General features: G+C 68.1%; 57 protein-coding genes (2 of these 57 only partly in view). 30 read left to right on the top strand and 27 right to left on the bottom strand.

Annotation, left to right across the window (positions count from 1 at the left end; translation table 11 throughout):
* The 15 genes from QTI17_RS28315 to accD all read left to right on the top strand — a co-directional run.
* On the top strand, positions 1 to 3 hold the 3' end of the coding sequence (locus QTI17_RS28315) for a succinate dehydrogenase iron-sulfur subunit (RefSeq protein WP_286526827.1). It extends 699 nt beyond the left edge of the window; 3 of the gene's 702 nt are visible here — the last part of the coding sequence; the start codon falls outside the window, past its left edge; its stop codon occupies positions 1 to 3.
* Positions 4 to 20: 17 nt separating this feature from the next.
* On the top strand, positions 21 to 323 hold the full coding sequence (locus QTI17_RS28310; RefSeq protein WP_286536985.1) for an FAD assembly factor SdhE: 303 nt from the start codon (positions 21 to 23) through the stop codon (positions 321 to 323).
* Positions 324 to 347: 24 nt separating this feature from the next.
* The gene (gltA, locus tag QTI17_RS28305; RefSeq protein WP_286536984.1) at positions 348 to 1658 is read left to right on the top strand and encodes a citrate synthase; all 1311 of its coding nucleotides are present in this window, start codon (positions 348 to 350) and stop codon (positions 1656 to 1658) included.
* Positions 1659 to 1781: 123 nt separating this feature from the next.
* Positions 1782 to 1922 (top strand): entericidin A/B family lipoprotein, encoded by a 141-nt coding sequence (locus tag QTI17_RS28300; RefSeq protein WP_286526830.1) that lies wholly within the window; start codon positions 1782 to 1784, stop codon positions 1920 to 1922.
* A 120-nt stretch (positions 1923 to 2042) separates the two neighbouring features.
* Complete coding sequence (locus QTI17_RS28295; RefSeq protein WP_286536983.1) at positions 2043 to 2990, top strand: LysR family transcriptional regulator; 948 nt, start codon at positions 2043 to 2045, stop codon at positions 2988 to 2990.
* 28 nt (positions 2991 to 3018) lie between these two features.
* Positions 3019 to 4440, top strand: coding sequence for a 3-isopropylmalate dehydratase large subunit (gene leuC, locus QTI17_RS28290; protein ID WP_286536982.1), 1422 nt, complete (start codon positions 3019 to 3021; stop codon positions 4438 to 4440).
* Between the two features lie 65 nt (positions 4441 to 4505).
* Positions 4506 to 5159 (top strand): 3-isopropylmalate dehydratase small subunit, encoded by a 654-nt coding sequence (leuD, locus tag QTI17_RS28285; RefSeq protein WP_286526835.1) that lies wholly within the window; start codon positions 4506 to 4508, stop codon positions 5157 to 5159.
* Positions 5160 to 5196: 37 nt separating this feature from the next.
* Positions 5197 to 6285, top strand: a complete 1089-nt coding sequence (gene leuB, locus QTI17_RS28280) for a 3-isopropylmalate dehydrogenase (RefSeq protein WP_286536981.1) — start codon at positions 5197 to 5199, stop codon at positions 6283 to 6285.
* 86 nt (positions 6286 to 6371) lie between these two features.
* Complete coding sequence (asd, locus tag QTI17_RS28275) at positions 6372 to 7514, top strand: aspartate-semialdehyde dehydrogenase (RefSeq protein WP_286368400.1); 1143 nt, start codon at positions 6372 to 6374, stop codon at positions 7512 to 7514.
* A gap of 165 nt (positions 7515 to 7679) precedes the next feature.
* The gene (locus QTI17_RS28270; RefSeq protein ID WP_286536980.1) at positions 7680 to 10367 is read left to right on the top strand and encodes a FimV/HubP family polar landmark protein; all 2688 of its coding nucleotides are present in this window, start codon (positions 7680 to 7682) and stop codon (positions 10365 to 10367) included.
* 26 nt (positions 10368 to 10393) lie between these two features.
* Entirely contained in the window at positions 10394 to 11206 is an 813-nt protein-coding gene (gene truA, locus QTI17_RS28265; protein WP_286536979.1) for a tRNA pseudouridine(38-40) synthase TruA, read from the top strand.
* A complete protein-coding gene (locus tag QTI17_RS28260) occupies positions 11203 to 11883 on the top strand; it encodes a phosphoribosylanthranilate isomerase (protein WP_286536978.1) in 681 nt (226 codons plus the stop codon). The genes truA and QTI17_RS28260 overlap by 4 nt, the downstream gene beginning before the upstream one ends.
* A 49-nt stretch (positions 11884 to 11932) precedes the next feature.
* Positions 11933 to 13207: a tryptophan synthase subunit beta gene (trpB, locus tag QTI17_RS28255; RefSeq protein WP_286536977.1), complete on the top strand. Its 1275-nt coding sequence runs from the start codon at positions 11933 to 11935 to the stop codon at positions 13205 to 13207.
* A complete protein-coding gene (gene trpA, locus QTI17_RS28250) occupies positions 13207 to 14040 on the top strand; it encodes a tryptophan synthase subunit alpha (RefSeq protein ID WP_286536976.1) in 834 nt (277 codons plus the stop codon). Before trpB ends, trpA begins: the two co-directional genes overlap by 1 nt.
* A 22-nt stretch (positions 14041 to 14062) precedes the next feature.
* Positions 14063 to 14935, top strand: coding sequence for an acetyl-CoA carboxylase, carboxyltransferase subunit beta (accD, locus tag QTI17_RS28245; RefSeq protein ID WP_286510133.1), 873 nt, complete (start codon positions 14063 to 14065; stop codon positions 14933 to 14935).
* 15 nt (positions 14936 to 14950) lie between these two features.
* Here the strand turns inward: accD and QTI17_RS28240 are convergent, their stop codons facing one another.
* Positions 14951 to 15508, bottom strand: a complete 558-nt coding sequence (locus QTI17_RS28240; RefSeq protein ID WP_286526842.1) for a YggT family protein — start codon at positions 15506 to 15508, stop codon at positions 14951 to 14953.
* Between the two features lie 49 nt (positions 15509 to 15557).
* Between QTI17_RS28240 and QTI17_RS28235 the strand changes: the two genes are divergently transcribed.
* The 4 genes from QTI17_RS28235 (at position 15558) to QTI17_RS28220 (ending at position 19821) form a co-directional block, all read left to right on the top strand.
* Positions 15558 to 16205, top strand: coding sequence for an LON peptidase substrate-binding domain-containing protein (locus QTI17_RS28235; RefSeq protein ID WP_286536975.1), 648 nt, complete (start codon positions 15558 to 15560; stop codon positions 16203 to 16205).
* Positions 16206 to 16460: 255 nt separating this feature from the next.
* Entirely contained in the window at positions 16461 to 18023 is a 1563-nt protein-coding gene (gene lysS, locus QTI17_RS28230) for a lysine--tRNA ligase (RefSeq protein WP_286536974.1), read from the top strand.
* Positions 18020 to 19315: an Hsp70 family protein gene (locus QTI17_RS28225; protein WP_286536973.1), complete on the top strand. Its 1296-nt coding sequence runs from the start codon at positions 18020 to 18022 to the stop codon at positions 19313 to 19315. The genes lysS and QTI17_RS28225 overlap by 4 nt, the downstream gene beginning before the upstream one ends.
* Entirely contained in the window at positions 19312 to 19821 is a 510-nt protein-coding gene (locus QTI17_RS28220) for a YgjP-like metallopeptidase domain-containing protein (protein ID WP_286536972.1), read from the top strand. Before QTI17_RS28225 ends, QTI17_RS28220 begins: the two co-directional genes overlap by 4 nt.
* Before the next feature lie 4 nt (positions 19822 to 19825).
* Here the strand turns inward: QTI17_RS28220 and nagZ are convergent, their stop codons facing one another.
* The 22 genes from nagZ to QTI17_RS28110 all read right to left on the bottom strand — a co-directional run bounded on the left by nagZ (position 19826) and on the right by QTI17_RS28110 (position 39048).
* Positions 19826 to 20893, bottom strand: coding sequence for a beta-N-acetylhexosaminidase (gene nagZ / locus QTI17_RS28215; RefSeq protein WP_286536971.1), 1068 nt, complete (start codon positions 20891 to 20893; stop codon positions 19826 to 19828).
* Positions 20890 to 21285 carry a holo-ACP synthase gene (acpS, locus tag QTI17_RS28210; protein WP_286536970.1) on the bottom strand — a complete coding sequence of 132 codons (396 nt, stop codon included), beginning with the start codon at positions 21283 to 21285 and terminating at the stop codon, positions 20890 to 20892. The genes nagZ and acpS overlap by 4 nt, the downstream gene beginning before the upstream one ends.
* A gap of 19 nt (positions 21286 to 21304) precedes the next feature.
* Complete coding sequence (locus tag QTI17_RS28205) at positions 21305 to 22048, bottom strand: pyridoxine 5'-phosphate synthase (protein WP_436411540.1); 744 nt, start codon at positions 22046 to 22048, stop codon at positions 21305 to 21307.
* A gap of 8 nt (positions 22049 to 22056) precedes the next feature.
* Entirely contained in the window at positions 22057 to 22815 is a 759-nt protein-coding gene (recO, locus tag QTI17_RS28200) for a DNA repair protein RecO (protein WP_286536968.1), read from the bottom strand.
* The gene (gene era, locus QTI17_RS28195; protein WP_286536967.1) at positions 22816 to 23769 is read right to left on the bottom strand and encodes a GTPase Era; all 954 of its coding nucleotides are present in this window, start codon (positions 23767 to 23769) and stop codon (positions 22816 to 22818) included.
* The gene (rnc, locus tag QTI17_RS28190) at positions 23766 to 24464 is read right to left on the bottom strand and encodes a ribonuclease III (RefSeq protein WP_286510148.1); all 699 of its coding nucleotides are present in this window, start codon (positions 24462 to 24464) and stop codon (positions 23766 to 23768) included. Before rnc ends, era begins: the two co-directional genes overlap by 4 nt.
* Before the next feature lie 13 nt (positions 24465 to 24477).
* Complete coding sequence (locus QTI17_RS28185; RefSeq protein WP_286526853.1) at positions 24478 to 24834, bottom strand: DUF4845 domain-containing protein; 357 nt, start codon at positions 24832 to 24834, stop codon at positions 24478 to 24480.
* A gap of 31 nt (positions 24835 to 24865) precedes the next feature.
* A complete protein-coding gene (gene lepB / locus QTI17_RS28180) occupies positions 24866 to 25837 on the bottom strand; it encodes a signal peptidase I (RefSeq protein ID WP_286536966.1) in 972 nt (323 codons plus the stop codon).
* A gap of 2 nt (positions 25838 to 25839) precedes the next feature.
* On the bottom strand, positions 25840 to 27651 hold the full coding sequence (lepA, locus tag QTI17_RS28175; RefSeq protein ID WP_286526855.1) for a translation elongation factor 4: 1812 nt from the start codon (positions 27649 to 27651) through the stop codon (positions 25840 to 25842).
* A 522-nt stretch (positions 27652 to 28173) separates the two neighbouring features.
* The gene (locus tag QTI17_RS28170; protein WP_286536965.1) at positions 28174 to 29652 is read right to left on the bottom strand and encodes a DegQ family serine endoprotease; all 1479 of its coding nucleotides are present in this window, start codon (positions 29650 to 29652) and stop codon (positions 28174 to 28176) included.
* Between the two features lie 44 nt (positions 29653 to 29696).
* A complete protein-coding gene (locus QTI17_RS28165; RefSeq protein ID WP_286536964.1) occupies positions 29697 to 30755 on the bottom strand; it encodes a MucB/RseB C-terminal domain-containing protein in 1059 nt (352 codons plus the stop codon).
* A 23-nt stretch (positions 30756 to 30778) separates the two neighbouring features.
* Positions 30779 to 31420: a sigma-E factor negative regulatory protein gene (locus tag QTI17_RS28160; protein ID WP_286536963.1), complete on the bottom strand. Its 642-nt coding sequence runs from the start codon at positions 31418 to 31420 to the stop codon at positions 30779 to 30781.
* Between the two features lie 13 nt (positions 31421 to 31433).
* On the bottom strand, positions 31434 to 32108 hold the full coding sequence (rpoE, locus tag QTI17_RS28155) for an RNA polymerase sigma factor RpoE (RefSeq protein ID WP_286526860.1): 675 nt from the start codon (positions 32106 to 32108) through the stop codon (positions 31434 to 31436).
* Positions 32105 to 32569, bottom strand: coding sequence for a hypothetical protein (locus tag QTI17_RS28150; RefSeq protein WP_286536962.1), 465 nt, complete (start codon positions 32567 to 32569; stop codon positions 32105 to 32107). Before QTI17_RS28150 ends, rpoE begins: the two co-directional genes overlap by 4 nt.
* 13 nt (positions 32570 to 32582) lie before the next feature.
* Positions 32583 to 33827 carry a beta-ketoacyl-ACP synthase II gene (fabF, locus tag QTI17_RS28145; protein ID WP_286536961.1) on the bottom strand — a complete coding sequence of 415 codons (1245 nt, stop codon included), beginning with the start codon at positions 33825 to 33827 and terminating at the stop codon, positions 32583 to 32585.
* 93 nt (positions 33828 to 33920) lie between these two features.
* The gene (acpP, locus tag QTI17_RS28140; protein WP_007830471.1) at positions 33921 to 34160 is read right to left on the bottom strand and encodes an acyl carrier protein; all 240 of its coding nucleotides are present in this window, start codon (positions 34158 to 34160) and stop codon (positions 33921 to 33923) included.
* A gap of 100 nt (positions 34161 to 34260) precedes the next feature.
* Positions 34261 to 35004: a 3-oxoacyl-ACP reductase FabG gene (fabG, locus tag QTI17_RS28135; protein ID WP_286536960.1), complete on the bottom strand. Its 744-nt coding sequence runs from the start codon at positions 35002 to 35004 to the stop codon at positions 34261 to 34263.
* Positions 35005 to 35026: 22 nt separating this feature from the next.
* A complete protein-coding gene (fabD, locus tag QTI17_RS28130; RefSeq protein WP_286536959.1) occupies positions 35027 to 35980 on the bottom strand; it encodes an ACP S-malonyltransferase in 954 nt (317 codons plus the stop codon).
* Positions 35981 to 36033: 53 nt separating this feature from the next.
* A complete protein-coding gene (locus tag QTI17_RS28125; RefSeq protein WP_286536958.1) occupies positions 36034 to 37011 on the bottom strand; it encodes a beta-ketoacyl-ACP synthase III in 978 nt (325 codons plus the stop codon).
* Complete coding sequence (gene plsX, locus QTI17_RS28120) at positions 37011 to 38063, bottom strand: phosphate acyltransferase PlsX (protein ID WP_286536957.1); 1053 nt, start codon at positions 38061 to 38063, stop codon at positions 37011 to 37013. The genes QTI17_RS28125 and plsX overlap by 1 nt, the downstream gene beginning before the upstream one ends.
* A 96-nt stretch (positions 38064 to 38159) precedes the next feature.
* Positions 38160 to 38342: a 50S ribosomal protein L32 gene (rpmF, locus tag QTI17_RS28115; protein WP_028248601.1), complete on the bottom strand. Its 183-nt coding sequence runs from the start codon at positions 38340 to 38342 to the stop codon at positions 38160 to 38162.
* Between the two features lie 151 nt (positions 38343 to 38493).
* Positions 38494 to 39048 (bottom strand): YceD family protein, encoded by a 555-nt coding sequence (locus QTI17_RS28110; RefSeq protein ID WP_286536956.1) that lies wholly within the window; start codon positions 39046 to 39048, stop codon positions 38494 to 38496.
* Between the two features lie 37 nt (positions 39049 to 39085).
* On the opposite strand from QTI17_RS28110, the gene QTI17_RS28105 reads away from it, so the two are divergent.
* Genes QTI17_RS28105 through QTI17_RS28095 form a run of 3 tightly spaced genes read left to right on the top strand, consistent with a single transcriptional unit; the run spans position 39086 to position 41581 of the window.
* The gene (locus QTI17_RS28105) at positions 39086 to 39667 is read left to right on the top strand and encodes a Maf family protein (protein ID WP_286536955.1); all 582 of its coding nucleotides are present in this window, start codon (positions 39086 to 39088) and stop codon (positions 39665 to 39667) included.
* Positions 39664 to 40431, top strand: a complete 768-nt coding sequence (locus QTI17_RS28100) for an SAM-dependent methyltransferase (protein WP_286536954.1) — start codon at positions 39664 to 39666, stop codon at positions 40429 to 40431. The genes QTI17_RS28105 and QTI17_RS28100 overlap by 4 nt, the downstream gene beginning before the upstream one ends.
* Positions 40432 to 40444: 13 nt before the next feature.
* On the top strand, positions 40445 to 41581 hold the full coding sequence (locus QTI17_RS28095; RefSeq protein WP_286536953.1) for an MFS transporter: 1137 nt from the start codon (positions 40445 to 40447) through the stop codon (positions 41579 to 41581).
* A gap of 12 nt (positions 41582 to 41593) precedes the next feature.
* On the opposite strand, the gene QTI17_RS28090 is transcribed toward QTI17_RS28095, so the two are convergent.
* The 4 genes from QTI17_RS28090 to QTI17_RS28075 are packed head-to-tail and all read right to left on the bottom strand — an operon-like array spanning position 41594 to position 44716.
* Complete coding sequence (locus tag QTI17_RS28090) at positions 41594 to 42634, bottom strand: S49 family peptidase (protein WP_286536952.1); 1041 nt, start codon at positions 42632 to 42634, stop codon at positions 41594 to 41596.
* A gap of 1 nt (position 42635) precedes the next feature.
* Positions 42636 to 42998 (bottom strand): Rieske (2Fe-2S) protein, encoded by a 363-nt coding sequence (locus QTI17_RS28085; protein WP_286526873.1) that lies wholly within the window; start codon positions 42996 to 42998, stop codon positions 42636 to 42638.
* 7 nt (positions 42999 to 43005) lie between these two features.
* Complete coding sequence (locus QTI17_RS28080; RefSeq protein WP_286536951.1) at positions 43006 to 43674, bottom strand: HAD-IA family hydrolase; 669 nt, start codon at positions 43672 to 43674, stop codon at positions 43006 to 43008.
* Positions 43667 to 44716 carry an RluA family pseudouridine synthase gene (locus QTI17_RS28075; RefSeq protein ID WP_286536950.1) on the bottom strand — a complete coding sequence of 350 codons (1050 nt, stop codon included), beginning with the start codon at positions 44714 to 44716 and terminating at the stop codon, positions 43667 to 43669. Before QTI17_RS28075 ends, QTI17_RS28080 begins: the two co-directional genes overlap by 8 nt.
* Positions 44717 to 45258: 542 nt before the next feature.
* On the opposite strand from QTI17_RS28075, the gene QTI17_RS28070 reads away from it, so the two are divergent.
* The 8 genes from QTI17_RS28070 to QTI17_RS28035 form a co-directional block, all read left to right on the top strand.
* The gene (locus tag QTI17_RS28070) at positions 45259 to 48351 is read left to right on the top strand and encodes an Rne/Rng family ribonuclease (RefSeq protein WP_286536949.1); all 3093 of its coding nucleotides are present in this window, start codon (positions 45259 to 45261) and stop codon (positions 48349 to 48351) included.
* Positions 48352 to 48822: 471 nt separating this feature from the next.
* On the top strand, positions 48823 to 49545 hold the full coding sequence (locus tag QTI17_RS28065) for a sugar transferase (protein ID WP_286536948.1): 723 nt from the start codon (positions 48823 to 48825) through the stop codon (positions 49543 to 49545).
* Positions 49542 to 50978 carry a mannose-1-phosphate guanylyltransferase/mannose-6-phosphate isomerase gene (locus QTI17_RS28060; protein WP_286536947.1) on the top strand — a complete coding sequence of 479 codons (1437 nt, stop codon included), beginning with the start codon at positions 49542 to 49544 and terminating at the stop codon, positions 50976 to 50978. The genes QTI17_RS28065 and QTI17_RS28060 overlap by 4 nt, the downstream gene beginning before the upstream one ends.
* A 30-nt stretch (positions 50979 to 51008) precedes the next feature.
* Positions 51009 to 51974, top strand: coding sequence for a GDP-L-fucose synthase (fcl, locus tag QTI17_RS28055; protein ID WP_286536946.1), 966 nt, complete (start codon positions 51009 to 51011; stop codon positions 51972 to 51974).
* Between the two features lie 28 nt (positions 51975 to 52002).
* On the top strand, positions 52003 to 52971 hold the full coding sequence (locus tag QTI17_RS28050) for a hypothetical protein (RefSeq protein WP_286536945.1): 969 nt from the start codon (positions 52003 to 52005) through the stop codon (positions 52969 to 52971).
* A 61-nt stretch (positions 52972 to 53032) separates the two neighbouring features.
* Positions 53033 to 53686 carry an acyltransferase gene (locus QTI17_RS28045; RefSeq protein ID WP_286536944.1) on the top strand — a complete coding sequence of 218 codons (654 nt, stop codon included), beginning with the start codon at positions 53033 to 53035 and terminating at the stop codon, positions 53684 to 53686.
* Positions 53683 to 54864, top strand: coding sequence for a glycosyltransferase family 4 protein (locus QTI17_RS28040; protein ID WP_286536943.1), 1182 nt, complete (start codon positions 53683 to 53685; stop codon positions 54862 to 54864). The genes QTI17_RS28045 and QTI17_RS28040 overlap by 4 nt, the downstream gene beginning before the upstream one ends.
* Positions 54861 to 55777: the 5' portion of an O-antigen ligase family protein gene (locus QTI17_RS28035; RefSeq protein WP_286536942.1), read on the top strand. 427 nt of this gene lie beyond the right edge of the window; 917 of the gene's 1344 nt are visible here — the first part of the coding sequence; the start codon lies at positions 54861 to 54863; its stop codon lies off the right edge, out of view. The genes QTI17_RS28040 and QTI17_RS28035 overlap by 4 nt, the downstream gene beginning before the upstream one ends.

The raw sequence follows: 55777 nt of genomic DNA, 5'->3' as shown, positions 1-55777 counted from the left end.
TAGTCCTGACGAGAGCCCCGATGCCAGCCACCGACAACCCTTCCGAGCCGATCAGCGAGCGCGCGCTGAGCAAGCTCAAGTGGCGCTGCCGGCGCGGCTTGCTTGAAAACGACCTGTTCATTGCCCGCTTTTTCGAACGGCACGAGGCAAGCCTGACCTGCGGGCAGGCACAGGCACTGGAGACATTGATGGACCTGTCGGACAACGACCTGCTCGACCTCCTGCTCGCGCGAAAGGAGCCCGAGCCCGGATGGGCCGGGGCCGAGGTGGTCGAACTGCTGCGGCTGATGCGCAGCGACGGTGCGAAATCCCTATCTTCCTGATCCATTCTTTGAAAGACACTCGAAATGAAAGCATCCGAGAACAAGGCCACTCTGTCGTTCAGCAACGGCGGACAGAACGTCGAGCTGCCGATCTACAAGGGCACCCTGGGCCCTGACGTGATCGACATCCGCAAGCTCTACGCCCAGACGGGCATGTTCACCTACGACCCGGGCTTCATGTCGACGGCCTCGTGCGAATCGGCCATCACCTACATCGATGGCGACAAGGGCGAACTGCTGTACCGCGGCTACCCGATCGAGCAGCTCGCGACCAACTGCGACTTCCTCGAGACCTGCCACCTGCTGCTGTACGGTGAACTGCCCGACGAAGCCAAGAAGAACAACTTCACCAAGCTCGTGACCAACCACACGATGGTCAACGAGCAGATGCAGTTCTTCCTGCGCGGCTTCCGCCGCGACGCCCACCCGATGGCCATCATGACCGGCCTGGTCGGCGCCCTGTCGGCCTTCTATCACGACAGCACGGACATCAACAATCCGAAGCACCGCGAGATCGCCGCGATCCGCCTGATCGCCAAGATGCCGACCCTGGTCGCCATGGCCTACAAGTACACCGTGGGCCAGCCCTACATGTACCCGAAGAACGAACTCAGCTACGCGGGCAACTTCCTGCACATGATGTTCGCGACGCCGTGCGAGGAGTACAAGGTGAGCCCGGTGCTCGAGCGCGCGCTCGACCGCATCTTCATCCTGCACGCCGACCACGAGCAGAACGCATCGACCTCGACCGTGCGCCTGTGCGGCTCGTCGGGCACCAACCCCTTCGCGGCGATCGCGGCCGGCGTGGCCTGCCTCTGGGGCCCGGCCCACGGCGGCGCCAACGAGGCGGCGCTCAACATGCTCTACGACATCCAGAAGGCTGGCGGCGTCGAGAAGATCGGCGAGTTCATCAAGCAGGTCAAGGACAAGAACTCCAACGTCAAGCTGATGGGCTTCGGGCACCGCGTCTACAAGAACTACGACCCGCGCGCCAAGCTGATGCAGGAAACCTGCAAGGAAGTGCTGGGCGAACTGGGCCTCGAGAACGACCCGCTGTTCAAGCTCGCGATGGCGCTCGAGAAGATCGCACTCGAAGACGAATACTTCGTCTCCCGCAAGCTCTACCCGAACGTCGACTTCTACTCGGGCATCGTGCAGCGCGCGATCGGCATCCCGGTGCCGCTGTTCACCGCGATCTTCGCGCTGGCCCGCACCGTGGGCTGGATCGCCCAGCTGAACGAAATGATCGGCGACCCGGACTACAAGATCGGCCGTCCGCGCCAGCTCTTCGAAGGCTCGGTCAAGCGCGACGTCAAGCCGATCGCCCAGCGCTGATTGCCGTCAGGCCCTCATCCAGGAAAGCTGCCCACGGGCAGCTTTTTTGCGTCTTGGCTGACAAGCGCGCACACGGCAGGCGAATAACTTGGGCGCGTCAACCAACCGAGAAGGAGTTCCGCCATGAAGAAGCTTGCCGCCATGATCGCCGTCGCCTTTGCCTTCGCCGTGCCGCTCGCCGGCTGCAACACCATGAAGGGTGCCGGCCAGGACATCCAGAAGGGCGGTCAAAAGATGGAAGACGCCGCCACCAAGAAGCAGTAGCGAAGCGAGCCGCGGCGCCATCGCGCCGCGGCATCTTGGCCATCTCGTATCACGATGGCCAAAGCCTCGAAACAGGGGGAAAATGCGGGCTTCCATCTCTGAACGAGATGCCAAGCCCCGATGACCTCATCCGAACGCAGTTTTGCCCGCCGCATCGACCTCACGTCGCTGCAGTTGTTCGTGGCCGTCTGCGAACTCGGCAGCATCGGCCGCGCCGCCGAGCGCGAATTCATCGCGGCGTCGGCGATCAGCAAGCGCCTGTCCGACCTCGAAGCCACGCTCGGAACGCCCCTGCTCTACCGCCATGCGCGCGGCGTCGACCTGACGCCGGCCGGCGAAAGCCTGCTGCACCATGCCCGCTCGGTGCTCTACAGCCTCGAGAAGATGCAGGGCGAACTGAGCGAATACGCCGACGGCGTGCGCGGGCATGTCCGGGTCCACGCCAACATCTCGGCGATCGTCCAGTTCCTGCCCGAGGACCTCGGTGCCTTCACGCGCGAGCACGACGCGATCAAGATCGACCTCGAGGAGCACCTGAGCAGCGAAGTCGTGCGGGCCGTCCATGAAGGGGCTGCCGACCTCGGCGTCTGCCATGTCGCCGAAGGCAGCAACGAACTCCAGAGCCTGCCCTACCGCGACGACGCGCTCGCGCTGATCGTGCCGGCCGGCCACATGCTGGCGTCCAGGCGCTCGATCGCCTTCGTCGATTCGCTCGACTACGACCATGTCGGCCTGCACAACAACAGTTCGATCTACGTCGCGATGCATCAGGCCGCCCTGGCCGCCAACCGCAGCATCCGCCTGCGAATCCACGTGACCGGCCTCGACGCGATGTGCCGGATGATCGAGAACGGCCTCGGCGTCGGCGTCATGCCGCTGCGGGCCTTCGAGCTGATGCAGGGCGGCATCGGCCGCGGCCTGACCTCCGTGGCGCTCCAGGACGCCTGGGCGGCACGCCAGATCCGGCTCATCGCCCGCGACTTCTCGACCTTGCCGGTCGCCGCCCGCATGCTGGTCAAGCACCTGCACACGCCCGCTGCCGCGACGCCCGCGCAGCTGGCCGCATAAGACAATCACCTCCCCACGAAAGAGACCCATGGCACGCACGCTCTACGACAAACTCTGGGACGAACACGTCGTCCACACCGAGGAAGACGGCACCGCGATCCTCTACATCGATCGCCACCTGGTGCACGAAGTAACCAGCCCGCAAGCCTTCGAAGGACTGCGCGAGGCCGGCCGCAAACTGTGGCGCATCAGCTCGGTGGTGGCCACGGCCGACCACAACACGCCGACCACCGGCTGGGAGCGCGGCTACGACGGCATCGCCGACCCGACCAGCAAGGAACAGGTCACGACCCTCGACAGCAACATCAAGGAATTCGGCGCCGCCGCGTTCTTTCCGTTCCTGAGCAAGCGCCAGGGCATCGTGCACGTGATCGGGCCCGAGTCGGGCGCTACCCTGCCCGGCATGACCGTGGTCTGCGGCGACTCGCACACCTCCACGCACGGCGCCTTCGGCGCGCTGGCGCACGGCATCGGCACCAGCGAGGTCGAGCACGTCATGGCGACCCAGACGCTGCTCGGCAAGAAGGCGAAGAACCTGCTCGTGAAGGTCGAGGGCAAGCTGCCGCTCGGCTGCACCGCCAAGGACATCGTGCTGGCGATCATCGGCCGGATCGGCACCGCCGGCGGCACCGGCTACACGATCGAATTCGCGGGTTCGGCGATCCGCGACCTCAGCATGGAAGGCCGCATGACGGTCTGCAACATGGCGATCGAGGCCGGCGCGCGCGCCGGCCTGGTGGCGGTCGACGAAAAGACCATCGCCTACGTCAAGGGCCGTCCGCTGGCGCCGACCGGCGTCGAATGGGACCTGGCGGTCGCCTACTGGAAGACCCTGCATTCCGACCCCGGCGCGCACTTCGACCTCGTGGTCGAGCTCGACGCCGCGCAGATCAAGCCGCAGGTCACCTGGGGCACCTCGCCCGAGATGGTGGTGCCGGTCGATGGCCGCGTGCCCGATCCCGACAAGGAGAAGGATCCCAACAAGCGCGGCGCGATCGAACGCGCCCTGGTCTACATGGGACTGGAGCCCAACAAGCCCATGAACGACATCTTCATCGACAAGGTGTTCATCGGCTCCTGCACCAACAGCCGCATCGAGGACATGCGCGAGGCCGCGGCCGTGGTCAAGAAGCTCGGCCAGAAGGTCGCCAAGAACGTCAAGCTCGCGATGGTCGTGCCGGGCTCCGGCGTGGTGAAGGCGCAGGCCGAGCGCGAAGGGCTCGACCAGATCTTCAAGGCCGCGGGCTTCGAGTGGCGCGAGCCCGGCTGCTCGATGTGCCTGGCCATGAACGCCGACCGCCTCGAGCCGGGCGAGCGCTGCGCCTCGACCAGCAACCGCAACTTCGAAGGCCGCCAGGGCGCGGGCGGGCGCACCCACCTCGTGAGCCCCGCGATGGCCGCCGCCGCCGCGGTGCACGGCCACTTCGTCGATGTTCGACAGTTCTCCTGAGACCTTGCGGGACAGACCAAGATTTGCGAAGCAGTCTTGCTCTGTCCTCAACTGATTGGATCACCATGCAGAAATTCACCGTACACAAGGGCCTCGTGGCACCGATGGACCGCGAGAACGTCGACACCGACGCGATCATCCCGAAGCAGTTCCTGAAATCGATCCGCAAGACCGGATTCGGCCAGAACCTGTTCGACGCCTGGCGCTACCTCGATCCGGGCGAGCCGGGCCAGGATCCGGCATCGCGCAAGCCGAACCCCGACTTCGTGCTGAACCAGCCGCGCTACGCCGGCGCATCGATCCTGCTGGCGCGCCAGAACTTCGGCTGCGGCTCGTCGCGCGAACATGCGCCCTGGGCGCTCGACCAGTACGGCTTCCGCGCGATCATCGCGCCGAGCTATGCCGACATCTTCTTCAACAACAGCTTCAAGAATGGCCTGCTGCCGATCGTGCTGCCCGAAGCGCAGGTCGCCCAGCTGTTCGACCAGACCTTCGCCTTCCCGGGCTACAGCCTGACGATCGACCTCGAGCGCCAGGTGGTCATCAAGCCGGACGGCGGCGAATTCGCCTTCGACGTCCAGGCCTTCCGCAAGTACTGCCTGGTCAACGGACTCGACGACATCGGCCTCACGCTGCGCCACAAGGACAAGATCAAGGCTTTCGAGGCGGCCCGCCTGGCGCAAAAGCCCTGGCTGGCCCACACCATGCTCGACGCCTGAAACCCTTTCATCTTTTTTCCAAGCCACCCCAGACACCATGAAAATCGCAGTCCTCCCCGGTGACGGCATCGGCACCGAGATCGTCGCCGAAGCCATCCGCGTGCTCGAAACGCTCGACCTCAAGTTCGAGATGGAATCGGCCCTGGTCGGCGGCGCCGCCTACGAGGCCCACGGCCATCCGCTGCCCGACGCCACCCTCAAGCTGGCGAAGGAAGCCGATGCCGTGCTGTTCGGCGCCGTCGGCGACTGGAAGTACGACAAGCTCGAGCGCTCGCTGCGTCCCGAGCAGGCCATTCTGGGCCTGCGCAAGAACCTTGGCCTGTTCGCCAATTTCCGCCCGGCGATCTGCTACGAGCAGCTGGTCGGCGCCTCCAGCCTCAAGCCCGAGCTGATCTCGGGCCTCGACATCCTCATCATCCGCGAGCTGACCGGCGACATCTACTTCGGCCAGCCGCGCGGCCGCCGGACCGCGGTCGACGGCCACTTCCCGGGCGCCGAGGAAGCCTTCGACACCATGCGCTACTCGCGCCCCGAGGTCGAGCGCATCGCCCACGTCGCCTTCCAGGCGGCGCGCAAGCGCAGCAAGCGCGTGACCAGCGTCGACAAGGCCAACGTGCTCGAGACCTTCCAGTTCTGGAAGGACATCGTGACCGAGGTCGGCAAGGAGTACCCGGACGTCGAGCTCGACCACATGTACGTCGACAACGCCGCCATGCAGCTGGTCAAGGCGCCGAAGAAATTCGACGTCGTGGTCACCGGCAACATGTTCGGCGACATCCTCTCGGACGAGGCCGCGATGCTCACCGGCTCGATCGGCATGCTGCCCTCGGCCTCGCTGAACGCCAGCAACCAGGGCCTCTACGAGCCCAGCCACGGCAGTGCGCCCGACATTGCCGGCAAAGGGGTTGCCAATCCTTTGGCTACAATCCTGTCCGCTGCCATGATGCTTCGTTTCTCCCTCAACCAGCCCGAGGCTGCCGACCGGATCGAGTCGGCGGTCCAGTCCGTGCTGGCCCAGGGGCTGCGCACGGCAGACATCTGGTCCGCGGGCACGACCAAGGTCGGCACCCGCGAAATGGGCGACGCCGTGGTGGCTGCCATCACCAAAAAGACGATTACCGGCTAAACCAGCCCGCTTCGTCACGCCCTCCCCGGCTCTGACGAGCCGGGCGCAAAGAGAAGTTTTTTCTTTTTTCACAAGGGCAAATTGAAATGGCGAACGCAAATCAACCTCTGGTCGGCCTCGTGGGCTGGCGCGGCATGGTCGGCTCGGTCCTGATGGACCGGATGCAGGCCGAAGGCGACTTCGGGCTCATCGAGCCGGTCTTCTTCTCGACTTCCAACGCCGGTGGCAAGGCCCCGGCGATGGCCAAGAACGAGACCACGCTCAAGGACGCCCACGACATCGCCGCGCTCCAGAAGTGCGACATCGTCATCACCGCCCAGGGCGGCGACTACACGACCGAGGTGTTCCCCAAGCTGCGCGCCGCCGGCTGGAAGGGCCACTGGATCGACGCCGCGTCCACGCTGCGCATGAACGACGACGCGATCATCGTGCTCGATCCGGTCAACCTGCCCGTGATCCAGAACGCGCTCGCCAAGGGCGGCAAGAACTGGATCGGCGGCAACTGCACCGTCAGCTGCATGCTGATGGGCGTCGGCGCGCTCTACAAGGCCGGCCTGGTCGAGTGGATGACCAGCATGACCTACCAGGCGGCCTCGGGCGGCGGCGCCCAGCACATGCGCGAGCTGCTGACCCAGTTCGGCACGATCAACGCCGAGGTGCGCTCGCTGCTCGACGACCCGAAGTCGGCCATCCTCGAGATCGACCGCAAGGTGCTGGCCAAGCAACAGTCGCTGAGCGCCGCCGAAACGGCCAATTTCGGCGCCCCGCTCGGCGGCAGCCTGATCCCCTGGATCGACAAGGACCTGGGCGACGGCATGAGCAAGGAAGAATGGAAGGGCGGCGCCGAGACCAACAAGATCCTCGGCCAGGGCGCCCAGTTCGGCACCGCGGCGACGCCGGTCGACGGCTTCTGCGTGCGCATCGGCGCGATGCGCTGCCACAGCCAGGCGCTGACCTTCAAGCTCAAGAAGGACGTGCCCGTGGCCGACATCGAGGCCCTGATCGCTGCCGACAACGAATGGGTCAAGGTGGTGCCGAACACCCGCGAGGCGACCGTCAAGGACCTGACGCCGGTGGCCGTCACCGGCACCATGTCGATCCCGGTCGGCCGCGTGCGCAAGCTCGCCATGGGCCCCGAATACGTCGGCGCCTTCACGATCGGCGACCAGCTGCTGTGGGGCGCGGCCGAGCCGCTGCGCCGCATGCTGCGCATCCTGCTGGAGGCCTGAACCGGCTTGCGGGCACCTTCAGGTGCCCGCGCCGTTGCTCAACAGCAACGGCAAATGCATGACGAAGTTTGCACGCACTGGGTAGATAAGCCTTGTCGCCTTGTCAGTGCAGGGTGTTGATGTTAACGTCCCCTTACACTTTTGGGCCGAGCTGCCCCTACCAGCATGACACGACAACCGTTGCCTGCGGCCCGCCTTTCGGCCACCCCCTCGAGTTCGACGACCCCCGGCCGGAGTCAGCTCACGCTGCTGAGCGCGGCGGTCGCCCTGACTCTGGGCGGCGGCCTGGCCGCTGACGCCAGCGCACTCGCGCTGGGACGGCTGAATGTTCAGTCGGCGCTGGGCGAACCCCTGCGGGCGGAGATCGAGGTCACCGAGATCACGGCCGCCGAAGCCGACAGCCTCAAGGTCAACATCGCCTCGTCCGAGGCCTTCCGTGCCGCCGGCGTGCCCTACAACGCGGCGCTGTCGGACGTCCGCGTCGGCGTCCAGAAGCGCGCCGACGGCCGCTACGTGGTCCGCCTCACCAGCAACCGCCTGCTGAGCGAGCCCTTCGTCGACCTGCTGCTCGAAGCCAACTGGGGTTCGGGACGCGTCGTGCGCGACTACACCGTCCTGCTCGACCCGCCGACCAGCCGGCAGGCAGCCGCGCCGGTGGCCCCGGTGGCACCGCAGATCTCCGCCGCACCCCCGCAGCGCGTCCTGCCGGCCGAAGTGCAGGCACCTCCCGTGCGGCGCGAACGCCCGGTCGCCGCGGCGGCGCCCGCACCCGCGCCCGCCGCTGCGGACAGCGGCACGGTCCGCACCTCGAACGGCGGCGAGCAGGTCAAGGTCCAGCCGGGCGACACCGCCAGCAAGATCGCGGCCGCCTACAAGCCGGCCGAGGTCTCGCTCGACCAGATGCTGGTGGCGCTGCTGCGCGCCAATCCGAACGCCTTCATCGGCGGCAACGTCAACCGGATCAAGGCCGGCGCGGTGCTCGAACTGCCCGGCGCACCCCAGGCGGAGGCCGTCCCGGCGGCCGAGGCCCGCCGCACCGTGACGGCCCAGAGCCAGGACTTCGGCGAATACCGCCGCCGCCTGGCCGACAATGCGCCGACCTCGAAAGTCGCCGACGCCGATCGCCAGACCTCCGGCAAGCTGCAAGCCAATGTCGAGGATCGCAATGCGGCGAACGCATCCAGCGACAAGCTCAAGATCTCCCAGGGCCTCGCCCCGGGCCGCCCGACCGAAGAGCAGATCGCCCAGGCGAAGCAGGCGCAGGCCAGCAATGCGCGCGTGGCCGAGCTGTCCAAGAACATCTCCGAGCTGAACAAGATCCAGGCCGCCACCGGTGCCGCGCCGGCGCCCGCGGCAGCGGCTCCAGCCCCAGCGGCGGCTCCCGCGTCGGTGGCACCCACGGCCTCGACGGCGCCGGCCGCTGCGGCGCCTGTGCCGGCCGCTGCCGCACCTGCGCCGGCCGCCAGCCCTGCGCCCGCAACCCCGGCCGCGGCGACAACGCCGGCCGTGGTCGCGCCGACGGTGGCTGCAGCCGCCGCGCCGGCCGCCGTCGCACCCGCGGCGGCGCCGCCCGCCGCTGCCGCCAAGCCGGTCGTCAAGGCGCCGCCTCCGCCGCCGCCCGCGCAGCAGAGCTTCTTCTCCGAACTGCTCGACAACCCGCTGATGGCCGGAGCGGCCGCCCTGATCGCCCTGCTGATCGGCTTCCTGCTCTACCGCGTGCTCGGCCGCAAGCGCCGCGATGCCGGCGACAGCGTCTTCATCGAAAGCCGCATCCCCAAGGACTCCTTCTTCGGCGCCAGCGGCGGCGAATCGGTCGACACCAAGAACCGCGGCAACTCCGTGGTGTCGTCGCTGTCGTACTCGCCGAGCCAGCTGGACGCCGGCGACGTCGATCCGGTGGCCGAAGCCGACGTCTACCTCGCCTATGGCCGCGACCTGCAGGCCGAGGAAATCCTGCGTGAGGCCCTGCGGGTCAATCCGGAACGCACCGCCATCCACCTCAAGCTGCTCGAGATCCACGCCAAGCGCCGCGACCTGCGCGCCTACGAAGCGCTCGCGGCCGACGTCCACAAGCTCACCGGCGGCACCGGCAGCGACTGGAATCGCGTGGTCGAGCTCGGCAAGGAGCTCGATCCGGGCAATCCGCTCTACGAGACCGGCAGCCGGGGTGGCGTGTCCGCCGCCGAAGCCGCCGCCTTCGCCGGCACGCTGGCCGCTGCCAGCGCCCCCGCCCCGCTCGCGCCCGCGCCGGAAGTCGAAGCGCCGCCGCCGGCCTTCGTGCCCTCGGTGGCACCGCTGGACTTCGATCTCGAACTGAGCACGCCACCGGCCGCGACCGCCCCGGCACCCATCACGGCCAGCCTGCCGATCACGCCGGCCCCGGTGCACAAGCCGGTCCCGGCCGCCGCCGAACTGCCGAGCACCGTCACGGCGCCGCTCAACGGCCACCGGCCGGCCGCCCCGGCCATCAGCCGCCTCGACCTCGAGAACGACTTCGATACAGCGCCCGGCGCGCTGGAGCCGATGGCGCGTTCCTCGGCCCACGCCGACGAGGAACGCACCCAGCCGGCACCGCTGCGTTCCGGCCTGCCCGCCGACTCCGGCTTCATCGAATTCGACATGAGTTCGCTGGCCGGCCTGTCGAACCGCAACCCGCCCGACACCGAGCGCGGCCGCCTCGAGACGATCGACGACAGCAGCGAGAACCCGCACGCGATCAAGCTGTCGCTGGCGCGCGAACTGAAGGCGCTGGGCGACGTCGAAGGCGCCCGCTCGCTGGTCGAGGAAGTCGCCGCCGAGAGCGCCGGCGACATCAAGGCCGAAGCCAAGCAACTGCTCGGCCAATTGCGCTGAGCGGCCATGCGGCCGCCGATTCCGCTGTGAGGCTGGCCCTCGGTATCCGCTACAACGGACAGGCCTACCAGGGCTGGCAAAGCCAGCTCTCGGGCCTCACGGTGCAGGACAAGCTCGAGGCGGCCCTGGCCCAGTTTGCCGCCCAGCCGATCTCGACGCTGTGCGCCGGCCGCACCGACACCGGCGTCCACGGCCTGATGCAGGTGGTGCATTTCGATACCTCGGTCGTCCGCACGCCCTTCTCCTGGGTCCGCGGCACCAACCGGTTCCTGCCGCCCGACATCGCGGTCCAATGGGCGCAGCCGGTGCCCGACCAGTTCCACTGTCGCGCCAGCGCGCTGACCCGCCGCTACCTGTACGTGCTGTCCCAATCGCCGGTGCGCCCGAGCCTGGACGCCGGCCGGGTCGGCTGGACGATGCATCCGCTCGACGGCGATGCGATGCGGACCGCCGCCGCCATCCTGGTCGGGCAGCACGATTTCAGCTCCTTCCGCGCCTCGGCCTGCCAGGCGCGCTCGCCGGTCAAGGACCTGCGCCGCATCGAGATCACGCGCCACGGCGAGGGCGAGCGCTGCCGCTGGCATTTCGAATTCGAGGCCGACGCGTTCCTGCACCACATGATTCGCAACATCATGGGCTGCCTGGTGCGCATCGGCCGCGGCGACGCGCCGCCCGACTGGATGGCCGACGTGCTGGCCGCGCGCAGCCGGGTGGTGGCGGCGCCGACTTTCTCGCCGGCCGGCCTGTATTTCCTCGGCCCGTTGTACGACGCCGGCTGGGGCCTGCCGCCGGAGGCGACGCTGCAGGCCGGAGGTGCTGCGTATGATGGTCCGCCATGAACGCCCCGCTCGCCCGCACCCGGATCAAGATCTGCGGCCTGACGCGTGAGGCCGACGTCGACGCCGCCATCGCGGCCGGCGCCGATGCGATCGGCTTCGTGCTCTATCCCGCCAGCCCGCGCGCGGTGAGCGTCGAGCGCGCCGCCGAGCTGGCCGCGCGGCTGCCGCCCTTCGTGACGCCGGTGCTGCTGTTCGTCAACGAATCGGTGCCGGCGACCCTCGATGCACTGGCGCGCGTGGCCGGTGCCATGGCCCAGTTCCACGGTGACGAATCGCCAGAACTTTGCTGGGAAGCCAGCGGCCGCGGCCGCCACCGCTTCATGCGCGCGGCCCGGATTCCGCTCGGCGCCGCCGGGGCTTCCTTCGACCTCGTAAAATACGCGTCCGATTACTCCCGCGCCCACGCCATCCTGCTCGACGCCCATGTCGAAGCCTATGGCGGTGGCGGCAAGGCATTCGATTGGTCACTTCTTCCACCCGCCGTCGACGCTCACCTCGTCTTGAGTGGTGGGCTCGCACCTGCAAACGTGGGCGATGGCATTCGTCAGCTGCGGACGCGCTGCAAGTCGCTGTCCGTTGACGTGAGTTCGGGCGTCGAGGCCGCCAAGGGCCTGAAGGACGCCGAGAAGATTCACGCATTCGTGGCCGCCGTGCGTGCGGCCGATGCCCTTCCCTAGCTGGCTGCCCCGCCTCGATCCGCGGGCGCCGGCCCAACGAATCGAGACCATGGACACCTACCAGCAACCCGACGCCAGCGGCCATTTCGGCATCTACGGCGGCACCTTCGCCAGCGAGACGCTGACCCACGCGATCAGCGAGCTGCGCGACGCCTACGCCCGCTACAAGGACGACCCCGAATTCCTCGCCGAATTCCACTACGAGCTGGCGCATTTCGTCGGCCGCCCCTCGCCGATCTACCATGCGGCGCGCACCAGCCGCGAGATCGGCGGCGCCCAGATCTACCTGAAGCGCGAAGACCTGAACCACACCGGCGCCCACAAGGTCAACAACACGATCGGCCAGGCCATGCTCGCCAAGCGCATGGGCAAGCCGCGCGTGATCGCCGAGACCGGCGCCGGCCAGCATGGCGTGGCCACGGCCACCATCTGCGCCCGCTACGGCCTCGAATGCGTGGTCTACATGGGCAGCCAGGACGTCAAGCGCCAGAGCCCGAACGTCTACCGCATGAACCTGCTCGGCGCCACCGTGGTGCCGGTCGAATCGGGCAGCAAGACCCTGAAGGACGCGCTCAACGAAGCCATGCGCGACTGGGTCACCAATGTCGAGAACACCTTCTACATCATCGGCACGGTGGCCGGCCCGCACCCCTACCCGATGATGGTGCGCGACTTCCAGAGCGTGATCGGCACCGAGTGCATCGCGCAGATGCCGGCCATGCTGGCGGCGCAGGGCATCACGGGCGAGGCCGAAGGCCGCCAGCCCGACGTGGTCGTGGCCTGCGTCGGCGGCGGCAGCAATGCGATGGGCATCTTCCACCCGTACATCCCGTTCGAGCGCACACGGCTGATCGGGGTCGAGGCCGCCGGCGAAGGCCTGGACAGCGGCAAGCATTCGGCCTCGATCCTGCGCGGCAGCCCGGGCGTGCTGCACGGCAACCGCACCTACCTGCTGCAGAACGACGACGGCCAGGTCACCGAGACCCACAGCATCAGCGCCGGCCTCGACTACCCCGGCGTCGGCCCCGAGCATGCCTACCTGGCCGACATCGGCCGCGCCGAGTACGTCGGCATCACCGACACAGAGGCGCTGGAGGCCTTCCACTACCTGTGCCGCACCGAGGGCATCATCCCGGCGCTCGAATCGAGCCACGCCTTCGCCTACGCCATGAAGCTGGCGAAGACCATGCGGCCGGACCAGTCGATCCTGGTCAACCTTTCGGGCCGCGGCGACAAGGACATCGGCACCGTGGCCGACCTGTCGGGGGTCGACTTCTACGACCGGCCGTCGATGCGCGGCCTGCAAGTGAAGGGAGGCAAGTGATGAGCCGGATCGCCGCCACCTTCGACGCCCTGCAGAAACAGGGCCGCAAGGCATTGATTCCCTACGTGACGGCCGGCTTCCCCTATGCCGACATCACGCCCGCCCTGATGCACGGCATGGTCGCCGCCGGTGCCGACGTGATCGAGCTCGGCGTGCCGTTTTCCGACCCGATGGCCGACGGCCCGGTGATCCAGCAGGCCGGCGAGGCCGCGCTGGCGCTCGGCGTCGGCATGAAGCAGGTGCTGGCCATGGTCGCCGCCTTCCGCGCGCAGGACCAGGCCACGCCGGTGGTGCTGATGGGCTATGCCAACCCGGTCGAGCGCTACGACGGCGTGCACGGCAAGGGTGCCTTCATCCGCGACGCCGCGGCGGCCGGCGTCGACGGCCTGCTGGTGGTCGACTACCCGCCCGAGGAATGCGAGGACTTCGCCGCCGCCCTGAAGGCCCATGGCATCGACCTGATCTTCCTGCTGGCACCGACCAGCACCGACGAGCGCATGGCGCAGGTCGGCCGGATCGCCAGCGGCTACGTCTACTACGTCTCGCTCAAGGGCGTGACCGGCGCCGGCCATCTCGACACCGACGCCGTCGGCCGCATGCTGCCGCGCATCCGCCGGCACGTGGGCGTGCCGGTCGGCGTGGGCTTCGGCATCCGCGACGCCGGCACCGCCCAGGCGGTCGGCGCGGCCGCCGACGCGGTCGTGATCGGCACCCGCATCATCCAGCTGATCGACGGCCAGCCGCGCGACGCGGTGGTGCCGGCGGTGCGCGACTTCCTGGCCGGGATCCGCCAGGCGCTCGACGCCCTGCCCCGGTCCGCGACTGGCGGATAATCCATGCCAACGAAGGAGCACCATGAGCTGGCTTGAAAAACTGCTTCCCCCCAAGATCACGCCGACCGACCCGAGCGAGCGGCGCCAGATGCCCGAGGGCCTCTGGATCAAGTGCCCGAGCTGCGAAACCGTGCTCTACAAGACCGACCTGGAGCACAACCAGAACGTCTGCCCGAGCTGCGGCCACCACCACCGCATCGGTGCGCGGGCGCGTCTCGACGCCTTCCTCGACCCCGAGGGCCGCTACGAAATCGGCCAGGAAGTGCTGCCGGTCGACGCCCTGAAGTTCAAGGACAGCCGCAAGTACCCCGAGCGGCTCAAGGAAGCGCTCGAGAACACCGGCGAGACCGATGCCCTGGTCGTGATCGGCGGCTCGGTGCACAGCATCAACCTGGTGGTCGCCTGCTTCGAGTTCGACTTCATGGGCGGCAGCATGGGCAGCGTGGTCGGCGAGCGCTTCGTGCGCGGCGTCGAGACAGCCATCGAGCAGAAGGTGCCTTTCGTGTGCTTCACCGCCACCGGCGGCGCGCGCATGCAGGAAGGCCTGCTGTCGCTGATGCAGATGGCCAAGACCAATGCGGCGCTCACCCGCCTGGCCAAGAAGGGCCTGCCCTACATCAGCGTGCTGACCGACCCGACGATGGGGGGCGTGAGCGCCGGCTTCGCCTTCGTCGGCGACGTCGTCATCGCCGAGCCCAAGGCGCTGATCGGCTTCGCCGGCCCGCGCGTTATCGAATCTACCGTGCGCGTGACCCTGCCCGAGGGCTTCCAGCGCGCCGAGTTCCTGCAGACCAAGGGCGCGGTCGACTTCATCTGCGACCGCCGCGAACTGCGCAAGACCATCGCCAGCACCCTGGCCATGCTGCTGCGCCAGCCCGCCGACGCGGTGGACTAGCCGCGCCGCGCGCCTTCACCCGAGCGTGAAGGCGCCCTGCATGAGGTTGCCGAGGACGATCGCGACCACCTGCAGCAGCACGATCGCGGCCAGCACCGAAAGGTCGACGCCGCCGACCAGCGGAATGAAGCGGCGCAGCGGCCGTACCAACGGTTCGGCCAGGCGCGCGATCAGGTCGTGCAGCATCGACGATGCGTTGGGCACCCAGGACAGCACCGCGTGGACGATCAGCAGCGCGGTCAGTCCGGACACTGCGAGCTGAAGCAGCCCGATCAGCGACACCAGCGGCAGCACGGCCCAGCGTCCGATGCCGCCCAGCAGCAGCCACAGCAGCAGGAACTTGGCCAGCACCAGGAGCCAGGCGGCCACCCCGCTGGCCAGGTCCCAGCGCTTCACCGACGGAATCACGCGGCGCAGCGGCAGCACGATCCAGTCGCTGACCGCGAACACGAAGCGCCCGAGCGGATTGCCGAAGGGCACCCGGTGGTATTGCATGTAGAGACGCAGCAGGCAGGCGCCGCCCAGGAGGCCGACGATCACGTCGAGCAGGAACGAGGGGATCTGATAGAACATGGCGCTTGGTCGTGAAGGAATGCGATGATAGCCACGCCAAGGTTCATCGATGACGACACAACCCCTTCTGCGCGCCCTTCCTTTGTTCCCGCTCGGCACGGTGCTGTTTCCCGACGGGCTGCTGCCGCTGCGCATCTTCGAGGTCCGCTACCTCGACATGATCGGCCGCTGCCACCGCAATGGCGCCCCTTTCGGCGTCGTCTCGCTGACGCAGGGCCAGGAGGTTCGCCGGCCCGGTGCCGAAGCCGAATCCTTCGCCGAGGTCGGCACGCTGGCCGTGATCCGCGAATTCGACGCCCCGCAGGCCGGCCTGATGCAGATCGAATGCGTCGGCACGCAACGCTTCCGGCTGCGCTCGAGCGAACTGCAGAAGCACGGCCTCTGGACCGCCGAGGTCGACGCCGTCCCCGACGACGTTCCACTGGCCCTGCCAGACGATCTCCAGCACACGGCTGACGCCCTCCGGCGCCTGGTCGACACCCTCGAGGAGCGGCGCCGCATGGAAGGCGGCGATGGCGTGCGGCTGCCGATCGGCCAGCCGTACCGGTTCGAGGATTGCGGCTGGGTCGCGAACCGCTGGTGCGAATTGCTGCCGATGAAAACCGAGCTCAAGCAGAGGCTGATGGCGCTCGACAGCCCGCTGATGCGCCTCGAACTCGTCAGCGACCTCCTTGCGCGGGCCGGCATCTCGAAGTAGCTGGCCCCCACGCTCCCCCACTTCGTGTGGGTCGCTGCCCCCCGAGGGGGCCGCAGGCCGCCTTGGGGCGGCCCGGCGCCGGCCGTGGCCCCCACGCTCCCCCACTTCGTGTGGGTCGCTGCCCCCCGAGGGGGCCGCAGGCCGCCTTGGGGCGGCCCGGCGCCGGCCTGGGCCCCCTGCATGCGATCGCGCTCGGCCTTCGCCCGTTAAAATGGCGGGTTGCGCGCTTTTTGCCGCGCCCCCACTCCAGCGCCCATGTCCGACCACCTGACCCCCTCCGTTCCCGCGCCCGCCGCGGCCCCCGCTTCGGCGCCCGCCGTCGACGACAACCAGCTCATCGCCGAACGGCGCGAGAAGCTCAAGGCGCTGCGCGGCGCGCAGGCGGAAGGCAAGGGCGTCGCGTTCCCGAACGACTTCAAGCCCGGCCACCGCGCGGCGGCACTCGTCGCCGCCCACGGCGAGACCGAGGCCGAGGTGCTGGAAGCCACGCCGATCGAGGTCAGCGTGGCCGGCCGCATGATGCTCAAGCGGGTGATGGGCAAGGCCAGCTTCGCCACCCTGCAAGACGCCACCGGCCGCATCCAGCTCTATGTCCAGCGCGACGCGATCGGCGAAGAAGCCTACGCCGGTTTCAAGCGCTGGGACCTCGGCGACATCATCGGCGCCGTCGGCACGCTCATGAAGACCAAGACCGGCGAGCTGTCGGTCAAGGTCACGCAGCTGCGCCTGCTGACCAAGAGCCTGCGGCCGCTGCCCGACAAGTTCCACGGGATGGCCGACCAGGAGCAGAAGTACCGCCAGCGCTATGTCGACCTGATCACCGACGGCGCCGCGCGCGAGCGCTTCGCGGCCCGCAGCAAGGCCGTCAGCGCGCTGCGCGAGTTCATGGTCGCCAACGACTTCCTCGAGGTCGAGACGCCGATGCTGCATCCGATCCCGGGCGGCGCCAACGCCAAGCCCTTCAAGACGCACCACAACGCGCTCGACCAGGAAATGTTCCTGCGCATCGCGCCCGAGCTGTACCTCAAGCGGCTGATCGTCGGCGGCTTCGAGCGCGTGTTCGAGATCAACCGCAGCTACCGCAACGAAGGCATCTCGGTCCGGCACAACCCGGAATTCACGATGATGGAGTTCTATGCGGCCTACTGGAACTACCGCGACCTGATGGACTTCACCGAGACGCTGATCCGCACCATCGCCGACAAGGCGGTGGGCAGCCAGCAGCTCGAATACCAGGGCAAGCCGGTCGACCTCGCCCAGCCCTTCGAGCGGCTGACGATCCGCGAGGCGATCCTGAAGCACACCGACGCCGGCGCCAATGTCGACGACGCCGCCTGGCTGGTCAATGCCCTGCGCAAGCTCGGCCTCAGCGAAGAAAAGGACAAGCTATCGCAGCGCAGCCTGGCGAGCCTGCAGGTCATGTACTTCGAGGAAACCGTCGAAGAAAAGCTCTGGCAGCCGACCTTCATCATGGAGCACCCGACCGAGATCTCGCCGCTGGCGCGCGCCAACGACGAGCGTCCCGAGGTCACCGAGCGCTTCGAGCTCTACATCACGGGCCGCGAGTTCGGCAACGGCTTCAGCGAGCTCAACGACGCCGAGGACCAGGCCGCGCGCTTCAACGCCCAGGTGGCGGCCAAGGACAGCGGCGACGACGAGGCCATGTTCTACGACCACGACTTCGTGCGCGCGCTCGAATACGGCATGCCGCCCACCGGCGGCTGCGGCATCGGCATCGACCGCCTGATGATGCTCCTGACCGACTCGCCGAGCATCCGCGACGTGATCCTGTTCCCGGCCCTGCGGCGCGAGTCTTGAGCCGGCCCGCCCCCGCGATCGGGATCGACTTCGGGACGTCGAATTCCGCCGCCGCCTTCGTGGGCGAGGACGGCCGCGCCCGTCCGCTGCTGCTCGAAGGCCCGGCGATCGCGATCCCGACCGCGATCTTCTTCAATTCCGAAGACCGGAGCACGCATTTCGGCCGCGAGGCGATGGCGCTCTACCTGGCCGGCACCGAAGGCCGGCTGATGCGTTCGCTCAAGAGCATCCTGGGCAGCGCGCTGATGCAGGAACCGACCGAGATCGACAACCAGCTGGTCAGCTTCGAGGACATCATCACGCTGTTCCTGTCCGAGCTGGGCAGCCGGGCGCGCGAGCAGCTCGGCGCGCACCCGGGCCGGGTCGTGATCGGCCGCCCGATCCGCTTCGTCGACGACGACGACAAGCGCGACGCGCAGGCCGAGGCCTCGCTGCGCCAGGCGGCCGAAAACGCCGGACTCGGCGAGGTGTCGTTCCAGTACGAACCGATCGCGGCCGCCTTCGACTTCGAGCGCCGCGTGACGCGCGAATCGCTGGTGCTGATCGTCGACATCGGCGGCGGCACCTCCGACTTCACGGTGGTTCGGCTCGGCCCCGAGCGCATGGGCCACCCCGATCGCGCCAGCGACATCCTGGCCACCACCGGCGTGCATATCGGCGGCACCGACTACGACCAGCGGCTCAGCCTCGCCTGCGCCATGCCGCTGCTGGGCTTCCGCCACCACGGGCCACAGGGCCGCGAAGTGCCGAGCCGCACCTTCTTCGACCTCTCGACCTGGCACCTGATCAACTGGCTGCAAGCGCCGAAGTCGGTTCGCCAGGTGCAGGAACTGCGCAGCAGCTACCTCGACACCCGGCTGCACGACCGCCTCATGAATGTGCTCGTCAACCGCGAGGGCCACCGCGTCGCCAGCGAGGTCGAGGAGGCCAAGATCCGCAGCTCGATGACCAACGGCGAGGTATCGATCGACCTGTCGTGCGCGGAGCGCGGCCTGCAGGCCGCCTTGAGCGCGGCCGACATGGCGCAACACCTGTCGGCCTTGCTCGACAGCGTGGTCGCCTGCGCCCGCGACTGCGTGCAGCGCGCCGGCCTCCAGGCCAGCGACCTCGACGCCATCTACCTGACCGGGGGCTCCTCGGCGCTGCGCCCTTTCCAGAGCGCGCTGCGCGCCGCCTTCCCCGGCGTCGACCTGGTCGAAGGCGACCTGTTCGGCGGCGTGGCGGCCGGCCTGGCCTATGCGGCCGCGGCCCCTTCGGCCACCCCCGGCAAGCGGACGCCGCAACCCGCATGAAGTACCTCGCCGCGTACCCCGCGGCGCTGCGCGCCCAGGTCGAGAAACTCGTCGCCGAAGGCAGGCTCGGCGACTGGCTGCAGAAGCGCTACGGCGCCCCGCACGAGATCCGCACCGACCGCGCGCTCTACGACTACGTGAGCGACCTGAAAAGCGAATTCCTGCGCAACGCCGAGCCGCTCTCGAAAGTGGTGTTCGACAACAAGCTGCACGTGATCCGCAACGCCCTCGGCACCCACACCACGGTCTCGCGCGTGCAGGGCGGCAAGCTCAAGGCCAAGCGCGAGATCCGGGTGGCCAGCCTGTTCAAGGAGGTGCCGATCGAGTGGCTGCGGATGATCGTCGTGCACGAGCTGGCGCACATGAAGGAGCGCGAGCATGACAAGGCCTTCTACAAGCTCTGCATGCACATGGAGCCCGACTACCACCAGCACGAGTTCGATCTCCGGCTGTACCTGACGCACCTCGACGGCGGCGGCGAGCGGCTGTGGACGCCGTCCGTCTGAAGGCTCAGGGCAGCAAGCCCACGGCCTGGAGGTAGTCGGAAGAGGCCTGGAGCCCTGCCCAGTCGAACGCCGGGCCGCGCGGCAGCAGGCCGCGGCGACGCCGCTCGCTGGCCGGGTCCGGCCGCCAGCGCCCGCCGTGCCGGGCCGCGGCCATGCCGTCGAGCAGCGCGTCGAGCGCCGCCCCCTCCCCCACGCTCTGGTTGCACAGCAGCGCCAGGTCGCAGCCGGCGTCGAGCGCGGCCAGCGCCGCGTCGGTGTAGCTCAAGACCTGGCCGTCGATCCGACGCGCCGCCTCCATGCTGAGGTCGTCGCTGAACACGGCGCCGTCGAAGCCGAGCTTGCCGCGCAGCACCTGCTGCAGCCATTTCGCCGAGAAACCAGCCGGACGGGCATCGACCTTCGGATAGATCACATGCGCCGGCATCACGGCCGCGAGCGTGCCCTGGAGCCATTCGTAGGGCCGCGCGTCGTCCGCGAGGATCGCCTTGAGGCTGCGCCGGTCGACCGGAATCGCGACATGCGAATCGGCCTTGACGAAGCCGTGTCCCGGAAAGTGCTTGCCGCAATTCGCCATGCCGGCCTGCAGCAGCCCGTGCATCAGGCTGCGCGCCAGCAGCGCCACCACGCGCGGATCGCGATGGAAGCTGCGGTCGCCGATCACGCTGCTCTCGCCGTAGTCCAGGTCGAGCACCGGCGCAAAACTGAAATCGACCCCGCAGGCCCGCAGCTCGCCCCCCAGCACCCGGCCGCAGGCGACGGCCGCCTGCGTCGCGCGCAGCGGGTCGCGCATCCAGAGCTCGCCCAGCGTGCGCATCGGCGGCAGGCGCGTGAAGCCGTCGGTTCGGAAGCGTTGGACCCGCCCGCCTTCATGGTCGACACAGACCAGCATGTCGGGTCGGATCGCCTTGATCTCGGCATTGAGCGCCGTCATCTGTGCCCGGTCGTTCCAATTGCGGGCGAAATGGATCACGCCCCCCACCAGGGGATCGGCCAGCCGGCGGCGGTCGGCCGCGGTCAGTTCGGTCCCCGCCACATCGATGATCAGGGGCGCATGCAAGGTCTTGTCGGTCATTCTTTGCGTTCGACCACGACGAAGCTCGCCGCATAGTCGGTTTCGTCGGTCACGGTCACATGGGCGGTCAGGCCCTGGGCCTCGAACCAGTCCTTGAGGCCGCCGTGCAGCACGATCACGGGCTTGCCGCTCTTCTCGTTGAGGATTTCGCACAGCCGCCAGCTCATCGGCATCCGCATGCCCATGCCGACCGCCTTGCTGAAGGCCTCCTTGGCCGAAAAGCGGGTCGCCAGGTAGCGCAGACCGCGCTTCGGCCAGCGCGCGCTGCGGGCCTGCCAGATCGCGAACTCGGCCTCGCCGAGCACCTTGTGGGCGAAGCGCTCGCCCTGGCGCTCGAAGGTGGCGGCAATGCGCCGGATGTCGCAGATGTCGGTGCCGATGCCGTAGATCACGCCAGCGTCGTCTTTCTGTCTATCGCGCTTCTTCGATCCGGCGCAGGTACTCGCGGGTCGCCGCGGCGTAGCCCAGTTCGAGCGCATCGGAAACGAAGGCATGGCCGATCGAGACTTCGCGCACGCCCGGCACCGCGCGCAGGAATTCGCTCAGGTTGTCGCGGCTCAGGTCGTGGCCGGCATTGACTTCGAGCCCGGCCGCCTGCGCGGCGCGCGCCGCCTCCACGTAGAGCTGCAGCACCTGGCTCGCCTTGGAGGTGTCGCGCGAGGCGGCGTAGCCCTCGGTGTAGAGCTCGACGCGATCGGCGCCGACCGCCTTGGCGGCCGCCATCATCTCGGGCGCCGGGTCCATGAACAGGCTCACGCGCACGCCCAGCGCCCGGGTCTCGGCGATCAGCGGGCGCAGCCGCTCGGCGTCCTCGGGGAAGCTCCAGCCATGGTCGCTGGTGGCCTGGGTCTGGCTGTCCGGGACGAAGGTCGCCTGGTGCGGACGCAGCTCGCGCACGAACTCCATCAGGTTGTGGAACGGATTGCCCTCGATGTTGAACTCCGCCGCCGGCCAGTCCTTCTTGAGCAGCCCCGCCAGGTCGCGCACGTCCTGTGGCCGGATGTGGCGCTCGTCGGGGCGCGGGTGGACGGTGATCCCGTGCGCGCCAGCGTCCAGGCACAGTGCGGCCGCGAACAGCACGCTGGGGATGCCGAGCGGGCGCGTGTTGCGCACCAGCGCGACCTTGTTGAGGTTGACGGACAGGGCTGTGGACATAGGAGTGCTCATAGGGCTTGCAGATCCCGCATCATCTGCCGCGTGTGCAGCGTTGCGACGCCGCAATGGTAGTTGAGCAGCACCCGCAATTGGGTACGCAGCGCACCGTTGATGCCGGCGCAGACGCGCAAGGTCGAGGCGAAAGGCGCCCGATCGTCCAGCGCCGCCTGCAGGGCCTCCCATTCGGCGGCCCGCAGCGCCGGCTCGGCATCGTCTGCCTGGCGCAGCCCGGCCTCGGGCACCAGCGCATAGCGCGCCGACGGCGCCAGCGGCGTCAGGGTGGCGGTCTGGGCGTCCAGCGACGGCAGCAGCCCGACCGCGCGCAGCAGCAGCAGCTCGAAGGCCCGCAGCCCGGCCGCCTGGGTCGCCGACTGCGCCGACCCATGGTCGCTCGCCAGCACCTGGACCACCGCCGCGTAGGCGTCGAACAGCAGCTCGTGCGGATCGTCGCGGGCCAGCAGCCGCATCAGCAGTTCGTTGACGTAGTAGCCCGACAGCAGCGACTCGCCGGTCGGCATCACGTGGCCGCCCATCCATTCGGCCGCCTTGAGCGTCCGGATCTCGGCCTCGCCGGTGAAATTGAGCTGCAGCGGCTGCAGCGGCAGCAGCACCGGCCGGAAGTTGGAGCTCGGCCGCTTGGCCCCCTTGGCAACCAGCGCGATCCGCCCCAGGTGACGCGTGAAGACCTCGAGGATCAGGCTGGTCTCGCTCCAGTCGTAGCGGTGGAGCACATAGGCCGGTTCATGCGAGACGCGCTTGACGGCCACTCACTCGTATCCGAAGGAGCGGACCCGTGCTTCGTCGTCGGCCCAGCCCGAGCGCACCTTGACCCAGAGCTCGAGGAACACCTTGGCGTCGGCCAGCTTCTCGAGCTCGACGCGCGTTTCCATGCCGATGCGCTTGATGCGCTCGCCCTTGTCGCCGATGACCATCGCCTTGTGGCCGTCGCGCTCGACCACGATCGTGGCGGCGATGCGCAGCAGCCGCTTCTGGCCCTTCTTCTGGGGCGGTTCTTCCTCGAACTTGTCGATAACGACGGTCGAGGTGTAGGGCAGTTCGTCGCCGGTCAGGCGGAACAGCTTCTCGCGCACCAACTCCCCGGCCAGGAATTTCTCGCTCCGGTCGGTGAGTTCGTCCTCGGCATAGAACCAGTCCTGCTCGGGCAAGTACTTTTCGCAGATGCCGAACAGGCGCTCGACATCCTTCGCGTTCTTGGCCGACATCGGCACGAATTCGGCGAACTCGTGCTTCTGCTGCATGGTCTGCAGCCAGGGGGCGATGTCGCCGCGGCGGTGCACGTTGTCGAGCTTGTTGGCCAGCAGCACGGTCGGGATGCCCTTGCCGAGCAGCTTGAGCACGCGCTCGTCGGCCGGCGTGAAACTGCCGGCCTCGACCACGAACAGGATCAGGTCGACATCGCCCACCGCGCCCTGCACGGTCTTGTTGAGCGACTTGTTGAGCGCATTGGCGTGCAGGGTCTGGAAGCCCGGCGTGTCGACGAAGACGAACTGGGTCGCACCCAGCGTGCGCATGCCGGTGATGCGGTGCCGGGTGGTCTGTGCCTTGCGCGAGGTGATGCTGATCTTCTGCCCGACCAGGGCGTTGAGCAAGGTCGACTTGCCCACGTTGGGCTTGCCGACGATCGCCACCAGGCCACAGCGGCGGGCGCCCTCCGCACCGTCGCCGGCCGGGGGGAGGATGGATTCGTTCACTTCGTTCATGGGGTTGCCTTCGCGCCTCGCGCCTTGAGCCGGATCAACATGGCCGCCGCGGCGGCCTGCTCGCCGGCGCGGCGCGAGCCGCCGATGCCGCGTTCGCGCAGGCCCAGGTCGGGCACCTCGCATTCGACATCGAAAGTCTGCTTGTGTGCCGCCCCCAGCGTTCCGACGACGCGGTAGGCGGGCAGCTTCATTTTGTGACCCTGCAGCCATTCCTGCAATTCGGTCTTGGGGTCCTTGGAGGCCGCCTCCATGCGCGGGCTGATCGCCACCGACTCGTAGAGCCGGTGCACCAGCGCCTGCGCCGCCGCGTAGCCGGCATCGAGGTAGACGGCACCGATCACCGCCTCCAGCGCATCGGCCAGGATCGACGGCCGGTTCTGGCCGCCCGAGCGCGATTCGCCCTCGCCCAGCCGCAGCAAGGGCGACAGCGCCAGCTTGAGCGCCAGCTGGTGCAGCGTGTCCTGCTTGACCAGGTTGGCGCGGACCCGCGACAGGTCGCCCTCCGGCAGGGTCGCCAGCCGCGCGTAGAGCAGGTGCGACACCGCCAGGTTCAGCACCGAGTCGCCGAGAAACTCCAGCCGCTCGTTGTGGTCGGCCGAAAAACTGCGGTGCGTCAGCGCCTGCTGCAGCAGCCGTGCATCGGCGAAGGAATGCTGGAGGCGCGCCTGCAGCGCGACGAGGCCGCCGTCGGTCACGGGGAAAAAGACGTCAACGCGATTGGCCCCGGTACTTCAGGAGCAGGTAGGCCGGGCCGAACAGATGGATCTCGCGGTCGTAGGCGAACGACACCACCACCTTGTCGCCGTCCTTCTTGATGTCGAGGTCCTTGCCGCTGACCGACTGGAAGTCGTCGATGGCCTGGGCCCGATCGAAGATGGCCCGCACTTCGGGCACGGTCGAGCCCGCCGTGGCCTTGCCGGCGGCCTTGGTGATCGCCTGGTATTCGATCAGCGTCGGAATCACCTGCGCCACCACCACGCCGACGCACGCCAGCACGATCGCGACGAAAAGCAACCCGATGAACGAGATGCCGCGCTGTTTTTGTCCTGTCTGCCTTGCTCTCATGCCCTCTACCCCTCCATCAAGAACCGGATGCTTATTGGAATGTGCCGATGCGCTTGAGATTGCCGAAGTTCATCCACACCAGGAAGGCCTTGCCCACGATGTTCTGGTCCGGAACGAAACCCCAGTAGCGCGAATCGAGCGAGTTGTCGCGGTTGTCGCCCATCATGAAATAGTGACCCGGCGGCACTTTGCACACAACGCCCTCGACACTGTAACGACAATTTTCCTGGTTCGGGAACGGCATGATCTCGGCTTCGGACAGCCCCGCGCGGCGGTTGTCGTCGTTGAGCAGACGATGCTCCTTGCCGCCCAGATCCTCGTTGTACTGCTTGAGGTAGCGCATCGTCTCCTCGTCGAAATACTCCGGGATCGCGACCTTGGGGACCGGCTGGCCGTTGATCGTGAGCTTCTTGTTGAGGTAGGACACCTCGTCGCCCGGCACGCCGACCACCCGCTTGATGTAGTCCATGCTCGGCTTGGGCGGATAGCGGAACACCATGACCTCGCCGCGTTCCGGCGCCCGGCCCTCGGTGATCTTGGTGTTGATGACCGGCAGCCGCAGCCCGTAGACGAACTTGTTGACCAGGATCAGGTCGCCGGTCAGCAAGGTCGGCATCATCGAGCCCGACGGGATCTTGAAGGGCTCGAACAAAAAGGAGCGCAGCAGGAACACGGCCAGGATCACCGGGAACAGGCCGGCGGTCCAGTCCAGCCACCAGGGCTGCATGACCAGCCGCTCGCGTGCCTTGGTGTCGACCGTATCGACCTGCGTGATGCCCTGGCGGGCCAGTTCTTCGCGCCGCTGGGCCAGCGAGGCGTCGAGCGCGTCGGCCGCGCGCCGGCGCTTCGGCAGGAAATAGAAGCGTTCGGCCAGCCAGTAGAGGCCGGTGACCACCGTGGCCAGGAACAGCAGCAGCGCGAAGTTGCCTTCGACCGCGCCGAAATACCAGGCGCCGATGTAGCCGACGAAAGCGGCGAGGATCAGGGAAGTGAGGAATGCCATCTTTAGTCTTCGACTTGCAGGATGGCGAGGAAGGCCTCTTGCGGGACCTCGACCGAGCCGATCTGCTTCATTCTTTTTTTGCCCGCCTTCTGCTTCTCGAGCAGCTTCTTCTTGCGGGTGATGTCGCCGCCGTAGCACTTGGCGAGCACGTTCTTGCGCAGGGCCTTGATTGTCTCACGCGCGATGATGTTGACCCCGATCGCGGCCTGGATCGCGACGTCGAACATCTGGCGCGAGATGATCTCGCGCATCTTGGAGACCACCGCCCGGCCGCGGTACTGGCTCTGGCTGCGGTGGACGATGATCGACAGCGCATCGACCTTTTCGCCATTCAGCAGGATGTCGACCTTGACCACGTCCGAGGCCCGGTACTCCTTGAACTCGTAGTCCATCGAGGCATAGCCGCGGCTGACCGACTTCAGCTTGTCGAAGAAGTCGAGCACGATCTCGCCGAGCGGCATCTCGTAGGTCAGCATGACCTGGCGGCCGTGGTAGGCCATGTTCATCTGCACGCCGCGCTTCTGGTTGGCCAGCGTCATCACGACGCCGACGTATTCCTGCGGCATGTAGAGATGCACCGTCACGATCGGCTCCCGGATCTCGGCCATCTTGCCGACGTCGGGCATCTTCGACGGGTTCTCCACCATGATGACTTCGCCGTCGTTCTTCATGACCTGGTAGATCACGCTCGGCGCGGTCGTGATCAGGTCCTGGTCGAACTCGCGCTCGAGGCGCTCCTGCACGATCTCCATGTGCAGCAGGCCCAGGAAGCCGCAGCGGAAGCCGAAGCCCAGCGCCTGGCTCACCTCGGGCTCGTAGCGCAGCGACGAATCGTTGAGCTTGAGCTTCTCGAGCGCGTCGCGCAGCGAGTCGTACTCGCTGGCCTCGGTCGGGTAGAGGCCGGCGAACACCTGCGGCTGGATCTCCTTGAAGCCGGGCAGCGCCTCGGTCGCGGTGGCCGCGGCGCCGCCGGTGCCGGGCTTGATCAAGGTCACGGTGTCGCCGACCTTGGCCGCCTGCAATTCCTTGATGCCGGCGATGATGTAGCCGACCTCGCCGGCCTCGAGCGTGGCGCGCGGCTCGTTGGCGGGCGTGAAGACGCCGATGTTGTCGGCGTTGTACATCGCGCCCGAGGCCATCATCTTGATGCGCTCGCCCTTGACCAGCCGGCCGTCGACCACGCGCACCAGCATCACCACGCCGACATAGGGATCGAACCAGCTGTCGATGATCATCGCGCGCAGCGGGCCGTCGGGATTGCCGCGCGGCGCCGGCATCCGCGCGACCACGGCCTCGAGGATTTCCTCGATGCCCATGCCGGTCTTCGCGGAGCACGGGATCGCGTCGGTCGCATCGATGCCGATCACGTCCTCGATTTCGGTGCGCGCGTTGTCGGGGTCCGCGTTGGGCAGGTCCATCTTGTTGAGCACCGGCACCACCTCGACGCCGAGGTCGAGCGCGGTGTAGCAGTTGGCTACCGTCTGCGCTTCGACGCCCTGGCTCGCATCGACGACGAGCAACGCGCCTTCGCATGCCGACAGCGAGCGACTGACTTCATACGAGAAGTCGACATGGCCCGGCGTGTCGATCAGATTGAGGTTGTAGACCTGCCCGTCCTTGGCCTTGTAGTGCAGTGCGGCGGTCTGTGCCTTGATGGTTATCCCACGCTCTTTCTCGATGTCCATCGAGTCGAGCACCTGCGCTTCCATCTCGCGTTCGGCGAGACCGCCACAACGTTGAATCAAGCGATCGGCAAGCGTCGACTTGCCGTGATCGATGTGCGCAATGATCGAAAAATTTCTGATGTGATTCATCAACGGGAACGCTTAAGTACTTGAATTGGCTCGGGCGCAGAAGGCGTCAGGCAAGAAAAAAGGGCGCGTCCCCTAGAGACGCGCCCTGAACCAACAAGCAATGGCAACTGCAGTAGTTGGAACTTCATTGTAGGCAAAAAGGGGGGCGCGTACAGCCGGGCCAAAGCCCGGGAGGGGTCGTTGCAGGTCAGCAACATGCCACTTATTAACAACTTATCAACAGGGTCGGTGGAGCAATCGCTTAACAACTTGTGGGCGAACTGTGGAGCGCCGGTGGACGGGCTGCGGGAATCTCGCATCGTGAAGCACCTCGGACTGCTTATGCGACGAGCGGCGATCAGAGGGGCCCTATTCTACCGAAATTCATCGTTAGACACCTTTTAAGTTAGTGGACACCAACCAAAATACGTCGTTCGGCCTGTCAAAAAAATTTCTTGAAGCCTGCGGTGGGCACGCGACACTGGCCGAAAAATGACCCCAAACCCGACTGCCGGGTGGGGCCACTTGACGCCCATCGTGCGATCAGCGGGCCGGCCGGAGGAGCGCGTACTGCGCCCAGTCGCCCCGGCGGAACAGCAGGCTGACCGGCTTGCTCTTGTCCGCCCTGGCCAGGGCGGCGTCGAATTCCTTCAGGTTCGCCACCTCGGTGTTGCTCACCGCCAGCACCACGTCGCCTTCGCGCAGGCCGGCGCGCGCGGCCGCATCGGTGGCGGAATCGATCCGCACGCCACCCTTGAGCTTGAGTTCCTTCTTCTGCGCATCGGTGAGGTCGCTCAGCGCCAACCCCATCGACTTGGCGGCCGCGGAGGCCGAGGGCTTGGCCGCCGGCTCGTCGCGATCGGCCGCCACCTTGGTCGGCTTGTCGGGCTCGATCTCGGCGATGGTCACGTTGATGTCGCGCGAGCTGCCGCGGCGGAACACCGTGATCGAGCTCTTGGTGCCGGGCTTGGTGTTGCCCACCAGGCGCGGCAGATCGCTCGGCTTCTCGATCGACTTGCCGTCGAACTTGGTGATGATGTCGCCCGGCTCGATGCCGGCCTTCTCGCCCGGCGAACCGGCCTCGACGCCGCGCACCAGCGCGCCCTGCGCCTTGCCCAGGCCGATCGATTCGGCCACGTCCTTGGTGACCTGGTCGATCTGCACGCCGATGCGCCCGCGCGACACGCGGCCCGAGGCACGGAGCTGGTCAGCGACGCGGCTCGCCTCGTCGATCGGGATCGAGAACGAGATGCCCATGAAGCCGCCCGAACGCGAGTAGATCTGGCTGTTGATGCCCACCACCTCGCCGCGCATGTTGATCAGCGGACCGCCCGAATTGCCGGGGTTGATGGCGACGTCGGTCTGGATGAAGGGCAGGTAGTCGCCGGTGTCGCGCTGCTTGGCGCTCACGATGCCGGCGGTGACGGTGTTCTCGAGGCCGAAGGGCGAGCCGATCGCCATGACCCACTCGCCCACGCGCAGCTTCGACACGTCGCCGACCTTGACCGCCGGCAATCCGGTGGCGTCGATCTTGACGACCGCGACGTCGGTGCGCTTGTCGGCGCCGACGAGCCGGGCCTTGAACTCGCGCTTGTCCGGCAACGTGACCAGCACCTCGGAGGCGCCGTCGACCACGTGCGCGTTGGTCATCACGTAACCGTCGGACGACAGGATGAAGCCCGAGCCGACGCCGCGCGGCCGCTCCTCGTCGGGCGCCTGCGGCCGATTCGGGCGCGGCCCCTGGCGCGGGACACCGGGCATCGGCTGGCCGAAGAAACGGCGGAAGAACTCCTGCATTTCCTCGTCGGGCTCCCCGCTGGCGCCGCCCTGTGCGACCTTCTCGATGGTGCGGATGTTGACCACGGACGGGCCCACCTGGTCCACCAGGTCGGTGAAATCAGGCAGCGCGCGCGCCTGCGCATGGACAGGGGTCGCTGGCAGCAGCGCGGTGGTCGAAGCGAGCGCGAGCGCGCAGGCCATCAGGGTCGAACGGAAGGTGTTCGCCTCGATCTTGAGCATCATCGGTTTCTTTCGTTGAAGAGAGACAAAAACTGCCAGGGACGCGCTTAGCGGGCGCGGACCAGGTTTTGCGCGAACGCATCCAAAGTCTGCGGGGGTACTTCGCCGACCGCGGTCAGCCACCAGTCGCCGTCCTTGCCGGTCAGGCGACGGGTGAGCGTGTAGGTGGCGCCGAGCGCGAGCAGCACTTCCTCGGGCTTGCGCTGCGCATCGTAAGGCTCGATGAACAGCGACACGGTGGCCAGGCCATCCGTGAAGGTCCATTGCATGGTATGGCCCAGCCCGTCGCCGCCCATCGGACGCCGGAAAGAACTGACCGGCCGGAAGCCGGCGACCGGCTTGCCGAGCGCCCAGCCCTCGCGCTCGGCCGTGGTGCGCTCGAGTTCGGACTTCTCGACCCGGTAGCCGGCCGTGCTGCCCATCATCTGCGCCAGCGCGTGGACCTTGACCGGCGCATCGAGCTGGAGTTCGGAGAACGCCGACTGCTCGATCACCTTGTTGTCGCGGTCGAGGGTCTGCAGCTTGACCACCAGGCCCGAGCGCCGCTCGCTCCAGACCCGGTAGCCGAAGCGCAAGCCGTCGCGCGGCTCGATCTGGACCACGTCGGCGTCGAATCCGGCGACCCGGTCCTTGCCGATCGCGCGCACGCCGTACGAGTCGGCGATCGACGAATCGGGCGCGCCCGACAGGCTGGGGAAGATCTCCAGGTTCTCGCGCTTCTCGCGCTTGACGACCTTCGAGTCGGGCAGGAAGGTGACGACCTGGTCGTTGCGCCGGAAGGTCGAGCGCGGCGGCCCCGACAGGGCCTCGATGCGCTCCATCTGGAGATCGCCCTCGCAGACATGCCAGATGCGCGCGCTCGACAGGTTGCCGGCCGGCGCCGACACCACGAAGGTGCCGACATAACTGCGCTGCCGGGCGGCCGCATGCATGCGCTCGAGCCACTCGACGACCCCCATGGCAGGCAGGTCGCCGCCGGCGGCGGCGGGCGGGCTTTTCGCGGCGGCCGGGGCAGGACGGCTCTGGGCGAGCGACACCTGCGCCATGCACAACGCCGCCACCAGAACCAGGAATCCGCGTGCGGAGATCGGCATCGAATGAGTCATTGCAGAAGCTGATGGCGCTGGCGTCAGCGCGACGGCCGGTCGAAGGTGGCGTTGCGCAGGAAGCCAGAAGGCATTTGCGAGGCGCCTCCGGCTTGCTGGTGGGCTTCGAGCAGTTGGTCGAGACGCGGATCGCGCAGCATGACCTGCGGATTGCCGTTGCCGATCATGACCCGGCTCGCCGCGAGGCTCGGCGCAGCCGCCTTCGTCGCCTCGGCCGTGGCGACCACGGCCGGTGCAGCCTGCTGCAGCGCCAATTGAGCGCCGGCCGCACGGGAATCCGCAACGCCGACCCAGTTCCAGCCGATCGCTGCCGCCGCGGCCAGCGAGGCGGCGCCGGCCACCAGCTTCCAGCGGAACACCGGCTCGTTGGCCGCTTCGACCCTGAGGCGCGCCGGCGGGGGCTCGGCCGCCACAGGCGCCCGCAACGGCACCGGGGGCTCGGTCGCCAGGCGGCTCTGGAATCGGGACAGGAAGGCCGACGTGTCGCTGCAGGCGGCATGGCCACCCGAGCGCAGGACGTCGCCCACCAGGTGATAGGTCTGCCAGGTCGCCCGCAGTTCGGGGTCGTCACCCAGCCTGCCCACCACGTCGGCAAATTCGCCGTCGCGCAAATGGCCGTCGACGAGCGCGGAAACCTGCTCTTGGACTGTCTTTGTTTGGTTCATCTCATTCACCTGCTTACCAGCGCTTGCCCGACTGGTTGTCCAGCAAGGGCTTGACCCGGGTCGAAATAGCCTCGCGGGCGCGGAAAATCCGCGACCGCACCGTGCCGATCGGACAATTCATGACCTCGGCGATCTCTTCGTAACTCATGCCCTCGATCTCGCGCAGCGTCACCGCCTGCCGCAGTTCGGCCGGCAGCGCTTCCATCGCCGCCTCGACGGCTGCCGCGATTTCATTGGCCGCCAGCACGGTTTCGGGGGTCTCGTCGCTGATTGGTTCGTTTCCGGGCCGGTAAGTTTCATCGTCGTCGTCAGAAGACGATCGCAGGGCGCTTTCGGAGATGGTCGGATCGCGCTTCATGTCGACCAGCGCCTTCTTCGCCGTGTTGACCGCGATCCGGTAGAGCCAGGTATAGAACTGGGCGTCGCCGCGAAACTGGTGCAGCGCGCGGTAGGCACGGATGAAGGTCTCCTGGGCGATATCCTCGACCAGGTTGACGTCGCGCACCATGCGGCCGATCAGCCGTTCGATCCGCCGCTGGTACTTGATGACCAGCAGCTCGAAGGCCTTCTGGTCGCCCGCGACGGTGCGCTGAACCAGCTGGAAATCGACCTCGCCCGGGCTTTGCGCCCCGGCGGGCGCATCGGTCGGACCGGTGCCGGGCGGCACGGGAGGCGGGGACACTGTCATACGCGGGGATGATGCACCGGCGCCGGGCTCGCGTCGGCCGGTGCCACGCGTGCATGGAGGGCGCGCCGCAGATCCAGCCAGCGCTCGGGCAAGGCCTGGCGGTCGACCCAGACCCAGCGCCGCGACCGCGCAGGCGCTTCCAGGCGCACCAGCAGCAAGGATTGCAGGTCGAGGGTCACGCTGGCGCGGGCCGAGCGCAGCGGGACGCCGCCCGACATCGACCAGTGCCGGCCATCGAAAGCCAGTTCGCCCGGCGCCGAGCTCTGCAGCAGGCCGGTCCAGGCGGCCGCGCCGGCCACGACGGCGCTGAGCGCCAGCATCGCCTGGCGCCAGTCGAAACCGTCGGCCTGCAGGGACGCGAGCGTGGCGCTGGCGACACCGAGCGCCCAGAGCGAGACCAGAAGGCGTCGCGCATAGCGCGAACGCCCCACCGGATAGTTCACCGACGGGGCGCTGTGCATGGGTTGGAAAGTATCAAACGCGCTTGAACACCAGCGTGCCGTTGGTGCCGCCGAAACCGAAGTTGTTCTTGACCGCGACGTCGATCTTCATGTCGCGCGCCTCGTTGGCGCAGTAGTCGAGATCGCACTCCGGATCCTGATGGAAGATGTTGATCGTCGGCGGGCTCTTCTGGTGATGCAGCGCGAGGATCGTGAACACCGACTCGATGCCGCCGGCACCGCCCAGCAGGTGGCCGGTCATCGACTTGGTCGAGTTCACGACCAGCTTGCGGGCGTGATCGCCGAAGGCGTTCTTGATCGCGTTGGTCTCGTTCAGGTCGCCCAGCGGCGTCGACGTGCCGTGCGCATTGACGTACTGCACCTCGTCGGCATTGACGCCCGCATTGGCCAGCGCCATCTGCATCGAGCGGCGCGGGCCGTCGACGTTGGGCGCCGTCATGTGGAAGGCATCGCCGCTCATGCCGAAGCCGGAGACCTCGGCGTAGATCTTGGCGCCGCGCGCCTTGGCCCGTTCGTACTCCTCGAGCACGACCACGCCGGCACCCTCGCCGAGCACGAAGCCGTCGCGGTCCTTGTCCCAGGGCCGCGAGGCGGTCTTGGGGTCGTCGTTGCGCGTCGACACGGCGCGAGCGGCGCAGAAGCCGCCCAGGCCCAGCGGCGAGACGGTCGATTCGGCGCCGCCGGCGATCATCACGTCGGCGTCGCCGTATTCGATCATGCGGGCCGAAGTGCCGATCGCATGCAGGCCGGTGGTACAGGCCGTCACCACCGCGATGTTCGGGCCCTTGAATCCATACTTGATGGAAACATGGCCCGAGATCATGTTGATGATCGACGCCGGCACGAAGAACGGCGACACGCGGCGCGGGCCGCGGTTGACCAGTTCGGCGTGCGTGTCCTCGATCAGCGGCAGGCCGCCGATCCCGGAGCCGATGTTGCAGCCGATGCGCACCGCATCTTCTTCGGTCAGCGCGTCGCCGGTGGGCAAACCGCTGTCCTGCACCGCCTGGATGGCGGCGGCGAGCCCGAGATGGATGAAGCGGTCCATGTGGCGCGCTTCTTTCTCGGGGATGTAGTCCTTGATGTCGAAACCCTTGACCTCCCCTGCGAACCTGCAGGAGAAGGCGCTCACATCGAACTTGGTGATGGTGTCGATGCCCGAATTCCCGGCCAACAGGTTGGCCCAGGACTCGGCGACGGAATTTCCGACAGGAGCGAGGCAACCGAGTCCGGTCACGACGACGCGGCGTTTGGTCATGCCGGCATACCTTTCTGGAAGCTGAGGCCGCTGGCCGGTGCGCGCAGGCGTTGAAACCGCGGACCGGGGCGACGGCGACTCAGCGCGGCCGTGTCAGGCCTTTTGATTCTTGGTGGCGTAGTCGACGGCATTCTGGACCGTCGTGATCTTTTCGGCGTCTTCGTCGGGGATCTCGATGCCGAATTCGTCTTCGAGCGCCATCACGAGTTCGACCGTGTCGAGCGAGTCCGCGCCGAGGTCGGCCACGAAAGCCTTCTCGTTGGTGACCTGGGACTCTTCAACGCCGAGTTGTTCGGCAATGATTTTCTTGACACGTGCTTCGATATCGCTCATTTGGTTCCCTCTGAGGGTTGTAGGTAATCGGTTGATTTTAGCCGGCCGCATTGTGGCATTTGCCGCACGGCCGTGGGTGAAAGCGCTTGCGTTCCTGGGGCTACATGTGCATGCCGCCGTTCACGTGCAGTTCCTGCCCCGTGACATAGGCGGCCTGCGGCGACGCCAGGTAGGCGACCGCGTGGGCGATATCGGCGGGTTTGCCGAGATGACCGAGGGGGATCTGGGCCAGCAGCGCCTGCTGCTGCGCCTCGGGCAGGCTGGCCGTCATGTCGGTCTCGATGAAGCCCGGCGCCACGCAGTTGACGGTGATGCTGCGGCTGCCGAGCTCGCGCGCCAGCGCTCGCGTCATGCCCGCCACGCCGGCCTTCGCCGCCGCATAGTTGGCCTGGCCCGCATTGCCGGAGGCGCCCACCACGCTGGTGATGCTGATGATGCGGCCGTAGCGCTGCTTCATCATCGGGCGGATCACGGCGCGCGACAGCCGGAAGACGGCTTTCAGGTTGGTGTCGAGCACCGCGTCCCAGTCGGCGTCCTTGAGGCGCATGGCGAGCGTGTCGCGCGTGATGCCGGCGTTGTTGACCAGCACATGGACCGCGCCGTACACCTTGACGATCTCGTCGACCAGGGCATCGACCGCGGCGCCGTCGTTGACATCCAGCACGCAGCCCCGGCCGTCATGGGCCGCGAGCGCGGCCGTGATCTTGGCGGCGCCCTCCGCGGAGGTGCCGGTGCCGATGACCTTCACGCCGCGCTGGGCGAGTTCGAGCGCGATGGCGGCGCCGATGCCGCGGGTGGCACCCGTGACCAGGGCGACCTGGCCTTCGAATTTGGGAATACTCATGACTGAACCTGTGGGATGGCGCTCAAGCGCCGAGCAGTTGCCTGGTTTCGGCGAGCGTCGCCGGATCGTAGAGCGAGGCCGCGGCCACGGCCGGCGCGATCCGCTTGGCCATGCCGGTCAGCACCTTGCCCGGGCCGCACTCGACGATGGCCTCGACCCCGCGCGCTTCCAGGGCCTGCACGGTCTCGACCCAGCGCACCGGACCCGCCGCCTGGCGGACCAGGGCGGCGCGGATGCGCTCGGGATCGGTCTCGACCGCGACATCGATGTTGTTGACGACCGGAATCCGGGGCGCCGCCAGCTGGACCGAGGCCAGCCGCTCGCGCAGCGCCTCGGCCGCCGGCTTCATCAGGCTCGAATGGAAAGGCGCGGAGACCGGCAGCGGCAGCGCCCGCTTGGCCCCGTTGGCCTTCAGCACTTCGCAGGCCTTGTCGACCGCCGCCTTGCTGCCCGCGATCACGGTCTGCATCGGGTCGTTGAAGTTCACCGCTTCCACCACCTCGGCGCTGTCGGGCCCGAACGAGGCCGTGACCTCGGCGCAACCGGCCAGCACCTTGGCGGCGTCCATGCCCAGCACGGCGGCCATCGCGCCGACGCCGACCGGCACCGCCTGCTGCATCGCCTGGGCCCGGAAGCGCACCAGCGGCGCCGCCTGCGCCAGCGTCAGGGCACCCGAGGCGACCAGGGCCGAATATTCGCCCAGCGAATGGCCGGCGACCACCGACGGCTCGGCGCCGCCTTCGGCGCGCCAGGCGCGCCAGGCGGCGATCGCGGCGACCAGCATCACGGGCTGGGTGTTGGTGGTCAGGGCCAGGGCTTCCTTGGGGCCTTCGTGGATCAGGCGAGCGATGTCTTCATCGAGCGCATCGGAGGCTTCGCGCAGCGTTTCGGCCACGGCCGGGTGGTCGCCCCAGGCGTCGAGCATGCCGACCGCCTGCGAACCCTGACCCGGAAAGACGAATGCAAAGGACTTCATGATGTTGTGTCTCCTGGACGCCGCGGCCCGCCGGGGGCCACGCGCTCCATTGCTTAATAGGTCAGCAGCACCGCACCCCAGGTGAAGCCGCCGCCGACGCCTTCGAGCATCAGCGTGTCACCCTTCCTGACCTTGCCCGAGCGCACCGCGGCATCGAGCGCGAGCGGTATCGAGGCGGCCGAGGTGTTGCCGTGCTCGTCGACCGTCACGATCAGCTTGTCGCGCGCCAGCTTCAGCTTCTTGGCCGTGCCTTCCATGATGCGGATGTTGGCCTGGTGCGGAATCAGCCAGTCGATGTCGGCCTCGGTCTTGCCGGCCTTGGTCAGCGTGGCGCGGGCCGCTTCCTCGAGCACGCGCACCGCCAGCTTGAAGACGGCCTGCCCATCCATGTGCAGAAGCGGCTTGCCCAGCACCTCGCCGCCCGCCACATGGCCGGGCACACAGAGGATGCCGACGTGCTTGCCATCGGCATGCAGGTCGCTCGCCAGGATGCCCGGCTCGTTGCTGGCTTCGAGAATCACGGCACCAGCGCCATCGCCGAACAGCACGCAGGTCGTGCGATCGTTGAAATCGAGGATGCGCGAGAACACTTCGGCACCAACCACCAGCGCGCACTTCGCGCTGCCGGTGCGGATCATCGCGTCGGCCACCGTCAGCGCGTAGACGAAGCCGCTGCACACCGCCTGGACGTCGAAGGCGGCGCAGCCCGCGATGCCGAGCTTGTGCTGGAGGATCGCCGCCGACGACGGGAACACCATGTCGGGAGTGGAAGTGGCGACGATGATCAGGTCGATGTCGGCGGCGCTGCGGCCGGCGGCCTCGAGCGCGTGCTTCGCGGCTTCCAGGCCGAGGTCGCTGCTGGACACGTCGGGGGATGCGAAATGGCGAGCGCGAATGCCGGTGCGCTCGATGATCCACTGGTCGGAGGTCTCGATGCCGCGGGCGCCGAGTTCCTGGGCCAGGTCGTCATTGGTCACGCGGCGGGGCGGCAGGAAGCTGCCGGTGCCTGTGATGCGGGAAAAAGGGGTCATCAGACGTGGAGCGCCGGCGTGTCGGCCGGCGCCGCCGAGTCTTGCCGTGCGAGCAGTGGCGCGGCGTGGGCGATGCGGGCCCGCACACGGTCGAGCAGGTTGTTGCGAGCGGCATCATAAGCGCGATCGAGGGCGTGGCCGAAGGCCACTTCGTCCGCGGAGCCATGGCTCTTGAAGACAAGGCCGCGCAGGCCCAGCAACGCGGCGCCGTTGTAACGCCGATGGTCAAGCCGCTTTTTGAGCGCTTTTAATACCGGATAAGAAACGATCGCAGCAAATTTGCTGAAGATGCCGCTGGAGTATTCGATTCGCAGGAAGTCCACGATCATCGAAGCCACGCCCTCGGTGGCCTTCAAGGTCACATTGCCAACGAAACCGTCGCACACCACGATGTCGGTCGTGCCCTTGAAGATGTCGTTGCCCTCGACGTTGCCGTAGAAGTTCAAATCTTGCGAATTGGCCGCTTTTCGAAGCAGTTGGCTCGCTTTTTTGATGGTTTCGCTGCCTTTGATGGCTTCTTCACCGACATTGAGCAGGCCGACGCTAGGCGATTCGTTGCCCGTCAGCGCCGACACCAGCGCCGAGCCCAGCACCGCGAACTGCAGGAGATCCTCGGCGTCGCAATCGACATTGGCGCCGAGGTCGAGCACCGTGGTCGCGCCACCCTTGCTGTTGGGCAGCTGCGGGGCGATGGCCGGCCGGTCGATGCCGTCGAGCGTCTTGAGCAGATAGCGTGCGATCGCCATCAATGCGCCCGTGTTGCCGGCAGAAACCGCAGCTTGCGCCGCGCCGTCCTTGACTTGCTGGATCGCGACCCGCATCGAGGAGTCTTTTTTCTTGCGCAGCGCGACCTCGATCGGGTCGTCCATGCCGACCACTTCGCTGGCCCCGATGACCGTGGCACGAGGATGCGAGAAGCCCGCCAGGGCAGCCGGCGCGCCGACCAGCAGCAGCGACGCCTCGGCGTGGCGCTCGAGAAACGCCCGGCAGGCCGCAAGCGTAACGCGCGGCCCATGGTCTCCGCCCATGCAATCAACGGCAATCGTGATCACGGGCGGCACTGGAGCGGATGCTAAGGACGTAGCCATCAAAACAAAGGCCCGACGCTACAGGAAAAGTAGCCTCGGGCCATGGCCTGGGAGCAAGAATCAGGCTTCGGACTTGGTCTTGAGGACCTTGCGGCCACGGTAGAAACCGTTCGGGCTGATGTGGTGGCGCAGATGCGTCTCGCCAGTGGTCGGCTCGACGGCGATGCCGGGCACGCCCAGCGCGTTGTGCGAGCGGTGCATGCCGCGCTTCGACGGCGACTTCTTGTTTTGCTGGACGGCCATGATGGCTCCTGGAAATGTTGGGTGGGTTGGCGGTGTGCGCGCAAACTCATACTAATACTGATACTACTGATGCATCAGACGGCGCGCGCGAAGCCCATGATTATAGCCCATCGATGGCGTCAAGGCCAGTACCCGGGCCACCAGCGTGCGCTCAGCCCTTGTCGGACTTGTCCGAACGCAGGGCGCCGAGCACGGCGAACGGGTTGGGCCGGGCCGCTTCGGCGCCGTCGAAGTCCGGGTCGGCGGCCGACAGGCGGGTCGGCTGCGGACACACCTCGTGCCGCGGCGTGACGGGGATTTCCATCAGCAGTTCGTCCTCGATCAGCGCATGGAGGTCGAAATCGCGGCTGGCGACCAGCACATCCTCGTCGGCCACCTCGTCCTCGGCCGCCGCGGTGGCCTCGTCGGGCGCGAACCGGAACCAGCGATCGACCTTCAACGCGAGTTCGACCGGCGCCAGGCAGCGCTGGCAGATCAGGGGCGCGCTCGCCTGGGCGTCGAGGTGCAGCCACGGCACCGGGGCGCCGTCGGCGCCGCTGCGCGACTGCCCGGTCGCGACCCAGCGGACCGTGGCGTCGGCGGAAGGGTCGGCGAGTTCGGCGCTCAGGCGCTCGAAGCCCGACACGGGGTCGTTGCCGGACAGGGTCGCGGCTGCGTCGGCAAAACCGTTGACGTCGAGCCGGCCGGGGACAAATTCTTTGCTCATCGACGCCAGTCTAAACCGCTCACGCACAATCGGGACCATGCAACGCCAAGTGATCCTTGCCTCGACCTCCCGCTACCGGCGCGAACTGCTGACGCGCCTGCGGCTGCCCTTCGACGTCCAGGCGCCGGAAGTGGACGAAACCCCGCTGCCGGGCGAAGCGCCGCGCGCGCTGGCCGAGCGGCTGGCGCTCGAGAAGGCGAATGCGGTCGCCCGCCACTTTCCGCAGGCCGTCGTGATCGGCTCCGACCAGGTCGCCGACCTCGCGGGCGAGCCCCTGGGCAAGCCCGGCGACCACGCCCGCGCCACCGAACAGCTGCGGCGCATGCGCGGCCAGACCCTCATCTTCCAGACCGCAGTCGCCGTGGTCTGTCACGCCAGCGGCTTCGCCGAGCGCGACCTGGCGCCGGTCCGGGTGGTCTTTCGCGATCTGGAAGACGCCGCGATCGAGCGCTACCTGCGCGCCGAGGAGCCCTACGACTGTGCCGGCAGCGCCAAGAGCGAGGGCCTTGGCATCGCGCTGCTGGAGGCGATCGACAGCGACGACCCGACCGCGCTGGTCGGCCTGCCGCTGATCCGCACCGCGCGCATGCTGCGCGCCGCCGGAGTCGACCTGCTGTGAGCACCCCGGCCCTGGGAAAGCTCTACCTGGTGCCGGCGCCGCTCGATTTCGGCTGCGACGAACAGGCACCGCTCGAAGACGCGCTGCCGCGCGGCACGCTGGCGACGGCCGCCGGCATCACCCACTGGATCTGCGAGAACGCCAAGTCGGCGCGCGCCTACCTCAAGCGCATCGATGCCGTCTGCCCGCTTGCGGCACCATTGCAGGCGCAGCAGATCACGGAGTTGCCACGCGAAGTCCACAAGAAGGGCGATCATGCGGGCCAGTTCGACGCCCGGCCCCTGCTCGCGCCCGCCCTCGCCGGCCACGATGTCGGACTGCTCAGCGAGGCCGGCATGCCGGCGGTGGCCGATCCCGGCTCGTCGGTGGCCCGGGCTGCGCACGAGCTCGGCATCGTCGTGATTCCGCTCACAGGACCGGTCTCCCTGCTGCTCGCCCTGGCGGCCAGCGGCCTCAACGGCCAGAACTTCGCCTTCGTCGGCTACCTCCCGCAGGAAGCCGACGCGCGCACCCAGCGGATCCGCGAACTCGAATCGCTCGCGCTGCGAACCGGCCAGACCCAGCTCTTCATCGAGACACCCTACCGCAACGCCGCCCTGCTGCAGGCGCTGACCCAGACGCTGCAGCACAACACCCGGCTGGCCGTGGCACGCGGACTGACGCTCGCCTCCAGCAGCGTGCGCAGCGACACGGTGAAGGGATGGCGCGCCAAGCCGACGGCGGCCGACGCCCGCGCGCCGGCGGTGTTCGCGATCGGCCGCTGAGGCCCGCTCGCAGATGGAAATTTCCAACCGCATGCGCTGGGCTGCGCGGGCGCAATTCTTCTGTTCGGGCTTCGTCTTCGCGACCTGGGGCGTGCACATCCCGACCGTGAAGGCCCACTACGGCGTCGACGAGGCGGAACTCGGCCTGGCGATGCTGGCCGCCGGCGTCGGCGCCCTGGTCGGCCTGACCCAGGCCAGCCGCTGGATCGGCCGCGCGGGCGCCCGCCGAACCGCCGCCGTCTGCGGCGCGACCTACGCCCTGCTGCTCGCCGGCCTGCTGGCGATGCCGACCTTCACCGCCCTGCTCGGGCTGCTGGCGGTGTTCGGCATCGTCACCAGCGTGTTCGACGTCGCGATCAACGCCGAAGCCGCACAGCTGGAGCTTCGCTGCGGCCAGCCGCTGATGAGCGGGATGCACGGCATGTTCAGCCTGGGCGGCATGGTCGGCGCCGTGACCGGCGGCGCCGCGCTCGCGGCCGGCCTGCGCCCCCAGTTCCACCTGCTGCTCGTGTCCGGCGCAATGGCCTTGACCGTCGTCGTGGCGGCCCGCTCGATGCTCCCGCGCGAGGCCACGGCCTCTGCCAGCGCCGATCACGGTTTCCGGCTGCCGCGCGGCGCGCTGGCGCTGCTGGGCCTGCTGGCGGCACTGGGACTGATCGCCGAGGGTGCGATCTACGACTGGAGCGTGCTCTACCTGCAGCAGGAACTCGGCAGCCCGCAGCAGCAGGCGGCGCTGGCCTACGCCAGCTTCTCGGCGGCGATGGCGCTGGCCCGATTCGGTGGCGATGCGCTTCGCGCCCGCTTCGCGCCGCCGGTGCTGCTGCGCGCCAGCGCATTGCTGGCCGCGGGGTCGATGGCCCTGGTGCTGCTGACCGACCGGCCCTGGCTCGCACTGGTCGGCTTCGCCGGGGTCGGCGTGGGCTTCGCCAACGTGGTGCCGATCCTGTTCGCGGCTTCGGCGCGGGTCCCGGGCGTGGAGCCCACCCGCGGCATCGCGGGCGTGTCGGCGCTGGCCTATCTCGGCTTCATGGCGGGCCCGCCGGTGATCGGCTTCCTGGCCCAGGTCAGTTCACTGACCCACGCGCTCTATCTGGTGGTGGCCTTCGCCACGGCGCTGGCCCTTTCGGCGCGCCACGCAGATCCGACCTGACCGGCGGCCGGCTCAGCGCAGGGCCGGCGCCGCGTGCAGGGCCCGGACCGACGCATCCGCCAGCGCCGCGCCGAACTTCTTGGCCAATTTCTCGGCGACGTTGTCGCGGCGCGTGTAGTCGATCACTTCCTCGGCCTTGATGACGTCGCGGGCGACGAAGTCGACATTGCCGAGCTGATCGGCGAGGCCCAGTTCGATCGACTGCTGGCCGCTCCAGAACAGGCCGCTGAAGAGCCCCGGCGTGTCGGTCTTGAGCCGATCGCCGCGGCCGCTCTTGACCACCTCTATGAACTGGTTGTGGATCTGGTCGAGCATCTGCTGCGCGTGCGCCTTCTGGGCGTCGTTCATCGGGCTGAACGGGTCCATGAAGCCCTTGTTTTCGCCCGCCGTGAGCAGCCGGCGCTCGACGCCCACCTTGTCCATCAGGCCGGTGAAGCCGAAGCCGTCCATCAGCACGCCGATGCTGCCCACGATGCTGGCCTTGTCGACGAAGATCTTGTCGGTCGCGGCGGCGATGTAGTAGGCCGCCGAGGCGCAGGTTTCCTCTACCACCGCATAGACCGGCTTGTTGTACTTGGCGCGCATCCGCTTGATCTCGTCGTTGATGATGCCGGCCTGCACAGGGCTGCCGCCTGGTGAATTGATCAGCAGGACGACGCCCTTTGCGCCGTCGTCCTCGAAGGCCGTCTTCATCGCAGCGACCACGAATTCGGCGCTGGCATCGGCACCGGCGGCGATCTCGCCCTTGATCTCGATCACCGCGGTGTGCGGCGTGGCCTTGGCGGATGCGGGCGTGCCGCGCGACATCGCGAACCAGAGCAGGAAGACGAAGAACGCAAGCCAGCTCAGCCGGACAAAAGTCTTCCAGCGGCGGGTGGCGCGCTGCTCGCGCAGCGCGGCAAAAGCCAGCTTCTCGAGCGTCGCGCGCTCCCAGCCCGGCGATGAGGTCGGATCGTTCTTTGCCATGGTTCTCGTGCCGTCTGCGGAAAGTGGGGGCGCCGTGCGCTCGAAGGGCTCGAAACCCTCGGGCTCCGTGCGGTTGGAATCGGTCATGTCAGAAGGCTGCTTGAAGGTTCCAGGCAGTATGCCAGTGCACCACGCCGTCCCGCTCGCTCAGTGCGATCTTCACGAGGCCGCCGCGGCAGGGCCCGCCGGCGCATTCACCGGTGTCCGGCTTGTACACCGCGCCATGGGTCGCGCACAGCAGCCACTGGCCCGAGTCGTCGAAGAAGCGGTCGGGCTGGAAGTCCATTTCCATCGCCACGTGGCTGCAGCGGTTCAGGTAGGCATGCGGCGCGCCTTCGAAGCGCACCGCGAAGGCCCGGCAGGTCTCGCCGCCGTGCACGACGTCGAAGGGCACCGCCCGGCCGCCCTCGACCAGATCGGCCGAGTTGCACAGGGGAATCGGCTCGCTCATGGCAGCCTCAGGCGTTCGCGGCCAACCATTGCGAGAGCCCGGCGACCGAGTGCGCCACGTGCAGCGGCGCCAGGGCGTCGAAGCTGTCCGGTGCATGGGCGCCGTAGCTGACGCCGACACCGGCGCATCCGGCATTGATCGCCAGTTGCAGATCGTGCGTGGTGTCGCCGATCATGAGCGTGCGGTCGGCCGGGGTTTCCAGCTCCTCCATCAGTTCGAGCAGCATGCGCGGGTGCGGCTTGCCGAAGGTCTCGTCGGCGGTGCGGGAGGCGTCGAAGCGATCGCGCAGCGCGACGGTGGACAGGGCTTCGTCCAGCCCGCGGCGCGACTTGCCGGTGGCGACCGCCAGCTTGTGGCCGCGCGCACGAAGGGCATCAAGCATCTCCAGCACGCCGTCGAACAGCACCAGGTCGTCCTGGTGCTGCAGGAAGTGGAAGCGGTAGCGGTGGCCCAGTTCGGCGTATTTCTCCTTCGGCACGTCCGGCGCGGCGCGAGCCAGCGCCTCGGCCAGGCCGAGGCCGATCACCCAAGCGGCGTCGCTCTCGCTCGGCCTGGCGCCGCCGACGTCGACCACGGCGGCCTGGATGCAGCGGGCGATCAGCCGCGTGGAGTCGTACAGGGTGCCGTCCCAGTCGAAGGCGATCAGGTCGAAGCGGCGGGGTCGGGTGTCAGTCATGGGCTTGGACGAAAGGATGGGTGGCGAGTGCATCGAGCGCGGCGGGCGGCATCAGTGCATGCAGTTCGGGCGGCAGGTCGGCTTGCAGCGCGACCCGCTCGGCGCTCGCGGGATGGGTGAACTGGAGCCGCCACGCATGAAGGAACATGCGCTTGAGGCCCAGCTTCTGCAAGGCCCGGTTGCGCTCGAAGACGCCGTATTTGTCATCGCCGGCGATCGGATGCCCGGCCGAGGCCAGATGGACGCGGATCTGGTGGGTGCGGCCGGTCTTGATGGTCACGGCCAGCAAGGAGAAGCCGGCGGCATCGCCGGCGAGCGGGAAACGGGCGAGCACCCTGACCAGCGTGACCGCGCGCATCGCGTCCGGGTGGTCCTTGGCAACCACCCGGACCCGCCGTTCCCCCTCGGCGGCGCCCGCGGCCGTCGGCAGCAGGTACTTGGCCAGCGGCGCGTCGAGCACCTTCTTGTTGGCCGGCCAGGCACCTTCGACCAGCGCCAGGTAGGTCTTGCCGGTCTCGCGCTCGCGGAACTGGTCCTGCAGCGCGGTCAGGGCGCTGCGCTTCTTGGCCACCAGCAGGATGCCGGAAGTCTCGCGGTCCAGCCGGTGCACCAGTTCGAGGAAGCGCGCCGCCGGCCGGGCCCGCCGCAGCTGCTCGATCACACCGAAGCTGACGCCGCTGCCGCCGTGCACCGCGACCCCGGCCGGCTTGTCGATCGCCAGCAGCGACTCGTCCTCGAGCAGCAGCGGGAATTCGCGCGCCGGCGCCGCCGGCGTGGCGCCCTCCTCCGCGCGCGCCGACACCCGCACCGGCGGCAGCCGCAGTACGTCGCCCGCGGCCAGCCGCGACTCGGCCTGGGCACGTCCCTTGTTGATGCGCACCTCGCCGGATCGGATGATCCGGTAGACGTGGGTCTTGGGCACGCCCTTGAGATGGCGGAACAGGTAGTTGTCCAGCCTTTGGCCGGCGGAATCCTCGTCGACCGTCAGAAAGCGAACTTCTGCCGCCGCGGGGGCCGGCTTCGCACCTATAATGTTTTTCACCAGCGCGGTCTTGTAAGTGCTTGATTAATCAGAAGTTTAGAGCACTGCAGGGAGCGCTGTGAGGTCGATGCCGCTTTGGGGCAGCGTCCGCAGGCCACGCGCAAGAGCGCAAGGCGGCGGGCCCTGTCCCCGAGTCAAGCCGACGCCCACGAAACACCGATACGGAATACCCAGCCGGCAGGCCCCAATCTGCCGGCGGATCGAAGCGAGTCCCTTGTGTTGATGCTGCTGATTCAACTGATCCTGCGCTGGCAAAAGCCGGCAGCGTCAGCCATTGAATCTCCGCCAGCGCGCGCCACCCCTGCGCCAGCTGCTATTAAACCAATAGCAGATCGACACCTCATGCGGCTTGCGCTCATCCACGCGCCCCCACCCCGTCTGACATCGAGTTGACTCTCGGTGTGGTTGGCCGCGTTCGCGCGGTCGGCCCCAGCAGCCTGGGTTTAGCGGCAATTCCTTCGTTTCGCGAGCGTCGTCCGTGCATCGTTAGGTCCGTCATGGACCGGTAAGAGCGATACGAACAGACATAAGGACAACGCATCATGAAACGGATGCTGATCAACGCCACGCAGCCTGAAGAGCGCCGCCTGGCCATCGTCGACGGGCAAAAGCTCCTCGACTACGAAATCGAGATCGAAGGGCGCGAACAGCGCAAGGGCAACATCTACAAGGCCGTCGTCACGCGCGTCGAGCCTTCGCTGGAAGCCTGCTTCGTCGACTACGGCGAAGACCGCCACGGCTTCCTGCCGTTCAAGGAAATCTCCAAGCAGTACTTCGCCGAGGGCGTCTCGGCCAGCCAGGCCCGGATCCAGGACGCGATCCGCGAAGGCCAGGAACTGGTGGTGCAGGTCGAGAAGGAAGAGCGCGGCAACAAGGGCGCGGCCCTGACGACCTTCATCTCGCTGGCCGGCCGCTATGTCGTGCTGATGCCGAACAACCCGCGCGGCGGCGGCGTCAGCCGGCGCATCGAGGGCGACGACCGGGCCGAGCTCAAGGAGGCGATGGACCAGCTGGAGTACCCGAAGGGCGCCAGCATCATCGCCCGCACCGCCGGCATCGGCCGCTCGGCGCCCGAGCTGCAATGGGACCTGAACTACCTGCTCAAGCTCTGGAGCGCCATCGACGGCGCCGCCAAGGGCGCCAAGGGCGCCTTCCTGATCTACCAGGAATCCTCGCTGGTGATCCGCGCGATCCGTGACTATTTCAATCACGACATCGGCGACATCCTCATCGACACCGACGACATCTACGACCAGGCGCAGCAGTTCATGGCGCACGTGATGCCCGAGCATGCCGCCCGGGTGAAGCGCTACCGCGACGACGCCGCCCTGTTCAGCCGCTTCCAGATCGAGCACCAGATCGAATCGGCCTATGCCCGCACGGTGCAGCTGCCGAGCGGCGGCGCGATCGTGATCGACCACACCGAGGCGCTGGTCTCGGTCGACGTCAACTCGGCCCGCGCCATCAAGGGCGGCGACATCGAGGAGACCGCGACCCGCACCAACCTCGAAGCGGCCGACGAAGTGGCGCGCCAGATGCGCCTGCGCGACCTCGGCGGCCTGATCGTGATCGACTTCATCGACATGGACGAGTCGAAGAACCGTCGCGAGGTCGAAAGCCGCCTGCGCGACGCGCTGCGGCAAGACCGCGCCCGCGTCCAGTTCGGCTCGATCAGCAAGTTCGGCCTGATGGAAATGAGCCGCCAGCGCCTGAAGCCGGCGCTCAGCGAAGGCTCGTCGATCCCCTGCCCGCGCTGCGGCGGTTCGGGCCACATCCGCGACACCGAATCGAGCGCGCTGCAGATCCTGCGCATCATTCAGGAAGAGTCGATGAAGGACAACACGGCCGCCGTGCATGTCCAGGTGCCGGTCGAGGTGGCGTCGTTCCTGCTGAACGAGAAGCGTCCCGAGATCGCCAAGATCGAACTCAAGCAGCGCGTGACCGTGCTGATGGTGCCCAACAAGACGCTCGAGACGCCCAACTACAAGCTCGAGCGCCTGAAGCACGACGATCCGCGCCTCGACCACATCGAGGCCAGCTACAAGATGGCCGACGAGATCGAGGACCCGACCTCGGTCACGCGCCGATCGCAAGAGCCGACCAACAAGCAGACGCCGGTGATCAAGGGCGTGCTGCCCGACGCGCCGGCGCCGGTCGCGGTGCCGAAGCCCGAAGCGGTGCGTCCGCCGGTGGCGGCACCGGCGCCCGTCGCAGCCCCCGCACCGGTGGCGGTGCCTGCGAAGTCGGCCGAATCCGGCCTGTTCGGCTGGATCAAGAGCCTGTTCGGCGGCACCCCGGCCGCCGCGCCGGCGCCGGCACCGGCCGTGATTCCGGTCGAGGCGCCGAAGCCGCGCCGCGAAGGCCGCGATGGACGCGGCGGACGCGATGGCGAAGGCGCGCGCACCGCGCGCGACGGCGAGCAACGCCGTGGCGGCCGTGGTGAAGGCCGCGGCGGCCGGGATGGCGAGGCCCGCGGTGGCGAAGGCCGTGGCGGCGAACGCCGCGGCGGCCGCGGCGGCGAGCGCCGTGACGGCGAGCGCCGCGAAGGCCGCGAAACCCGCGGCGAGGCCCGCACCGACAGCCAGATCCGTGAACCGAGGGAGCCCCGCGAGGCGCGTGAACCGCGCGAGGCCCGCGCCCCGCGCGAAGGCGAGCGCCGCGGCGGCCGCGGCGAACGCCGCGACGGCGAAGCCCGCCAGTTGCCGGCCGAAGCCGCCGACGTGCAATTCGACGTCCAGGCGCTCGCGCCGAATGCCGGCGAGGGCAGCGAAACAGCCGTCCCGGCCGAACGCGCACCGCGCAGCGGACGCGGCGAGCGCCGTGAACGCAGCGAGCGCAACGGCGACGGCGGCCGCGAACGCAGTGGCGACACGGCCCGCGACGCCCAGGCCGAAGCCAGCCCGGACGGCGCTCCGAACGAGCGCGGCGCACGCAGCGGGCGTGGCGAAGACCGCCCGCCGCGCGGTGAGCGAGGCGACGGCCGGCGCGAGCGGCGCGGCGACGCGCCGGCGCGCCTGCCGGAAGCAGCGGGCACCGCCGATTCGGCAATGCCCGAAGCGGGCGCGGTCGGCGCCTCCGACGCCCCGGGCAGCGAAGACCAGGGCGAGGCGGCACCGCGCCGTGACGGCGAAGAACGCCGCGGCCGTTCGCGCGACCGCTACGGTCGTGACCGGCGCGAGCGCGGCCCGCGCGAGGAAGCCGGCGAGGCTGAGACCGCGCCCGCGGCCACTGCCCCTGTCGAAGCGGAAGAAGTCGTCGTGCGGTCGAGCCTGCCGCCGGCGCCGGTGCGCACGGAGCGCCCGGTCGCGCCGCCCGCGGCACCGATCGTGGTCGAGGCCAAGGCGCCCTCCTCGCGGGCCCTGCCGAAGGTCCAGCCCTTCGAGCTGCCGCTCGACGAACTGGCCCAGGTGGCGGAAGGCTCGGGTCTGCACTGGGTCAACTCGGACGCCGAACGCGTGGCCGAGGTGCGGGCTGCGATTGCCGCCGAGCCCAAGCCCCAGCATGTGCCCCGCGAGCGCCCGCCGGCGATCGTGATCGACGAGGGTCCGCTGGTGCTGGTGGAGACCCGCCGCGACCTGGGATCGATGACGCTGCCCTTCGAGGACGCAGCACGCGGCGCCGGCGCGACGCACTGAGGCGGTGGCGGAGCGCCGGCGAGAGCCGGTCTCCTCTCTGACGCATCTCATTCAAGGGAGGCCTTTCGGCCTCCCTTTTTCGTTTCTGAATTACGCCCGTCGCCGATTCTCGACCGTTCATCGGCTGGTTTGGCAGGCAACCCGGGGCGCCAGGGGGCGTTTCACAAACGAAACCATCGGTATTAATCCGCAAAAGCGCGAATGGTGTGCAGAAACAACACCAGGATGTTCGTCCGCGTTAACAATTTGTTATACAAAAGGACTACACTGACTTCGAAATCGCTGAGCCGGCCCCTGTCTCTTGTTGAGACCCGAAGAAGAGGGACCAGCCTACGCCTTTTGGAGGACTATGTAAGGCTTTTGCTGACACCACGAAGGCCGCGACATATGTTCAAATTCTTGCCGATAGTAGTAAAGCGTTACACTGCCCCGCTCTAGGTTGAGGCAGTACCCGTTACGGGGGAATTTCAGATGTTTCGTTCCGACTCGACAACCACCGGCAACGTGGTCCGACGCTTTCCCCCGGACGGCGGGGGCCCGTCCGCGCCGCCGCTGGAGTCCAGCCCGCCCCGGCTTTCGCTCGCTCAGCGCGTCGTCAAGCGCGCCATCGACATCGTCGGGGCGCTGGTCTTCTTCACCCTCTTCGGACCGCTCTACCTCATGGTGGCCCTGGGCGTGCTGATCAGCATGGGCCGGCCGGTGCACTTCTGGCAAACACGACTCGGCGAACGCGGCCAGCGCTTCCGCTTCTACAAGTTCCGCTCGATGGTGCGCAATTCGGACCATGTCCTGGACGAGTTCCTGAGCCGCAGTGACATGGCGCGCACCGAGTGGGACACCTTCCAGAAGCTGGAAAAGGACCCCCGCATCACGCCGATCGGCGCGCTCATCCGCAAGCTGAGCCTGGACGAGCTGCCGCAGTTCTGGAACGTGCTCAAGGGTGACATGAGCCTGGTCGGCCCGCGCCCCTGCATGGAGCGCCAGCGCAGCCTCTACGGCCGCGGCTGGACGCACTACTGCGCGATGCGCCCCGGGATCACCGGCCTCTGGCAGGTCAGCGGCCGAAACCGGCTCTCCTATGCGCGCCGGGTCGAGCTCGACGTGGAATACGTCACCAACTGGTCGCTGTGGCTCGACATCAAGATTCTGTTCCGGACCGTGCGCGCCGTCGTCAGCGGGGAAGGTTCACGGTGACCCGCATCCAGCCGGTCATCCTGTGCGGCGGCAGCGGCACCCGGCTCTGGCCGCTGTCGCGCAAGACTCTGCCCAAGCAGTTCGCGCCGCTGATCGGCGACAAGAGCCTGTTGCTGCTGACGCTCGAGCGTCTGCGCCGGCTCAATCCCGAAGTGACCTGCGTGGCCGCGGAGGAGCACCGGTTCCTGGTGCAGGAGGCGATCGACGCCGCACTGGTGAGCGGCAAGCAGCTGCTCGAGCCGGTGGCCCGCAACACCGCCGCGGCGATGGCGGCCATCGCGCTGCTGGCCGACCCGGAGGAACTGCTGCTGTTCGCGCCGGCCGATCATCACATCCCGGAGGCCGATCGCTTCGTCGCCACCATCCAGAAGGGCATCCCGGCGGCGCAGGCCGGATACCTCGTGACCTTCGGCGTCGATCCGTCGTTCCCCAGCACGGCCTACGGCTACATCCGCCAAGGCCAGCCGCTGGAGGCCGCACTGGGCGACGAGGCCGGCCATGCGGTCGCCGCCTTCATCGAGAAGCCGGCGGCGGAGCGCGCCGAGCAAATGCTGCTCGAAGGCGGCCACCTGTGGAATGCGGGCATCCTGCTGGTCCAGGCCAAGGTCCTGATCGCGGCGCTGCAGGCGCATGCCCCGGACATCCTGGAAAGCTGCAGGCTGGCCACCGTCGCGATCGAAACCGACGGCGACTTCTTGCGCATGGACAGCGCGGCCTTCGGGCGCTGCCGCAGCCAGAGCATCGACTACGCGGTGCTCGAGAAATGCGATCGGGTCGCGGTCGTCCCTTTCCAGGGACGGTGGAGCGATGTCGGCAGCTGGAACGCAGTGGCCGACCTCCACGACACCGATGCCAACGGCAACCGGATCAGCGGCCAGGGCTTCGCCATGGGCGCGACCAACACTTTCATTCACGCGCCGAGCCGCCCGGTGGTGGCGCTCGGCACCAAGGACCTGCTGGTGGTCGACACGCCGGACGCGCTGCTGGTCGTGCACCGCGACTGCGCCGAGCAGGTCAAGGACGTGGTCGCGCTGCTGACCACCCACGGCCACAGCCAGGCCACCCGGCACCGCCGCATTCCAAGACCCTGGGGCGCCTACGACAGCATCGACGACGGCGAGCGCTTCGCGGTCAAGCGGCTGACGGTCAAGCCGGGTGCGCGGCTGGCGCTGCGGATGCACCACCATCGCGCCGAGCACTGGGTGGTGGTCAAGGGGACGGCGCGCGTGGTGTGCGACGACAAGACGGTGCTGGTCAAGGAGAACGAGTCGATCTACATCCCCGTCGGCGCGGTCTATCGGCTGGAGAACGCCGGCAAGATGGCCCTCGAAGTGGTCGAGGTCCAGACCGGCGGCTACCTGGGCGAGGACGACATCGTGCGGTTCGCCGATGTAGAGTCGGTCGACATCGGCGACGCGAAGAAGCTCGCCTGAATTTTCCAACAGCGCCCTGACGAGATTTCAATGAATGAGTTGAACAAGCGGATTTTCGTCGCTGGACATCGCGGCATGGTCGGCAGCGCCATCGTGCGATGCCTCGAAGCGCGGGGCTACACCCGGATCATCACCCGCAGCCGCGACGAGCTCGACCTCACCGAGCAGGCGCAGGTGCGCGCCTTCTTCGCCGAAGAGCGCCCCGAGGAGGTCTATGTCGCGGCCGCGAAGGTCGGCGGCATCCACGCCAACAACAGCTATCCGGCCGAGTTCATCTATTCGAACCTGATGGTCGAAGCCAACCTGGTCCACGAATCGTGGCGCAGCGGCGTCGCCAGGCTGCTGTTCCTCGGCTCCAGCTGCATCTACCCGCGGCTCGCGCAGCAGCCGATGTCGGAAGACGCCCTGCTGACCGGCAAGCTCGAACCGACCAATGAGCCCTATGCGGTCGCCAAGATCGCCGGCATCAAGCTCTGCGAAAGCTACAACCGCCAGTACGGCTGCGACTTCCGCAGCGTGATGCCGACCAATCTCTACGGGCCGGGCGACAACTATCACCCGGAGAACAGCCACGTGCTGCCGGCGATGATCCGGCGCTTCCACGAAGCGAAGACCCACGGCGCGCCGAGCGTCGTGATCTGGGGTACCGGCTCGCCGAAGCGGGAGTTCCTCCACGTCGACGACATGGCGCGCGCCTGCGTGCACGTGATGGACCTGCCGCGCGAGACCTATGCCGCCCAGACCGAAGTGATGACCAGCCACCTCAACGTCGGCAGCGGGGAAGACCTGTCGATCGCCGAGCTCGCGCAGCTGGTGAGCGAGGTGGTGGGCTATCAGGGCCGCATCCACTACGACACCAGCAAGCCCGACGGCGCGCCGCGAAAGCTGCTGGACGTCTCCCGCATCCGCGGGCTCGGCTGGACGCCCGAGGTGACTTTGCGCGCCGGCATCGAGCACGCCTACGAAGATTTCTGCAGCGAAGCACTGGTCGCCTGAGGCGGCCCGTAGCGGCTGCATTCCCACCATGGGCGCCTCCTTTCTATCCCTCGTTCCGCCGGGCTCCGGCGGCGTGCGGGACTATGCGAGCGTGATCGGCCAGTCGCTGCAGGCGCCTCCGTTCGAGATGACCCGCACGACCGATATCTCGTCGCTTTCGGGCGACTGCCTGCTGCTGCATTTCAGCGGCTACGGCTACCACAAGCGCGGCGTGCCGCTCTGGCTGGTCGAGCAGGTGCGCCGTCTGCGCAGCCGCTTCCAGGCCTTCGGCGTGGTGTTCCACGAGCTGTACGCCTCCAGTCCGCCATGGGGTTCCGCCTTCTGGCTCGGCGCCTGGCAGAAGCGGATTGCCCGCGAACTGCTCGATCTCTCGGATTTCTGGCTGACCAACCGGGAGGAGTCCGGCCGCTGGCTGCTGGCGCGGCGCGGCGCCGCACCGCATCGGGTGCTGCCCGTGTTTTCGAACGTGGGCGAGCCGGCATCGATCGACGCCGACAGGGCGCCGCACCTGGTCGTCTTCGGCGGTCCCGGCGTGCGCGCCAACGTCTATCAATGGGCCGGTGGCGAAGTGTTCGACTGCGCTCGCCGCAGGGGCCTGGTCATTCACGACATCGGACCGCCGCTGCAGGATGCCCAACTGGCGCAGCGCCTGGTCCAGGAGAAGGCCGTCGTGCACGGCAAGCTGTCGGCGCAGGCGGTCAGCCAAGCCCTCTCAGGCGCCAGCTATGGCGCCCTCTCGTATCCCCTGGACTACGCCTCGAAGAGCGGCGTGCTGGCCGCCTACAGCGCCCACGGCCTGTGCCCGATCCTGCTGTGGGAAGACTACCGGCCGCACGACGGGCTGGTCGCCAACTTCAATTACTTGCCCGGCTTCGCCGCGCTCGAAAACGTCGACGCACGCACCGTCGGCCGCCAGGCGCGCCAATGGTACGAGCCGCATTGCGTCGATGCCCATGTCGCCGCCCTCAGGGCGATGCGCAGCGAGGCCACGCGATGAGCCCCCGCCCGGCCGCTCCGAAGGGGGCTCGCACCGCAGTGCGCAGCACGGAGGTTTCCTCGTGAGCGATATCAGCTACTTGTGGAGCTTGCGCGAACGCCCGGCGCTCGGATCGCGGCGCTGGTGCATCGTCTGGGCCAAGCGGGCCCTGCATTCCGTCGCGCTGCTCAAGATCGTCATGGCGCGGCGCAGTTTCCGCGCCCGCGGGGTCCAGGTGGGCGCGCTGTCGATCCTCGACCGCTTCGCGCTCAAGGGCCCGGCCGCCCATCTGAGCGTCGGCGAGCACTGCTTCATCTCGGGCTCGACGGAAATCGTCGCCCTCGACCAGGTCCGCATCGGATCGCGCGTCGTCATCAACGACCGGGTCACGATCCTCACGGCCAGCCATCATGTCGGGGATCCGGGCTGGCGGTCTTTCAAGAAACCGGTACGCATCGACGACTACGCCTGGATCGCCGTCGGTGCAACCATCCTCCCGGGCGTCACGATCGGCTACGGTGCGGTGGTGGGCGCGGGCGCGGTGGTCGCCAAGGACGTGCCGCCGCTGGCGGTCGCCACCGGCAATCCGGCGGTCATCCGCCTGAACGCACGCCCCGCCGACCTCTGCTACGACCCGGTCGCGCTGCTCCCGCCTTTCGAGGCCTGGATCGGACGCCGTGCCGATCCGGCCGGTCCGGCGAATTCGCCCGTGCACGGCGTCGAGCCGCGGCCATGACCCCGGTCCTGGTCACCCATCCCGGGTTGCAGCATTCGCACCAGCTCGCCCTGGCGCTGTACGAGCGTTCGCTGCTGCAGTCGTTCTGGTCCGGCGTGCCGGTGGTGGCCGAAGGCGAAACGCTGCCATGGTGGCTGCCCGCCGGCTACCGCTCGAAGGTCCGCACCGTCGACATCCCGCGCGCGCTGCGGCGCCATCCGGCGCGCTTTCAGCTGGCCCTGCGGATGTCGAACCGGGTGAATCTCGGCATACCGGGTTCCGACGTGGTCCACCGCGTGTTCCATTGGTTCGACCACTGGGCCGCGCGGCAAATCCGGCAATTCAGGCCCAAGGTCGTCGTCGCCTACGAAAACGCGGCCTTCCACACCTTCCAGGCAGCCAAGGCGATCGGCGCGCGCTGCGTGCTGGATGCGGCCGCCTTCCACCACCAGACCGCGGCCCGGCTGCTGGGCACGCCGGCGACCCCCTACACGCCTGAGATCAATCGCCGCAAGGACGAGGAGATCCGGTTGGCCGACCTGATTCTGACCTGCTCGCCACTTGCCGCGGAGAGCTACACCGCGAATGGCGTGCCGGCCGACAAGGTCCGGCCCATGATGCTCGGCGCCGAGCGGCCGCTCGGCCTGCCCGGCTGGCAGGCCCATGACGGCCCGCCGCGCTTCGTCTTCGCCGGCGCGCTGAGCCGGCTCAAGTCGATCGACAGCATCGTCGCCACCTTCCGGCGGCTGCATGCCGAAGGCATCGCCTATGACCTGGAGTTCGTCGGCGGCGTCGCCGACGCCGAGTTGCTGCGCGCGGTCCTGGCCACGCCCCATGCCCGCCATACGCCGAACGTGCCGCAGGGCGAGCTGTTCTCGATTCTCGCGCGCGCCGACTGCCTGCTGCTGCCCTCGCGCTTCGATTCGTTCGGCATGGTGGTCGCCGAGGCCATGGCATGCGGCACACCCGCCGTGGTCTCGACGAACACCGGCGCCAAGGCGATGATCGAGGCCTTTCCGGGCAGTGGCTGGATCGTCGAGCCGGGGGTGGAGTCGTTGCACGCACAGTTGCGGCAACTGGCGCAAAGGCCCGAGCAGTTGCATGCGGCCCGGTCCATGGCGCGCCAGTCCGGCGATGCCTTTTCGTGGGCCAGCTATCGACAGCGGGCCGGAGAGTTGTTCGAGGAATTTGTTCAATGAGTACGACCGCCTCCTTCTCGCACGCAGCGGCGCGGCCGGCGTCGATAACCCGTGCGGGCAAGGCCTTCATCGCGGTGTTCCTGATCGTCGTGCTGGAGGGCGCGGTGCGCAAATGGGTGGCCTCGTCGGCCACCTTGCCGATGTTGCTGGTGCGTGACCTGCTGGCAATCTACGTGATCGCCTATGCCCTGCGCAACGGCGCCCTGCGGCGGCAGAAGGGCATCACCCAGGCACTGCTCGCATGGTCATGCCTGGTCATCGCCTGGGGCTTGCTGCAACTCGTCGTCGGCGAGAGTTCGCCGACAGTGCTGCTGATCGGGCTGCGCTTCTGGCTGCTGTACATCTGGTTCGGGGTGGCCGCCGCCGCCACGATGAACGAAGCCGACTACCGGGCTGCGCTGAGGGTCGCGGCCTGGAGCTTGCTGCTGATGGCCCCGCTGGCCGTGCTGCAGCATTTCTCTCCTCCGGGCGCACGCATCAACAACCAGATCGACGGCGATGAGTCCGACATCTTCCTGGTGATCGCCGACGTCGTGCGGACCACCGGCACCTTCAGCTTCACGGCCGGCTTCACGACCTACCTGGCGCTGATGGCGCCGCTTGTGTTCGCGGTCGTCGGGGCGCGCAAGCGGCCCGGGCGCCAGACGCTGTTCGCGGCGGCGCTGTTCGCCGCCTTCGTGGTCTCGAGCATGGTGAGCGGCTCGCGCGCCGCCGTCATCCTGTCGGGCCTGGTGATCGTCGCCTACTTCATCGGCCGGCTCTTGCTGGCGCGGAGCAAGTCCAGGACCGGGGCGATCGTGGGCGTCATTGCCGGGATCCTGCTGCTCGCCGTTCTGCTCTACGCCTTCCGCGGTGCGATCGCCATCACCGAGCAACGGTTCCAGGAGGCTGCCGAGGTCGAGACGTTCTGGGG

This window comes from Variovorax sp. J31P179, assembly GCF_030316985.1.
Classification (GTDB): domain Bacteria; phylum Pseudomonadota; class Gammaproteobacteria; order Burkholderiales; family Burkholderiaceae_C; genus Variovorax; species Variovorax ginsengisoli_B.
This window is presented reverse-complemented; position numbering and strand designations above follow the sequence as displayed.

Excerpts from the sequence above, each read along its gene's own strand:
- QTI17_RS28310 (WP_286536985.1), top strand. The coding sequence starts at position 21 with ATGCCAGCCACCGACAACCCTTCCGAGCCGATCAGCGAGCGCGCGCTG.
- nagZ (WP_286536971.1), bottom strand. The coding sequence starts at position 20,893 with ATGACCGACAAGACCTTGCATGCGCCCCTGATCATCGATGTGGCGGGG.
- QTI17_RS28090 (WP_286536952.1), bottom strand. The coding sequence starts at position 42,634 with ATGACCGATTCCAACCGCACGGAGCCCGAGGGTTTCGAGCCCTTCGAG.
- QTI17_RS28170 (WP_286536965.1), bottom strand. The coding sequence starts at position 29,652 with ATGATGCTCAAGATCGAGGCGAACACCTTCCGTTCGACCCTGATGGCC.
- leuD (WP_286526835.1), top strand. The coding sequence starts at position 4,506 with ATGCAGAAATTCACCGTACACAAGGGCCTCGTGGCACCGATGGACCGC.
- fabG (WP_286536960.1), bottom strand. The coding sequence starts at position 35,004 with ATGAGTATTCCCAAATTCGAAGGCCAGGTCGCCCTGGTCACGGGTGCC.
- QTI17_RS28070 (WP_286536949.1), top strand. The coding sequence starts at position 45,259 with ATGAAACGGATGCTGATCAACGCCACGCAGCCTGAAGAGCGCCGCCTG.
- rpmF (WP_028248601.1), bottom strand. The coding sequence starts at position 38,342 with ATGGCCGTCCAGCAAAACAAGAAGTCGCCGTCGAAGCGCGGCATGCAC.
- QTI17_RS28295 (WP_286536983.1), top strand. The coding sequence starts at position 2,043 with ATGACCTCATCCGAACGCAGTTTTGCCCGCCGCATCGACCTCACGTCG.
- leuB (WP_286536981.1), top strand. The coding sequence starts at position 5,197 with ATGAAAATCGCAGTCCTCCCCGGTGACGGCATCGGCACCGAGATCGTC.
- QTI17_RS28165 (WP_286536964.1), bottom strand. The coding sequence starts at position 30,755 with ATGACTCATTCGATGCCGATCTCCGCACGCGGATTCCTGGTTCTGGTG.
- lysS (WP_286536974.1), top strand. The coding sequence starts at position 16,461 with ATGTCCGACCACCTGACCCCCTCCGTTCCCGCGCCCGCCGCGGCCCCC.
- gltA (WP_286536984.1), top strand. The coding sequence starts at position 348 with ATGAAAGCATCCGAGAACAAGGCCACTCTGTCGTTCAGCAACGGCGGA.
- trpA (WP_286536976.1), top strand. The coding sequence starts at position 13,207 with ATGAGCCGGATCGCCGCCACCTTCGACGCCCTGCAGAAACAGGGCCGC.
- fabD (WP_286536959.1), bottom strand. The coding sequence starts at position 35,980 with ATGAAGTCCTTTGCATTCGTCTTTCCGGGTCAGGGTTCGCAGGCGGTC.
- QTI17_RS28220 (WP_286536972.1), top strand. The coding sequence starts at position 19,312 with ATGAAGTACCTCGCCGCGTACCCCGCGGCGCTGCGCGCCCAGGTCGAG.
- QTI17_RS28260 (WP_286536978.1), top strand. The coding sequence starts at position 11,203 with ATGAACGCCCCGCTCGCCCGCACCCGGATCAAGATCTGCGGCCTGACG.
- QTI17_RS28150 (WP_286536962.1), bottom strand. The coding sequence starts at position 32,569 with ATGCACAGCGCCCCGTCGGTGAACTATCCGGTGGGGCGTTCGCGCTAT.
- acpP (WP_007830471.1), bottom strand. The coding sequence starts at position 34,160 with ATGAGCGATATCGAAGCACGTGTCAAGAAAATCATTGCCGAACAACTC.
- QTI17_RS28125 (WP_286536958.1), bottom strand. The coding sequence starts at position 37,011 with ATGACCCCTTTTTCCCGCATCACAGGCACCGGCAGCTTCCTGCCGCCC.
- lepA (WP_286526855.1), bottom strand. The coding sequence starts at position 27,651 with ATGAATCACATCAGAAATTTTTCGATCATTGCGCACATCGATCACGGC.
- QTI17_RS28270 (WP_286536980.1), top strand. The coding sequence starts at position 7,680 with ATGACACGACAACCGTTGCCTGCGGCCCGCCTTTCGGCCACCCCCTCG.
- QTI17_RS28160 (WP_286536963.1), bottom strand. The coding sequence starts at position 31,420 with ATGAACCAAACAAAGACAGTCCAAGAGCAGGTTTCCGCGCTCGTCGAC.
- rpoE (WP_286526860.1), bottom strand. The coding sequence starts at position 32,108 with ATGACAGTGTCCCCGCCTCCCGTGCCGCCCGGCACCGGTCCGACCGAT.
- QTI17_RS28235 (WP_286536975.1), top strand. The coding sequence starts at position 15,558 with ATGACGACACAACCCCTTCTGCGCGCCCTTCCTTTGTTCCCGCTCGGC.
- QTI17_RS28040 (WP_286536943.1), top strand. The coding sequence starts at position 53,683 with ATGACCCCGGTCCTGGTCACCCATCCCGGGTTGCAGCATTCGCACCAG.
- QTI17_RS28065 (WP_286536948.1), top strand. The coding sequence starts at position 48,823 with ATGTTTCGTTCCGACTCGACAACCACCGGCAACGTGGTCCGACGCTTT.
- leuC (WP_286536982.1), top strand. The coding sequence starts at position 3,019 with ATGGCACGCACGCTCTACGACAAACTCTGGGACGAACACGTCGTCCAC.
- accD (WP_286510133.1), top strand. The coding sequence starts at position 14,063 with ATGAGCTGGCTTGAAAAACTGCTTCCCCCCAAGATCACGCCGACCGAC.
- QTI17_RS28095 (WP_286536953.1), top strand. The coding sequence starts at position 40,445 with ATGGAAATTTCCAACCGCATGCGCTGGGCTGCGCGGGCGCAATTCTTC.
- QTI17_RS28185 (WP_286526853.1), bottom strand. The coding sequence starts at position 24,834 with ATGAGAGCAAGGCAGACAGGACAAAAACAGCGCGGCATCTCGTTCATC.
- asd (WP_286368400.1), top strand. The coding sequence starts at position 6,372 with ATGGCGAACGCAAATCAACCTCTGGTCGGCCTCGTGGGCTGGCGCGGC.
- QTI17_RS28205 (WP_436411540.1), bottom strand. The coding sequence starts at position 22,048 with ATGTCCACAGCCCTGTCCGTCAACCTCAACAAGGTCGCGCTGGTGCGC.
- QTI17_RS28050 (WP_286536945.1), top strand. The coding sequence starts at position 52,003 with ATGGGCGCCTCCTTTCTATCCCTCGTTCCGCCGGGCTCCGGCGGCGTG.
- fabF (WP_286536961.1), bottom strand. The coding sequence starts at position 33,827 with ATGACCAAACGCCGCGTCGTCGTGACCGGACTCGGTTGCCTCGCTCCT.
- trpB (WP_286536977.1), top strand. The coding sequence starts at position 11,933 with ATGGACACCTACCAGCAACCCGACGCCAGCGGCCATTTCGGCATCTAC.
- QTI17_RS28110 (WP_286536956.1), bottom strand. The coding sequence starts at position 39,048 with ATGAGCAAAGAATTTGTCCCCGGCCGGCTCGACGTCAACGGTTTTGCC.
- QTI17_RS28300 (WP_286526830.1), top strand. The coding sequence starts at position 1,782 with ATGAAGAAGCTTGCCGCCATGATCGCCGTCGCCTTTGCCTTCGCCGTG.
- lepB (WP_286536966.1), bottom strand. The coding sequence starts at position 25,837 with ATGGCATTCCTCACTTCCCTGATCCTCGCCGCTTTCGTCGGCTACATC.
- era (WP_286536967.1), bottom strand. The coding sequence starts at position 23,769 with ATGAACGAAGTGAACGAATCCATCCTCCCCCCGGCCGGCGACGGTGCG.
- QTI17_RS28105 (WP_286536955.1), top strand. The coding sequence starts at position 39,086 with ATGCAACGCCAAGTGATCCTTGCCTCGACCTCCCGCTACCGGCGCGAA.
- QTI17_RS28085 (WP_286526873.1), bottom strand. The coding sequence starts at position 42,998 with ATGAGCGAGCCGATTCCCCTGTGCAACTCGGCCGATCTGGTCGAGGGC.
- QTI17_RS28240 (WP_286526842.1), bottom strand. The coding sequence starts at position 15,508 with ATGTTCTATCAGATCCCCTCGTTCCTGCTCGACGTGATCGTCGGCCTC.
- fcl (WP_286536946.1), top strand. The coding sequence starts at position 51,009 with ATGAATGAGTTGAACAAGCGGATTTTCGTCGCTGGACATCGCGGCATG.
- QTI17_RS28080 (WP_286536951.1), bottom strand. The coding sequence starts at position 43,674 with ATGACTGACACCCGACCCCGCCGCTTCGACCTGATCGCCTTCGACTGG.